The following is a 57,671-nucleotide window of genomic DNA, read 5'->3' as shown; positions in this document are numbered from 1 at the left end:
CACCCTGCCGTACCTGGAAAAGATCCATCGTCAGATTGTCGATGAAATGAAATGCGGCCGTCACGAAATCCATCCCATGTATCCTTCTGACTTCGCTTCAAGCCTGGAGACTCTTTCATTAGAAGAAACCCGTGAAGCCATCCGGGATATTTTAGCATTCCGCGACGAGAATGTATGGATGCTATTCGGGACCCTGCCTTTCTATCCATGCAGCTCTTCACAGGAGGATCTGGAATTCCTGAAGAACCTTTACTCGGCAAAAAATGTGAGCGTTAGGAATGACCCCGACGGCCGTTCCCGTTTGAACGTGAACATCTTCACCGGCGATGTCATCGTCACCGACTTCGGTGATACCCCGCCACTCGGGAATATCACGAAGGATACGCTGCCTGCCATTTTTGATAAGTGGAAAGAACAGCCCCTTGCGAAAGAATTGAACTGCCACTGTCCCATGGCCCGCTGCCTCGGACCAAACGTACTCGTTAAGTCCATGTATTATCAGGATATAGACTTTTCGAAGCGTGAAGCGAAGATTTCCCGTTGAAAGGAAGATCAAGGCTCAAATCTGTGTTGGGTTTGGGCCTTTGATTTTTGAATAAGGTCCGTCCCTCATATTCACTCGAAATCAACCTACAAACCCTTATATACCGGCCTTCCCACCTCTAAAACCGAGGTCCGTCCCTAAAAAAATGCTCAAAAAACTCAAAAAAAACACATCGGATATTTATCCGATGTGCTTTTATCCTAGGGGTTTGCGGTCGTTGGTTTGGGTGACTTTATGGAGTGCGGGTTCCATGACGTTGTATTTTTGTTTTTTGATCTGGGCATAGATTTTGGCTCTTCTGGCCCCGAACCAGACGCGAAGTGTGATGAATGCGATCAGCAGTCCTCCGAATAGTAGTAAGTATTCCATGTTATTGTTCCTCCTTTGTTAATTCAGAATATTCTAATTATTATAACATATCACTCGACATAATAAAAGAGTGAAATTAGGATATACCCGATTTCACTCTTTGTTAAACCTTTATCTTGGTGTTTCGCTTGCCATGAAACCGAAGTGGACGTGATCCTGGACTGGTATCCATGCCCCGACTCCTTGAGACGTCACGTTTTTCACGACGATTGACCGTTTGGTTCCCTTCATGACGAGGAATACTTCCCCATAGGTCACTTTCCCCTTTTCATTGATGGCAGGTGCATAGGCGTACAGGTAACCGAGTCGTTTAGGTGAGATATTGTACACTTGATCCTTCTTCGTACCGGCCCCTACGATGGTTTGGAAGGCAAGTGGGAGCTTGGATTTATCCATGGCTTTGATGAGCATCATTTTTTCCACATCATCTGCATGGGGAACCTTTGCTGTCAGTCCACCTTTTACGACCTTTTGTGCTTCCTGGACGTAGTGGATTTGATAGTTTGATTTCCCTCCGCGGTTATCGAAGTAATTCGTATTGACCTTTTGGTACTCCCAATTCGGGGAGGTTTCCGTTGATGCATAGTTCAGGGGCCATTCGCCCAGATAGATGGTGGCACGAAGTCCGATCGTCGGTGCTTTATTGACCGTTGATTCGTTCAACATGCGGATCAGGTTCGGATTTTCGATTCTCACATTGGAGGTTTCGATCAGTTCCTGGCTCCACTCGCTGGGTTGAAGATACGGCTGATCCTGTGTCGAATTGGGATACGTATTTTCTTTGGCGATATTCAATACTGAGTTCGGGATTTTCACACTGGTATCCTGTGTTGATTTCGGAGCTTTCTCCGTTTTTGGCTTGCTTTCCTTTTTCGGAGTGGTTTCAGCGTGAAGTCCTGTGGTTGCAACAAAAAATGCGAGAATGACCATAAGAGCAGTGCGCATTAGTTTCATGAATGTGACTCCTTTCAATCATAGCTTAAGGGTTTGCCGTTAGTTTTTCCTAGAAGATGAACCTTATCCAAAAAACTTTATTTGAAAGAATATTTACAAAATTCAATTTTTATTTTATACTATCAATGAAGAGAAAGCGCAGCTTCTCCTACAAAGCTGGCGTTTTCAATCATTCCTACATTCCCTAAAAAAAGCAGTGGAATCCGTTGAAGGATTCCACTGCTTTTTTTGCTTTGGCAATCACTGGGCGATCCCCAGTGACTGGAATGGTTCTTTTAAAATCTTGCAGAGTCTGATAATCAGAAATTGTGCCTGGCCTTAACTTCATACTTATAGTAAATAAAATCCGATCCCCATGATGAAGTAAGCCGCAAGTAGCGTCAATCCTTCAAACCAGTTCGTTTCCCCATCATTGGAGATGACCACGGTAAGTAAGACCGCTGATACCATGGCCACCAGTTCAGGCAGGGTGAACACAAGTGACATGCTTTTTTCAAAGAATAACGAAACCAGTACCAGGACTGGTGCCACGAACATGGCTACCTGAAGGGTGGAACCGACGGCGATCTCCACCGCAACATCCATCTTGTTTTTATACGCCATGATGACGGCTGATGCATGCTCAGCGGCATTTCCGACAATGGCGACGATGATGACCCCGATGAATAGCTCACTCCAACCGAACGCTTCCCCTACCTCTTCAAAGGTATGAACAAGACGTTCAGATACATACGCGACGGCAAGGGTCGATGCCGCAAGGATGAGTAATGCTTTTCCCTTGCTCCACTCAGGCTCCTCATCATGACCATGTGCCCCTTCGCTGTTCTCACTCTGATACACACCGCGGTGGGTGACGAGTTTGAAAAACAGGGCGAATAAGTACAAGGCAATCAAAATGATCGAGATTCCGATGGAAAGACTCATCGTTCCCGTTTCATTCATATCCATCGAGAACACTTCAGGGATGACGAAGGCGACGATGATGGCGAACATGAGCAGTCCTGAATTATGACGGGCATCGAACACATTGAATTTCTGGCGCTTGAACTTCACGCCCCCGACGAAGAAGGACAACCCCGCGACCAATAGCAGGTTCCCCAGGACAGACCCTGTCAGGGAGGCGAGAACGACCCCGATCAAACCGGCCTTCAGGGCAAAAATGGAAATGATCAATTCGACCGCATTCCCGAACGTCGCATTTAACAGGCCGCCGATACGTGGACCCGACACGACGGCTAAGCTTTCCGTCGCTCTTCCCATAAACGCGGCAAGGGCGATAATCGTGACACAATAGACGACGAACATGATGACGCTGGGCCAATGAAGCAGGGAACCGATCACCGAAACCGGAACCCCTGCCAATACAAGGAGAGTAAATACTTTATTCACGTTTATGATCCATCCTTTGTAAGATATTTGGTTAAAACTGGCCTGTTTAGACACATTATAGATAGAACCCAATTAGGAGGAATATCCATGGCACAAACCTTGAAAGATAAAATAACAGAGTTGTTTTCCCACCATAAAATCGGCACCCTTGCCACTATCCGTGACAACAGACCGTACTCACGATTTATGATGTTCGATCATGACGAGCTTACTCTGTACACGGCAACCAACGAACATGCCCACAAAGCAGAAGACATTGCAGAGAACCCTCATGTGCATATCCTGCTCGGGTATGACCGTGATTCCGATCACGAACACTATGTAGAAATCGAGGCTGAGGCTTCGGTCGAAAACTCTCCGGAACTAAAAGCAAGATTCTGGAACGACCAGCTCAAACACTGGATCGCAAGCCCCGATGATCCCGAATACCAGCTTCTCAAGCTCACCCCCAAAACCATCCTCTACTACGAAAAACCCGGCAGCGAACCCCAGGAGCTGTAAAGGGTAGGTGTTGAGGGACGCCTTAGAGGGACGGACCTCTTAACAGAGGAAAAGGGTAGTTCTTGTCGCTGCTTTGAGGGACGGACCTTCGAAAGGATAGTGGACTGCTAACGGTTCTATCCATTCAGAGGTCCGTCCCTCTTTTATTGATGCCGTTCACTTAAAACACTCATTTTTGAGGGGAGGACCTCCCACATTGATGCTGCTCAGAGTTCCGTCCCTCCATCCCTCTCCATCACTTTACCCAACCAATTCAAACGTCTCTTCAATCTTGATGCTGTCCTTTACGGATTGCACCATGGAGCAGTTCTTGCGTGTGAGCTTCATGGCTTTTTCGATTTTCGCTTCGTCAAGGTCCGTCCCTCTGATCGTGAAGTGGAGAGAAATGGCTTCGACACGGTTAGCCTCGGCTTCGTTGCGGGTGACGTCGGCTTTGATGTGGATGTCGTCAAATTGAATACGCATTTTCTCCAGCACTTGGCGGAGCACTCCCCCGCTGCATACGGCAACGGATGATACGAGTAGTTGGAACGGGCGGAAGCCATACTCTTCGTTACCCGATACCTCCAGCTTCCCAAACCCTAAATCTGTGTAAAATCCGCCTTCCTGCATCTTATATTCCATTTCTTAATCATTCCTTCCTTAATATGTTAGTGGATGTTTTGATTTTACTCTATTCCCATCGTATTGCCAAACAATGAAATTGAGGGTACCATCAAAGAAGATATTTACTACGATTGGGAGTTTTGACAAATGAATCAAACATTAGCCTTCCGTTTCAGGGTGTTGGTCGGGATCGTCGCCATCTCGGGCTTCTCACAGGGAATGCTCCTTCCCCTCATCGCCATCATATTCGAGCAGGACGGCCTGTCCTCCTCCCTGAACGGTTTGAACGCCACCGCCCTCTACATCGGAATCCTGCTGGCCTCTCCATTAATGGAAAGACCGCTTCAGAAAATCGGATACAAACCGATGATCATCATCGGAGGAATCATCGTCGCCGCATCACTCTTACTGTTCCCGGTCTGGAAATCCTTCTGGTTCTGGTTCATCCTCCGCCTGCTGATCGGCATCGGGGATCACATGCTCCACTTTGCCACCCAGACGTGGATCACCTCTTTTTCACCAAAAGAGCATCGGGGACGGAACATATCCATTTACGGGGTTTCCTTTGGGATCGGATTCGCCGTCGGCCCGATGATGACACAGCTCATCACGATCCATCAGGCGTTGCCATTCATCATCTCTTCCTTATTAAGCTTAACGGTGTGGATGTTTGTCTTTAAATTACAAAATGAATACCCTGAACAGCAAAACATCGGAAGTGCTTCGTTTCTCGGGTCTTTCCAGCGATTCGGAAAGGTGCTCAAATACGCATGGGTCGCCCTGCTGCCGCCTCTCGGATATGGATTCCTGGAGGCCTCATTAAATGGGAATTTCCCTGTTTTCGCCCTGCGAAACGGATTGTCCATTGAAGCCGTGGCGATCCTTCTGCCTGCGTTTGCAGTGGGAAGCATCATCTCACAGGTTCCCCTTGGCATTTTGAGCGACAAATACGGTAGACAGAATGTCCTCCTCATTGTCATGATGATCGGCTTCCTGTGCTTCTCGGCGGCAGGAATCGTTTCTGAGTCCACGATCGGACTATTCATATGCTTTACACTGGCCGGTATGGCCGTCGGATCGACGTTTTCCCTCGGCATCAGCTACATGACCGACCTTCTGCCGAAAGAATTACTGCCTGCCGGGAACATCATGTGCGGAATCTTCTTCAGCTTCGGCAGCATGATTGGTCCTTTCATCGGCGGGATCACCATCGACTGGTTCAAGGGATCAAGCTTCTTCTATTTGATCGCCTGTATGATGCTGGTGATTTTCGTCAGCCTTCTCGTCTTTTCCCTGCAGAACAGGCGTAGGGAAATAACCCAGAATAACTAGCACAAAACACTTCCCATCCTCATATACATGTGGTAGGATTAGATTATAATCATTACAAATTACTAACTTCATATACTTTCAGCTAAGAGCACGTGCCGTTTTGCTGTCACCTTTCACTGGTGGCAGCTTTCGTCGTTTTATAGGGGTAATGACGTTGATTATTATTCTCAATGAGAATCTCATATTTTCAATTAACCAAAGGAGGAAAACACTATGAGCTCACAATCCAAAGCACTATCCATGGGGGCATCGAATGAAAACATGCACTTCCTTGAAAAAATAAAGCCTCATGCCGAATTGATCGCCGCCCTCATCAGCGGTGTGTTCATTCTACTGGGATGGCTGACGTCTAACGGCGACTCCAGCATGAGCATCCTCTTCTACCTCCTTGCCTTTGCCATCGGCGGCTTCGCCAAAGCAAAAGAAGGAATCGAAGAAACCATCGAAAACAAGGAACTCAATGTCGAGATGCTGATGATTTTTGCCGCGGTCGGATCCGCCATCATCGGGTATTGGACGGAAGGGGCGATCCTCATCTTCATCTTCGCCGTCAGCGGTGCCCTTGAAACCTATACAATGAACAAAAGTCAGAAGGAAATCTCCGCCCTCATGCAGCTCCAGCCGGAAGAAGCATGGCTCGTCACAAGTACCGGAGAAAAGAAAGTGAACGTTTCAAGCCTCGAAATCGGCGATCATATCCTGATCAAACCCGGTGAACGGGTACCGACGGACGGCGTCATCGTAAAAGGCACGACGTCCATCGATGAAGCAGCCATTTCCGGCGAAGCCGTCCCGGTCACAAAGGGGCAGCGGGATGAAGTATTCGCCGGTACCGTCAACATCAACGGTGCCATCACGATGGAAATGACCAAACCGAGCAGCGAAACCCTTTTCCAAAAGATCATCGACCTTGTCCAATCGGCGCAAAGCGAAAAATCCCCTTCCCAGCAGTTCATTGAACGCTTCGAAGGAACGTATGTTAAAGTCGTGCTCGCCGTTGTGTTCCTGATGATGTTCGTCCCTCACTTCGTCCTCGGATGGAGCTGGACGGAAACATTCTACCGGGCCATGGTTCTGCTCGTGGTCGCTTCCCCTTGTGCCCTGGTCGCAGCCATCATGCCGGCGAGTCTTTCCGCGATCTCAAACGGTGCCCGCCACGGCATCCTGTTCAAAGGGGGCGCGCACTTGGAAACCTTAAGCAACATCAAGGCGATAGCCTTTGATAAAACGGGGACGTTGACGAGGGGGAAACCCGTCGTGACGGATATCCTGGTTGCTGACGATCTCGATGAGGATGACGTGATAAATACCGTTGCTTCCATTGAAAATCAATCGAACCATCCACTCGCCCAGGCCATTGTCGGTCACGCAACCCGTGAGCTTGGGGCAGTGCTATCCCAGCCCGATTCCCTTGAAGATGTGTCCGGCTGGGGAGTCAAAGCCCTTGTGGACGGATCCGAATGGAAAATCGGGAAAGCAGACTTTGTGGATAAAATGTTGGCAGAACGGTTTATGAACGGAGCATATGAAAGAATTGCCTCTGAAGGGAAAACGACCGTTTTTGTCGCAAAGGATGAAGTCATTGTGGCATTGATCGCCCTGAAGGACGTGGTCCGCAAAGAAACGATCGAAGCACTGAAGCTCCTCGAAAAAGAAGGCGTGCAGACCATCATGCTGACAGGCGACAACGAAAAAACCGCCCATGCCATCGCAGAAGAAGCAGGAGTCGCAAGCTTCATCGCCGATTGCCTGCCGGAAACGAAAGTAGATGAACTGAAAAAATTGAAACACCAATTCGGCACCGTCGGAATGGTCGGGGACGGAATCAACGACGCGCCGGCCCTTGCAACGGCAAATGTCGGAATCGCCATGGGAGAAGGAACCGACGTCGCTCTTGAAACCGCTGATGTCGTGTTGATGAAAAACGACCTGACCCGTATCGCAGAAGCCATCAAGCTATCGAAAAAAATGAAGCGCATCGTCCAGCAGAACGTCGTCTTCTCCATCGCGGTCATCATGCTGTTGATCGCCTCCAACTTCCTGCAGATCCTCGACCTCCCCTATGGAGTCATCGGGCATGAAGGAAGTACGATATTGGTGATCTTGAACGGTCTTCGATTATTGAAATGATGTTTTCGAGCATCCAGTCCTTTAAGGATTGGGTGCTTTTTTATCGTGAAAGATATATTCGTATAGTGGATCCCCGGTGGTTTCTCCACTTAATCCACCCCCTCACGTTTATCCACATGTGAATAACACCCCCTAAACTACTAAATCGCTGGTCTTTCCGAATCCCTGTCCTACCAAGGTCCGTCCCTCTCTGGTGATATTTTACTAAAATAATATTTTGTTGTTGCTTTCTTGAAAGGGATATCATAAAATGTGTTTAGCTAGTGCAAACGGTTGCATCTATATTGCACCGAATCACCTGTACATAGCAAACAAATGATGAAGATAACGCGACAGCATTTCTTTTAATTTGAAATGTAAACGCACACATGTCATCCAATGTAAGAAATATAGTCCAATAGATTGATATTAAAGGAGGAAACGGGTTTATGAAGAATTTATTGTCATTTGATTTTTGGCAGAAATTCGGGAAAGCATTGCTTGTGGTTGTGGCTGTTATGCCAGCTGCAGGGATCATGATTTCCCTCGGTAAGTTGATTGCCATGATGGGTGGAGACATCACATTAGTGCAAACGATTGCAAGAGTAATGGAGGATATTGGTTGGGGAGTCATCACGAATCTTCACATCCTCTTCGCCGTAGCCATTGGTGGCTCATGGGCGAAAGAACGTGCAGGCGGAGCATTCGCTGCCCTGATCGCCTTCATCCTGATTAACCGTATTACAGGAGCCATCTTCGGAGTGAGCGGAGATATGCTTTCAAACCCCGAAGCAACGGTCTCTTCCCTATTCGGCCAAACGCTGGTCGTTTCAGATTATTTCACATCGGTCCTTGGCGCACCTGCCCTTAACATGGGGGTATTCGTCGGAATCATTTCCGGTTTCCTTGGAGCGAATCTTTTCAACAAATATTATAACTATAGTAAATTACCTGATGCCCTTTCCTTCTTTAATGGAAAACGTTTCGTACCATTCGTCGTGATCGTCGGCTCTGTCATCATCGCCGTCATCATGTCGGTTGTATGGCCGTTCATTCAAGGATTACTGAATGACTTCGGTCAATGGATCGCCACATCACGTAACACGGCGCCCATCATCGCGCCATTCGTATTCGGTGCGTTAGAGCGTCTGTTATTACCATTCGGTCTGCATCATATGTTAACGGTACCAATCAACTACACAGAACTTGGCGGGACTTACACCATCCTCACAGGTTCAAGTGCAGGATCGACGGTTGCCGGTCAAGATCCATTATGGCTTGCCTGGATCGCCGACTTGAATAACTTCCTGGCTGCAGGGGACACAGCGAGCTATAAACAACTGTTAAATGACGTGACACCTGCCCGTTTCAAAGTCGGTCAAATGATTTTATCCACAGCTGCCCTGATCGGTATCGCTTATGCCATGTACCGCAATGTGGATAAAGATAAAAAGAAAAAATACAAATCCATGTTCTTCTCAGCTGGTTTAGCTGTATTCCTGACTGGCGTTACCGAGCCGATCGAATTCATGTTCATGTTCGCTGCCCCGCTTCTGTATGTTGTGTATGCGATCATGACGGGACTTGCCTTCGCGATTGTGGATATCGTTCATATCCGCGTTCACTCTTTCGGATCCATCGAGCTTCTGACTCGTGTACCGATGATCATCAAAGCAGGTCTGTGGGTAGATCTTGTAAACTTTGTCATTGCCTGCGTCGTATTCTTTGGTCTTAACTTCACGGTTGCCAACTTCCTGATCAAGAAGTTTAACTTCCCGACACCGGGTCGTAACGGAAACTATATTGAGGATGAAGCTTCAACAGGCGGTGGTACGGTAAGTGCCGATTCCATCGCTCCAAAAGTGGTTGCCATGCTTGGCGGGAAAGAGAACATCGTAGACGTGGATGCCTGTATGACACGCCTTCGCGTAACAGTAAAAGACACTGCCCTTGTCGGCACGGAACAAGAATGGAAGAAAAACGGAGCACTCGGACTCATCCTGAAAGATAAAGGCGTCCAGGCCATCTATGGTCCAAAAGCAGACGTCATCAAATCGGATATTCAAGATTTGTTAGGAGCGTAATCCATGAAATTACTGACGCTTAATTGTCACTCCTGGCAGGAAGACAACCAGCTCGACAAGATCTCTATTTTAGCCGATGACATCGTGGAGAAATCCTATGATGTCATCGCCCTTCAGGAAGTCAGTCAGCCAATCGATCGTGGAATCGTCAAGGGGATGGTGAAAAAGGACAATTTTGCACTGGTCCTCCTTGGGGAACTGGAGAAGCGAGGGATAACGGATTACACACTTGTCTGGGACTTCGCTCATATCGGCTATGATATCTATGAAGAAGGCGTCGCCATCCTGACGAAGCACCCGGTCGTGGAGGAACACCGCTTCTTCATCTCGAAAAGTCATGACCAGTCCTACTGGAAAACCCGTAAGATCGCAGGGGCCACGATATCATATGAAGGAAAGCCCCTCACCTTCTACTCCTGCCACCTGGGATGGTGGACGGACGAAGAAGAGCCATTCACCTTTCAAGTAGACTCCTTAATGGAGCAGGTCACCCCTGAATCCCCGTTCTTTTTAATGGGGGATTTCAATAACAACGCACTTGTCCGTGAAGAAGGGTATGATTATCTTCTCTCCAAAGGACTTCACGACACATTCGATACCGCTTCAGAAAGAGACAGCGGTATCACCGTTCAAGGAAACATTGCCGGTTGGGATGAAAATACAGTCGATTTGCGACTGGACCTTATCCTGTCCAGCGAAAAAATGTCTGTAGCCTCGTCACGGGTCATTTTTAATGATGTAAATAAGCCTGTCGTATCGGACCATTTCGGAGTGGTAGTGGTGCTCAGTGAAAGCAACTGATCTTGGATCGGTTGCTTTTTTTTGTTTGGAGTGATGGGTGTCCGGGGCTAAATAGTTCGACCGTTCACCCGATATATCGACCGTTCTTCATGCATCGACAATATCCGCACCTCACCTCAGCCCATCACTACTCCCCATCTCCCCAACGTTTAACAAATCCGCCACAGTGGTAAAAAATCATTATACAAATTAAGGAGGTACAACGATGGGACATCAACTCGCAGGACAGGCAGCAGCCGATATCATGGAGCAATGGAAAATCAAGCATCTATTCGGACTGCCGGGAGATTCGATCAATCACTTTGTGGACGTACTGCGAAGTGAAAAGGAGGAAATGGAGTTCATCCAGGTCAGACATGAGGAAGTCGGGGCACTCGCCGCCTCATCCTATGCGAAGCTCACAGGTCACATCGGGGTATGCTTATCGATTGGCGGACCCGGGGCCATCCACCTGTTAAACGGCTTATATGATGCGAAGGCCGACGGGGCACCCGTTTTGGTTTTGGCGGGACAGGTGGCCACAGAAGAACTCGGCATGGATTCATTCCAGGAGGTTCATCTGGACCGAGTGTTTGCAGACGTTTCTGTTTACTGTGAACGGGTATCTTCACCAGAGTCGTTTCCCGATTTGATGAATCAGGCGATCCGGACCGCTTACGCGAAAAAAGGGGTATCCGTATTGATCATCCCGGACGATATCCCCGGGCAAAAAATCAAGGACACCGTAAAGGCTACATCGAGCGTCCCGGCTTTTGCCATCCCCGCTCCCCTCGATCAAGACGTGAAGACCGGACTGGAATATGTACATAAAGCACAACGTCCGGTCATCCTGGCAGGAACGGGAGCCAGGCATGCAGCCCGTGAACTGGAGGTATTGGCGGGAAAAATCGCCGCTCCGGTCATCTTTACGCTTCCAGCCAAGGGAATTTTCCCTGACAAGCATCCGCATAATCTCGGTCAGCTCGGCCAAATCGGGACAAAGCCTGCGTATGAAGCCATGGAAGAGGCAGACCTCCTCATCATGATCGGGACGTCATTCCCTTACCGTGATTTCCTTCCCGACGAAACACCGGCCGTCCAGATCGATGCGGACCCGACTCAGATCGGAAAGAGATACCCTGTCACAGTCGGGATCGTCGGTGATTCAAACCTGGTCCTGAAACAATGGAACGAGCAGTTACCACACAAAGAAGACCGATCATTTTTAGAAGAATGCCAGAACAATATGAAGAACTGGTGGAAGCATATTGAAAAGGATGAAGTGGAGGCGACGACACCCATGAAGCCTCCTCAAGTCATCGCGGCCCTTCAGAAGATTGCGGACGACGATGCAGTCTTGTCCGTCGATGTCGGTAACGTGACGGTCTGGACCGCCAGACATTTTAAGATGACCAATCAGAAAATGATCATCTCAAGCTGGATGGCGACCATGGGCTGTGGACTCCCGGGGGCCATCGCGAGCGGCATTGCAGAACCGGGACGCCAATCGATTGCCGTATGCGGTGACGGCGGTTTCACCATGGTGATGCATGATTTCGTCACGGCAGTCAAATACAAACTCCCGATCATCGTCGTGATCATGAATAACCGGAAGATCGGAATGATCAAGTATGAGCAGGAATCCATCGGTCACCTGGAATATGAAACGGATCTACAGGACATTGATTTCGCTCAATTTGCCAAAGCCTGCGGAGGGGAAGGCTACCGCGTCATCAAGCATGAGGACCTTCAGCCCGCCTTTGAAATGGCGTCGAAATCCAATAAACCGGTCATCATCGACTGTGTCATCGAAGACCAGCCTCCCCTTCCCGGAAAAATCAATTTCGAACAGGCATCAGGCTATTCCAAGCATGTCCTGAAGAAATTCTTCAAACAGCATGAGGCCGAGATGCCTCCCCTGCGGAAAGCGTTAAAACGTATATTTTAACAAAAGAGTGAGCCTGTAAAAGGGCTCACTTATTGGAGGTTTGAATATGAACAGCACTAGCATCATTTTGTGGTTTCTCATAGCCCTCATCGCTCTCGCCTTTCTTGTACCAGCGGCCTTCATTCTCTATCTATGGCTGACCGATGAAAAACAAGAAGAGCATGCCGTGTTAAGGAATTTCCCGGTCCTCGGAAAAATGAGATACATCCTCGAGAAGATCGGTCCTGAACTCAGGCAGTATCTCTTCCACAACGACAACGAAGGAAAACCCTTTTCACGGCTTGAATACCAAAACACCGTCCTCGCGGGAAAATACAAATCCCGGATGCTCGGCTTCGGGTCTGAACGGGACTTTGAAAAGGAAGGCTACTACATACGCAACACCCTTTTCCCTGTCCAACGGGACGAACTCCGCATCGACAACGCACAAAAAGTCAAAACAAAAATCTACAAACTGGATAAAGATAACCTGTTGAGCCGCAAGGAACATCGTGAAGAAACCGATGCAGACCCGTTCCTCCTGAAAGAAGAGGATGCCCCCGTCATTGGCGAGGATACTTGCAAGCACCCTTTTAAAGTGAAAGGACTCGTCGGGCAGTCCGCCATGAGTTACGGTTCACTCGGCGAGCAGGCCATCACGGCTCTGTCGACCGGCTTGAAACTGGCTTCCGGATCATGGATGAACACCGGAGAAGGCGGATTATCCAAGCATCACCTGAAAGGCGGCGTCGACATCATCTGCCAGATCGGACCGGGCTTATTCGGTGTCAGGACCAAGGACGGTGAATTCTCATGGGAAGAATTCAAGAAAAAGAGCGACCTCAAAGAAGTGAAGGCCTTCGAATTGAAACTCGCACAGGGGGCAAAGACCCGGGGCGGACATGTTGACGGCAAAAAAGTGACACAGGAGATCGCCAACATCCGAAACGTGGAGCCTTGGAAATCCATCGACAGCCCGAACCGCTTCAAGGAATTCAGCAACAACGAACAAATGCTGGACTTCATCGAACGACTGAGGGACGTTGGCGGTAAACCCGTCGGAATAAAATTAGTCGTCGGAAACACCAAGGATATCGAAAGCCTCGCATCCTATATGGCCACTTCAGGAAAACATCCCGACTTCATCACAGTGGACGGCGGAGAAGGCGGAACAGGTGCATCCTATCAGGAACTGGCGGCTTCTGCCGGGGTCCCGATCAAATCGGCCCTTCCTTTCCTTCACGACACCCTGGTGAAATACGGCGTCCGGGACAAAGTGAAAATCTTTGCTTCCGGAAAATTGTTAACGCCCGACAAGATTGCCTTTGCCCTCGCCCTCGGTGCCGACTTTGTCAACATCGCCCGGGGACTGATGTTCTCTGTGGGCTGCATCCAGGCACAGGTATGTCACACGAACAACTGCCCCGTAGGCGTAGCCACCACCGACAAGAAGCTGCAGCGTGCACTCATCGTCGAAGAGAAAGCATTCCGCGTCTGCAACTACATCATCTCCCTGCGGGAAGGCCTGTATAATCTCGCCGCAGCAGCAGGAATCGATACCCCGACGAAATTCGGACGGGAACACATCGTATTCCGGGATGAAGATGGACGATTACATCCGATCATGCCGGAGAAGGCTTTGTCATAATGGAAGGAAGCAGCCGATTGGTGTCGGCTGCTTTTTTTTGGTGATGGCTATATGTGTGTAGTTTGGTTACCGACCGTTATTCGGATTGACCGACCTTATTTTCCAGTCGCCCACATCACCCGGATATCGACCGTTTTACCAATCTTGACAGCATCCGCAAGCCCTGACCGAGCGCTCAATCAAAACCAATCCCTCCCACAACAAAAAAAGCACAGCGCCCTAAGACGCTGCACTCCACTTTCTACTTCAACTCCACATTATCAATCACCACATCGTGAGCCCCGAGGGGAGAAGATACGCTTTTACCAAGAAGGAACTTAAGGCTCGTTAATTCCTTAAAACCAACTGTAAACGTATATTCATAATGCGCCTTATCCCCGCCAAGCTGAACGACTTTTGATAAATAGCGATAGTAACCGCCATTCTCCACGGTCACTTCCATCGTCCGGTCAACGGTCGAACTCGCATCAAAGGAAAGCGTGTATTCCACTCCAGGCTCAAGCTTCAATCCACCTTGGAACAATTGGACACTCCACGGTTCGTTCCCTTCATTCCCGATCGAAATCTTCGCCTGCCCGTCTTCAGAAGAAATTCCGGCAGAAGCATCGTAATGGATGTAATTTGCCCAGTATTCTAAGTCAGTATCAAACGATCCGTTTTGGATCACATTCGCACTCGGCGCTCCCGCTATTTTCTTCAACTTTAGGTTATCCAGCTTTACCCCGGTCTTACTGCCACCCAGATCGATGACCAATTGTGATTCCAGATCACTTACATCCGGCATCGTGAACGTCATGGCATGACTTTCCCAATCAGCCGTCAGAGGAATTGTGTCACTTGCATAAACGGTGTCCCCATCCTTGCTCCTTAATTCAATTACAAGATCACGGACACTTTCACCCGCCCCCTCAAACGTCAACTCATACTCATTCAACGCTTTCAACTGGACACCTTTTTGTACCAGCGCGACCTCGCCCGTTTCACTTGAAGGCTTGGCCGAGAATACCCGATCTTCAGGGTCCACTCCCATGGATTCAGCACTCTCTGAACCTATTGGATGCCAAAATAGAAGTCTATCAGGGAATCCCTGATCGAACGTTCCATTATAAATTAGGTTTCCGGTCGGAAGGGCAGGCTTTGAAGCATCCGGATCCACTTCCACCGGCGGGATCTCTTCCACGCGGACATTTCCTAACCACACAGGGAGCTTGGACAATCCTAGATTGAACTCGACGCGTGCTGCCAAATCATTTTCCTCGGTCATCTGGAATACCATTTCATAGGACTCCACTCCGTCACTCAGTGAAAAGGATTCACTGTTTGAATAGGCGTTGTATCCCCTGTCCTCGCCTCCCCCAACTTTTACTTGGATCGGGCGTGTTCCCGTCGATTTTGCATCGAAGGACACACGATAGTACCGTCCCTTACCAAGAGAAACGTCCTGGATGAGCTGCACGGAATATGGCTGGTTTCCCGGCTCTTCCACATCGACTTTAGCAAAATTCCTTCCTTCAATTTGATCGAGGGAGACATTTGCTTTCGCTCCGAAGTCAGGTACGGTCAAGAAATACCAGTAATCCGTATTTTCTACACCCGTAATCCCCTCAACTTCTTCCCACTCCTGGTCGAACCCATTATTGTAAATCAAGTTTCCGTCTTCCAGTGGCTGCTTCGCATCTTCCGGTAACGGTGCCTGTTCGAATACTGGCAGTTCCGGTGTTTGATACGGTCTTCCCGTCAGATCATACACCCGCACATAATCAACATCCATTGATTGAGGGAACATCGTCTCCTCCGTCGGCTCTCCATCGAAATTCCCGCCGATCGCGAGGTTCAACAGCATATGGAACGGTTGATCGAATGGGGCCGGATACGTGAAGTTGGCCGCATTGCCGGTTCCTTTACTGTACCAGTTGTTCTGGGTCTGACGGAGCTTGCCGTCCACATACCAGCGGATCTCCCCCGGCTCCCATTCAACTGAATAGACATGCTCGTCGGCAATGGTCGATCCATTTTCGAACTCATATTCCGCTCCTGTATATTTATTATTCGGCCATGATTCTCCGTAGTGAATCGTCCCGATCGCTTCATGGGGAATGCTTCCCTTTGCTTCTAAAATATCAATCTCTCCGGAGGCAGCCCATCCGCCATACCGGTCATCTTCCGGAAGCATCCAAAACGCTGGCCAATATCCCTTCCCGACAGGCAGGGATGCCTTCATTTCAAATTTTCCATACGCCTTTGAAAACAGCCCCTTCGTCTTCAGGCGGGATGACGTATAGGAATATCCATTATAGTTTTCCTTTTTGGCCGTGATCACAAGCTTTCCGTCCTCTGTCCTGGCGTTTTCCGGGCGGTCTGTGTAATATTGCTTTTCATTGTTCCCCCATCCCGGGACGAATGCACCGCCTGCATCGGTGTAGCCGTTGCCGATATCGAACGTCCATTTCCCGCGGTCGATCTCCGCCTGATTGAATTCGTCATTCCATACGAGGGACCATGGTGAGGCGAAAGAAGCTGCATCACTTGTTTCTTCTCCCTTGTATGTGATCGTACCATTCAAGGTCGCGTTTTCCACGTTACCGTCTCCAGAGATGACCGATCCACTGCCGGATGTCGATACGGTAAGCTCCTTCACCAGTGAATCCTCAGAAAGGTTGACGGATGAAAGCGTGTTCATTTCCAGCCGCTCTGCCACCCCGTCAAGCTCTACAATGGCCTCTCCTTTTTTCCCGGTGGTGGTAATCGTCTCGAACTCACCTTCGAGTCCTGCTTGCTTCCCTTTCACAGTGGATGCCGATACTTTGACATCTTTGAATCCGACAGAAGTAATATCGCTTTCTTCTAACAGCACATTCCCATCCAGCACGGTTTCTTCTACCTTCGAATCTCCTGAGACGGTGATTCTGGTAAGGTGGGCAGGCCCTTGCACTGAAAGACTATCTAACTCGGAATCTGACAGTTGAAGGGTATCCGGTGCCTCCCCCTTGATGAGGGTTTTCCCTTGAACCGTCACGTTTTCAAGCGTAACATCCTTCCCGGCATCAGGTGTAATCACCAGGTCCCCTTTTATCGTTACGTCTTTTAACGTTGAGTCATTGAGATGATAAGGTTTCTCTTTTTGTGGTGCGGCTTTGCCGATGGTTCCCGGTGGCAGAGTGAGAATGAGACATGCAGCGGTAAACGAAGTGACTGCTTTTTTTAACATTGAAACGCCTCCTGGTTTTATTTATGTCTCACGTGGGACATTTGTATATAACTATAAAACCCTCTACACCGTTTGACAACATTTTTCTACCATAATAATCTATTCTTCTATTAAAAAAAGCCCTTCCCAAGGGGAATCAGGCTTTTTTTTCATGACAGGAGTCCCTGCTTACGAGTGTTGCTTGAAAAGGATTCATCTTTTCATAAGGTACACCCTCAATCAGGTGAATCAGCTCCTCTACCAGTGCCACAGCCATCTCCACCCTTGGCACATTCATGGTCGAGAGTGCAGGGGACGTATATTCCGTAAGAAGCAGATTATCGAAGCCGATGAGCGATACGTCCCCTGGAACGTTCCTGCCTGCCTCTTTTAACGCCTTGAGGGCACCAAAGGCAATGTGATCATTGGAACAGACGATGGCAGAAGGAAGGATCCCTTCATCCAGCCAATGCTGTACAGCGTCCCGTCCTGATTCTTCAATAAACTTCCCTTTATACAGGTATTCTGGTTTAAAGGGAATCCCTGCTGCTTCCAATGCCTTTTGAAACCCAATGAGGCGTTCAACCGCTGCAGGATTATCTTCATCACCCATAATGATGCCGATTTCCTCATGCCCAAGCTTGAGAAGGTGATGGGTCGCCTCCATTGCACTCACTTCATTTTGCAATACAGGCATGGGGATGGAAGGAGATCGACGGGTGACATTGTTCTGATCGAACACCCCCACCAAAAAGTCAGCGGATAGGATCTCATCGACAATCGACTGGACGTTGCTCCAGCTGATGATGATACCTGCATCGATACTTTTTTCCCGGTACAGCTTCATAATGGGAGAAGGATCTTCCACCTCCGCCATCGTCACGAGCATCTTATATCCCCGGAGTGAACAGGCGTTGATCATCGCCCCGATCACCACGCTGTAAAACAGATCATCCGAATAAATCCGGTCCTTCTGTGGATCCTGAATGATGAACAGACCGATTGTATGGGTCTTTTTCTTCACGAGTCTCCTTGCTGACACATTCGGATGATACTGATGCTCCTCCATGATCTTCAAAATCCGCTCGCGGGTCTCGGTGCGCACCTGGTCCGAGTCATTCAGGACCCGCTGCACCGTCTTCCGTGACACCCCCGCAATCCTCGCAATATCAAAAATATCCATGACTTCCTCCTGTATGGTTACTTCTTCCTATTATAGCGGATGAGGGCTGGATTGGGTAACCCGCCAGCCTGCAATAAAATGAAACCTTCCCTCCCTTCCATCCGTATATACACTATAAACAGAATCACAACCTTGAAAGGGGAACATTATGGGAAACATCTTACTATTTTCAGTGATTGTCGGATTGGTCATGGCACTATTGGTCGTTCCGATGGCGGTCATGAAAAAACAACATAAAAAAGAGGGGTATCCATCCTTCCCGGCCCTGTTCGGAGCCACCCTCATCATCACATCACTTGTCGTATTCGTCTTTTATTACCTGACGAATCTCGATCAGAACTTCACAAGCATGTGGGTGCTTCTGATCATTGCTTCAGGATTCGGGGCAGCTTTTGCCGTGGGAAAAGAGCGCATGGTAAAAGGGGTTCTATTCCTGGCAAGCCTCTTCGTCGGTGCATACTTCCTGACAGCCTTCGTCTTCAATGCCGATGAGAAATTCGAATCGGCCAAAATGGACGTCAAGACAGAGATAACAGCCTTTGATGAAACGGAAACACCGGCAAGCGTCCCTCCGCAATTTGCCCGGAACAAAATGAAGAAAGCCTTCGGTCAGGTGCCGAATACGAGTTATTATGAGCTCGGCAATCTGCAGATCCAGAAGGTAAACGGAGAGTATGTATACATCGCTCCCGTTGAATTCTCCGGTTTCTTCAAGTGGTTCAAGGGAGACGTGACACCAGGGTACTTCAAGCTGAGTGCGACGGATTCAAACGCAAATCCTAAATTCGTCAAAGAAGAGATGGTGTATACCCCTTCCGCTTATTTTAATAAAAAAATTGAGCGTCACATCCGCTTGAACTATCCGAAAGAGATCTTCAACGGGGACGTGCAGCTTGAAATCGATGATGAAGGAAAGCCATTTTATATCCAGACTTACGGCAACTTCATCTCTGCACGTAATGGATTCGAAGTGAAAGGGATTGTCATAGTCGATCCGCAAACAGGTGATACCAAATCCTATGCCATCAAGGATGTTCCTGCGTTCATCGACGGCGCGGTTTCACCTGAAACGGTCAGCCTTCAGAACAGCTATTTCGGTAACTATGTGAAAGGGTTCTGGAACAGCCGCTTTGGTAAATCGGATGTGAAACTGCCTTCTGATGAAGGAACGGAAGCGAACGTGAGTCCGATTTTTGACGAAAATGGTGACATGTATTACTTCACCGATTTCACGTCGCCGAAAGAAGGCGTGGATTCCATGCTCGGTTATTCCCTGACAAATTCAAGAACCGGTGAAGCAACGTTCTACACTGGTAACCTGGAAGAATCGTATATGGATTCACAAGGGGCCCTGCAGATCATCCAGAAGAAATTCATCGAGAAAAAATGGGACGGCGAAATGCCGGTGCTCTATAATTTCTACGGTGAAGCAAGCTGGCTGACACCTGTTCTCGATGCCAATGGTTTCTTACAGAACTACTTCATCGTGTCAGCTGCCAATCCTGAAATCTCAGCTTATGCGAACACGCCGAATCAGGCATTGAAAGCCTATAAAACCGCTCTCCAACGCGGCGGTGGCAGTGTCGACGGCAGCTCCAAAGCCGAGGAGAAACAAGCAAACGGTACGGTCGTCCGTGTTTACAAAGAAAAATCCGGTGACTACACTGTGGTGTCTTTCCTTCTCGACAATGGGAAAAACTATATCGTATCTTCTGAAAACAGCTTACTTGCCATCTATCTGAAAGAAAATGACAAGGTCAACGTGACGTACATGGATACAGGTGAAGCATTCCTGCCTGTAAAAGACATGACCATCCAAGGACTGCAACAATAAATAGAAGGCCGGGATCCATGTTGGATTCCGGCCTTCTATTACTCCCCTGCATTCACATAATACACCAGATTATCCGTCCACTTCCCGAACTCATAAATGAACCCTTTCCTTGTACATTCATATTTCATCCCGACACTTTCAGCAAGGCGGATCGACGGGGTATTATCCAGATTGATATGGGCCTCGATACGGTGAAAATTCAACTTCACGAAAGAAAGGTGAAGAGCCGCTTTCACAGCTTCCTTCCCGTATCCCCGGTTCCAATATCGATTATGTAAGGTGTAACCCACTCTTCCCCAATTAAAGTTGTACCTCATGAGGGTAGAGAAATCGATGGTCCCGATATTGGCTCCATTTTCCTTCAGGAAGACCCCCAGAATATACACCTGATCCAACGCAATCATATGATCATGCTTCTCAAGCATCTCCCGGAACCAGAACTCCGTGCACTCGCTCATATCCTCGTAACCGACATCATATTTATGCTGTGACGGAAGCCTGTTCACATGTTCCCTGAACCAGTTTCCATAATCCCTGTTTACGAATGGCCTGATGACCAGGCGCGGTGTTTCTATGGTTAAGTCCCTATGATTCACCCTTCAGTCCCCCTTAACCTATTAGATATTCTTAATAGTACCAACCGCTTAACTAGAATGGTAGCTCTTTTTTCCAAACGGAAGGCGCTCCTCTTTTTGAGAAACGCCTCCAACCTCATTTATCTTTATTCCACTCTTCCTCTAGTTCCTTCTCGATTTGTTCATCGGTCAGATACTCCTCATCCAGCTGCTGAACATGCTCGGTGATCCGGTTGAGCTTGGAATGTACGATCCAAAGGCTGATTACCACGAAGACCATGAAAAAAATGACGATGAGTCCCACATCCATATAATCGACGCCTCCTTTACCTATATTTATTAAGGAAACATAGGAAAAAGAAGGCTTTCGTCAGAAAAAGTACGGAAAGGTCCGAAAGTCCCCTGCCTATCCGGAGGTGACGAAATACCAGTGTTCATCGAGCTGCTCGACAAAGGATTAAATAGGAGAATGACACTCACTTTCCTCAATACGCCTTCGCCCAATAAACCAAGTGCTTCGCATCCTTTTCACAGCATACGCAGGTATCGGATACTTGCTCCTGCTCGAACGGCATGCATCGTGAAGTGGCACTCGTTTCTTCCTTGATTTTATCTTCACAGTCACGGTCACCGCACCACATGGCTTTGATGAACCCGCCTTTTTCACTGACCGTCATCTTGAATTCTTCAAACGTTTTGGCGACTGTCGTTTTTTCATCGCGATGAGCTCTCGCTTTTTCCAGTAGATTGTGCTGGATGTCTTCGAGGAGTTCCGCAACTTTTCCTTCCAGTTCTTCCATCGTGACCGTGATTTTCTCACCCGTATCACGTCTCGCCACGATCACCTGCCCGTTCTCGATATCCCTTGGACCGACCTCCAAACGTAGTGGGATTCCCTTCATTTCATACTCATTGAACTTCCAGCCAGGCTTTTTATCACTCGCATCGATATCGACACGGGCAACCCCTGCCAGCTGACGTTTCAGATTATAGGCAAAATCAAGGACGCCTTCCTTATGCTGGGCAATCGGCACGATCATCAGCTGGGTAGGCGCAACCCTTGGTGGCACCACCAGTCCCCGGTCATCTCCATGGACCATGATCATGGCCCCGATGATACGGGTCGTGAATCCCCAGGACGTTTGCTGCACATGCTGAAGTTTTCCGTCACGGTCTGTGAACTGGATGCCGAACGCTTTCGCGAATCCGTCGCCTAAATGGTGGGATGTCCCTGACTGCAGGGCTTTCCCGTCATGCATCAGACTCTCGATCGTGTACGTATATTTTGCACCGGCAAACTTTTCTTTTTCGGTTTTCTGTCCCTTGATGACCGGGATCGCGAGCAGCTTTTCACAAAGCTCTGCGTATACTTCAAGCATTTTCACGGTTTCGTCGTGAGCCTCCTGATCGGTTTCATGACACGTATGCCCCTCCTGCCACAGGAACTCAAGCGTTCGGAGGAATGGACGGGTCGTCTTTTCCCAACGGACCACATTGGCCCACTGATTGTAGAGCTTAGGCAGATCCCGGTACGAGTGGATAATGTTTTTATAATGCTCACCGAATAATACTTCTGACGTCGGACGCACGCATAGTCTTTCAGCCAATTTCTCTTCGCCGCCATGGGTCACCCAAGCCACTTCCGGTGCGAATCCTTCGATATGATCCTTCTCCCGCTGCAGCAGACTTTCCGGTATAAATAGTGGCATATACACGTTTTCATGCCCGGTTTCCTTGATTTTGGCATCAAGGGCATCTTTTATATTTTCCCAAAGGGCGTACCCGTAAGGCCGGATGATCATCGACCCGCGGACGCTGGAGTAATCGATGAGCTCCGCCTTCGTCACGACATCGGTATACCACTGGGCAAAGTCATCTTCCATGCCCGTAACATCTTTTACAAATTCTTTAGCCATTTTAGCGCACCTCATATTTTAGTGGATTGGTTTTATCAGCGAAATCTCCATTTTATCAGCGAACGGCCCAACACCCCATGAAACAAAAAAAGCCCTGCTTCTCATCAGGGACCATTTCTGGCGGTACCACCCTGATTCAAAGCAAAGCTTTACACTCATTCCATGATAACGGTTTCGGACCGCTGATATCTTCATTCGATACAGAACTTGGAGGCAGGTTCAAAGGTTCATCCATGGGAGCTTCTCACCAACCGCTCCCTCTCTTTAAAAGACAAGATCCCTTTACTGATCCTCTTCAATGTTTCAGTTATTTTAGATGATTATATAGAGATTTGATGAGGGTGTCAATTGCATTTTATTCCCCCGATCGTACAGGCGTTACCTCTAACGAATTATAGTCTGCTTCATGAATACTGTAATACAGGCGGGAGCCGTTGGTGAATGTCAAATCCTTTTGAGGTCCGTCCCCCGATAGCACCATCTTTTCAATGCTTGAATCAAACGATTTCCCACATATAATCGGAATCTTGACTCCACTCTCCGTTAAAAGTTCAAATCCTCCCGTAGAGTAATCGCCGCCTCCTTCAAATCCGAAATGAGGAGCCGTTCGATACCAGCTATATCCTTTTTCACTCCTGGATATACTGGCCGCGCCAAAATCACCTGCCAGGTCAAAGAATACCAGCGTTTCTCCGCGATACTCTTCCGTAGAAAGTATTTTTGGAGGAATCCCTTCACCATTTTCCATATGCAATCCATATTGAATGGCTTCTGCCTCCGTCTCAAACCATTCCCTGGAATCCTGGTTACTGCAGGCATACAAGGAAAGAATGCTTAGTATGATCACAGCGTAAACCCTTACACACTTACAAAGCATAAAACCTCTCCATCTCCCGCTCAAAAAAATCATTCCCGTTCCTTGAGTCGAAATCCCCTGCAATCTCCTCGGCCACTTCACTCATCACGTCAACGGCGAAGCCAGGGCGATGCCCCGCTTCCATTAACTTACGGTGGAGGACGATCGCACTCATATAAAAATAGAACATCCCATACGGGTCCTTCCCGCTGTCGGCGTACTCGATATGACGCTCCAGCACCTTGATCCCCCTAAGCGGCTCCGTCAAGGCAAGAAAACGGATATGTTCAGAAGCCTCCACCAGGAAGTGGGGTTTATCGTAAATGAAGAAGTACCCCTGTGATTGGTAACGGGCGGCTTCCTCCACCCGGCCGTCCTCATAATAAGGGAGGAGCAGCTTGCTATACGTCAGGTGGGGGATTTCCCCACAGGTCACTTCCTTTGATAGTAAAAGCTTTTCAATGGGAGCCGCTTTTTCCTTTTCCCCGGTAAAATAGTAATACTCCAGCTGTGTCTGATATTCACACGCTTCACAGTCGGCAAGGGAATCCCGCTCGGCGGCTATCCACTTCTGATAATAAGCCTCGGCGTCTTCCACTTCCCCCGCCTTCAACGCCCGTTTATGCTGGTGCTGATAATAAGGCCGTAGACTATACCCATAGCGGTCATATGCTTGTTGAAAATCATTGAAAAAGGCATCCAGCAGTTCCATGTCAATGCCCGGCATCTTCACCAGATGCTCCGCCATCCATTTATAGATCCAGAGTAAGCTCTCCACCCAATCTTCCAGATTCTCTTCATTGTCTAAAAAGAATCCGTTGCACCACTCGAAGTGATCGAATAGCTCCTCATACTCCCCGAGATAGTTGACGGTCCTCATGATTCCGAACCGCGAGCAAAATTCCTTATAGAGATCCCCTTCTTTTTGGGCAATGAACAACAGATCTTCCAACCCGTCCCACTTGTCAAAGCTTGCTTCTTCCCGGTTCATCAGCTCTTCCCATCTGTCCCAATATTGATCCACCGTCATCTTCATCCGCCCTAAAACCTCCCTTACCGCAGTATGTTTTATTTATTATAACATTCAGAATTATAATTTAACTGTTTTTTCCAATAATTCTTCCTTAATGCTCCCCATAAAACCAAGGTGATCCCAAGCATGAAAATCGAAGCGGCCGCCACCGCAAACCGGATCGACAACACCTCTGCCCCCACTCCGATCAGGAATGTTAAAACAATGACGAGGAATCCCTCAAGCAACCCATACAGGCTGCCCACCCTCCCCATGATCCGGGTGGGAATATGTTCTTGATAAAAGGTCTCGAACCCAGTCGTCGCAAACGCCAATGCGAAAGAGAGAAGGGCGAATCCAATCGCTGCCGTCAGGAAATCGGTTGAGTAAGAATACACCATATACCCCGAAGAGACAATCAGCGATCCAAAGCCCATCAGGTGCATATGATGAAGGCGATGGGACAACGCCGTATTGAGGAGGGACCCCAGTACAAACCCGGCCCCTGCAATGCTCACAAGATATCCGTACGTACTATCTGTGAGGTGCAGAACTTCTTTTGCAAAAGAAGCTTCAAGGGAATCGATTACCGCCGTCATCACAAGCATACAGGTGAACAATACGTACAGTACCATCACATACACAGCCCCACGGCTAAAATCCGTTACCACACGCCAATCAGCCTTGATCACTTCCCATTTGGTCCCGCTTGTGTGAACCGGATTCCCGTCCTCAATCTTCGGTAAAAAGAGGGTGATCACGCCTGATAATATGAGGGCAAGGGCATTCAAATAAAGGGCAAGCACCGGAGTCCCCATTAAGAACATCAGTCCGGCAATCCCCGGTCCGATCAGAAACGCGCCGGACCCGATCAGTCCCCGGAGAGCATTGAACCGCTGCCTGTTCTCCCTCGGGATAAAGGTCGTGATATACGCCATCGATGCCGGATAAAAGACGGCGCTCCCCATATTGATGAAAAGCACAATGGCATACATCCACCATTCCGCCGAAAAGAAGGGGAGCGAAGCAATCAATCCCGCCCTGAAAAAGTCCAGGGCCGCCATCAGATTCCGTCTGTTCACCCGGTCGATCATACTCCCTGCCCACGCATTCGTGAAAAGCGCCGCCACCGGCTTCAACACATATAGCAACACCACCGCCATAGGTGATCCCCACTCCTCCAATACAATCAAATTAAAGGCGATCAGATAAATCCACCCGCCGATATTCGAAATGCCGATCCCAAGCAAAAGCAATAAAGGATCCTTCCACTTTTTCATACACTATTCCCCCCGCGATTTTATTTCTGAAACAAAAAAATCCCACCCCCAAGACGTTGATCTTGGGGGCGAGATTATTGATCGCGGTGCCACCCCAGTTCGCCGAATATGTCACCATACCGGCCTTTTCAGGTACGGCCAAAGGACGTATACCCTAGCTCTATAACGGGAGCTCCCGTCACACCATCCCCCTTTGGTTCCGATGTGCTGCTCAGAGTCTTGGTTCAATACCGTCCTTCCTGCCCCTTTTCAGCTGCCGGGGCTCTCTTTAAAGAATTCGTGATACCTACTCTTCTCTTCATGGCATTTATTTGAAATTTTTATAATGGTAGCATGAATGGGACGTGAGTGTAAATAGGAATTTTCATGATCTTTTCCTGGTGAGTGGAGAGTTCGGGGGTTTTACAACAAATTCTACACATCACACACCCCATAAAAAAAAGAGCGCTAAGTGCGCCCTCCGCATTAACTACCCATCTTACGGCGGGTATTACTCGGCTTCTTCGTCTGCTGACTTTGCATGCGTTGGTTTGAAGCGAGTCCGCCTGTTGCCTGCTTGCCGCCTGCCTGGGCTTCTTTCTTCTTCGCAAGCTGCTGCTTCATGGCTTCCTGAAGGCTGATTTTTTTCTTCTCTGGCTGTATTTGTTGGTCATTAGTATTCGACATAATGGGATCTCCTTTTTGAGACTGCTAATTTTTTGAAGCTATCCCTATTATAATACATCCTCACCCATAAAGACATCTGCACTCTAAATAAAATGGCCAACCCCCTAAAGGATTGGCCGGTCTTTCTTAGTGGTATCCATTCTGTCCGTTTGCAGAACCGGATGTTTTATGTTTTGGCTTGGCGTTTTGATTTTGCTTCGTACCGCCGTCTTTTTTCGTTTTCTTTGTCATGCTGAATCACTCCTACATCATAGTTTGTGAATCAACTTTATTTTGTGCAAAAAAAGAAAAGAGTCTCCCGGTAATAACCGGAAAACCCTTTTCTGATCAAGCTGCTGGTTGCGGCACTTCTTCGTCGACCTGGATGACGGTACCGTCATTTAAGCGCTTTCTCAATGTGTAGATAAAGGCAAGGATCGCCGCGATGGTCACCAAGGCTGCCCCCATATAGGCCGTACCCATGGAAAGACCGAATCCGATCGGTGCGTTCAGGATATACGTGAAGGTCACCATCGTCATGAAAATCGCAGGGATCGTTGCGACCCAGTGCGGTTTTTTCTGAAGGGCCAGGTACATGGCACCTACCCAAAGGGCAATCATCGCAGTGGATTGGTTTGCCCAGGAGAAGTATCTCCACAGGAGGTTAAAGTCCATGCGTGTCAACACGACTGAAATCACAAACAGTGGAACCGCGATCCAAAGACGGCTGGAGATTTTCACTTGTCCTACTTTGATATAGTCGGCAATGATCATTCGCGCACTTCGGAATGATGTATCCCCGGACGTGATTGGAAGGACGATGACACCAAGGATGGCAAGGGTTCCACCGATGGAACCAAGCATCAGGATCGACACTTCGCTTACGACTGCTGCCGGTCCGCCTTCTTTCAGGATGGCGTTCAATTCACCAGGCTCGAACAGGCTCATCGCTGCAGCTGCCCAGATCATCGCAATGATTGCTTCTAAAATCATCATACCGTAGAAAATTTTGCGTCCGTTCTTCTCGTTTTGAGTCGTTCTCGAGATGATCGGTGACTGTGTTGCATGGAAGCCAGACAGTGCCCCACATGAAATCGTCAAGAATAATAAAGGGAAAATAGCGACAGAATCAGGGTGCATATTCGTTAAAGAAATTTCAGGAATATCCGCTCCCGTAATCACCAATCCTGCTCCGATACCGACTGCACTGATCAGAAGCAATGCTCCGAATAGCGGATATACTTTACCGATGATTTTATCAATCGGTAACAGGGTTGCGACAATGTAGTAGATAAAGATTGCGGCGATAATGACCCCTAATGAAATCCACGCTGGCGTCAGATTCGCAATCAGTGCTGCAGGTGCTGTGACGAAGACCGTCCCGACCAATACAAGCAGGAGAATCGAGAATGCGTTCACCACATGCTTCATCGTTTTCCCAAGGAAACGTCCTGCAAGCTCCGGTAAATGAGCTCCCCCGTTCCGGATTGAAATCATCCCCGTCAGGTAATCATGAACCGCCCCGGCAAAAATCGCCCCGAGTACGATCCAAAGGAAGGCAACCGGTCCGTATAACGCTCCCATGATCGGACCGAAGATCGGGCCGACACCGGCGATGTTCAACAGCTGGATCATGGAGTTTTTACCCGTCTTCATAGGTACATAATCCACTCCATCCGCCTTCGCATAAGCAGGAGTCGAACGGCTTTCATTGATTCCAAAAATCTTTTCTATTAATTTTCCATATGTGAAGTAACCAATGATTAATACTACAATCGAGACCAGGAATGTGACCATGTGTATGATCCCCTTTCGTTCAGTTATGAATACGCTTTCATTATAGCAATCATATTCACATTTTCGTCACAAACTGTCCAAGATGTTATAAATCAGTCCTGAAATGCAGGAAGCAGGGGTTGACGTGCTTTGGGAAATGGGCCGGTGCCTGGCACCAACAAGCTTCATTGTGCCAGGCACCCATCAACCGTTTTGTACCTGGTACAAAAATAAAAAAATGTACCTGGTACAAATCCCACCGATTGTACCTGGTACATATACACACCTACAACTCCAACCGCTCCCGCAATTCCTTCACATAATTCCGGCTCACGGGTATCGCCTCGTCCGCCCCGTGGACCTTCAGCTGGTACACGCCGTTCCCCCATGGAATCAACTCCTCCACGAAGGGCAGCTGTACGAGATAGCTTTTGTGGACCCGGAAGAACGGATAGGTGCTGAGCTTTGCTTCGAGCTCCTTGATCGGCAAGCGGCTCGTGTATTTTTTCTTTTCCGTACAGATGAACGTTTCGCGCTCTTCCCGGAAGATATACAGAATGTCTTGGGGGGTGATGAACACAATCTTATCCTCGTCCTGTACCGCGAGCTTCCCCATGGATGGATTTTCACGGGCTTGGTCCTTATCCCCCACCTTTAACAGGTGCTTAAGCCTCTCCATCGTTTGCGCCAGCTGGTCCTCTTCAAAGGGCTTCAGCAGGTAATCGACAGCCTCGACCCTGAACGCTTTCAGGGCATAGTCAGGGTACGCCGTCGCGAAGACGATTTCAGGCTTGTGCTTCATCTTCTGCAGGGCTTCGGCAAGATCCACTCCGCTCATACCGGGCATTTCGATGTCCAGGAACAGGACGTCAGGCTCTTTCGTTAAAATGATTTCCAGGCCTTTTTCGGCAGAGCTTGCTTCTCCGACCACTTCCGCCCAGGGATACCCCCTCAGGAGATGCTTCATTTCCTCCCGGCTATAGGGTTCATCATCGATGATGGCGACTCTCATTCTTTTTCCCTCCTCACCTTGAATTCTACGGTGGTTCCATTTCCAATGGATGATCGGATTGATAGACCCGCATCTTTCCCCATCATCATTTCCAATCGTTTGTTCACGTTATACAGTCCGATGCCGGTACCGGAATGTGATGGCACCGGTTCGTGCAGAAGCTTGCCGACTCTCTCTTCACTGATTCCCGCACCGTTATCCTCGACCCGGACGGTCACCTCATCTCCATCCATTGAGATCGAAATGGTCAATACAAACCCGGCCTCCACATTCTTCATTCCATGCTTGATCGCATTTTCCACAAGGGGCTGCAGGGTGATGGAAGGGACTTTTGCCTGTAAAGCGTCTTCCTCGATCTGATAGACAACCTCCAGCCGGTCAAAAAATCGTGCTTCTTCGATGGCAAGATACGCTTTCACGTGCTGTCCTTCTTCTTTCAGGGTGGACGTCGATTTCGTGCTCCCGGTAAGATTCTGCCTGACGAATTGGGAAAGGGAAATCAACAGGGTCCTCGCCTTATCCGGATTGATCCGCGTCAGTGACACGATGACATTGATGGTATTGAACAGGAAATGCGGGTTGATCTGAGCCTGCAGTGCCTTTACCTCAGACTCCTTTGCGAGCTCTTTATGGGTATCGATTTCCGCAAGCTCCAGCTGATGGCTCAGGAGGGTGGCAATCCCCTTCGTCAGTTCCATCAGGATCGGGGAGATTTCTTTTTCCGAATGAAAATAGAATTTAAGCGTGCCGACGATCTCTTCCCCTTTTAAAAGAGGAGCCATGATGGCCGCCCCGAGTGGGCACCCGTTCCGGTCACACTGGATGTCTTCCCTCCCCACCTTCATCAGCTCACCGGTTTCGATGACCCTCTTGGTCGCTTCGGTCTGGATCGGCCTGCCTTCGTGATGATGATCGGAAGCGAGTCCGACATGGGCCAGGATATGGGACGTATTCGTGATGGACACGGCGAGGGCGTTCACATCCCTCATCAGGATTTCACACGTTGCCCGGGCTGACGATGCATTCAGCCCCTTCCTCATATATTGCACCGTACTGTCGGCCAGGCGGAGCGCTTTCTGGGACTGGGCTGCTCCCATCCTCTCTTCTTCATAAAAAACACTTTTGATGATAAGAAGGAATATGCCGGTACCGATTCCGTTGGCCAGGATCATCGGCCAGCCGATATCCGACACGAGCAAATAAGCATCATCAAATGGTTTGGATAAAAGAAGGATGAGAAGCATCTGCATGCCTTCCGCCACAAACCCTACAAGAAATGCTTTCTGAGGGGAAACGAGCCTGTTCTTCTTTTCCCGCTTCCCGATCCAGCCTGCCAAAAGCCCTGCTAAAACCGTCGAGATCCCGCAGGAGAAGGCCGTGAATCCGCCAAGGAAATACCGGTGCACACCTGCAACCAACCCAGCCCCAAGACCGATCCACGGTCCACCTAGGAGTCCGGCCACCACGACTCCGATGACCCGGGAGTTGGCAATTGCTTCATTCTGCTGAAGATGCCATTGCCACTTTGTATATTCTTCCTGAAACGGGTTCACGATCAAGCCTGTATATGTACCGACGATCCCAAAGAATCCAAACAGCAGGATGAGAAGCAGCGTCTGCCTTTTTTTTACATGGGTCCGCTTCTCGATCAGATGACGGAAGAAGCCGATCCTCGTCATCACAAAGGCAATCGTCACGATGATGCCAAGCCTCTCGACCATTGCCGCAATTAACATTCGCTCCCACCTCGCTTTTCACACAAAAAAAGAAGACCCACTAAACGTGTCGTTTAATAGAATCTTCCCCTTCTTTATCCTCTACTATGTCAGGGGAGTGCTTTTTCCCCATTTTAACATGAATCGTTGTCCTTTATGGTGACGAGGGCATTGATTTCCCCGCCGATCATGATGATGATCCCTGTCAGATAGAACCAGATCATGAGGACGATGATCCCCCCGATGCTGCCATATGTGGCTGAGTAATTTCCGAAGCTCCCTACATAATAGGAGAACGCCAGGGAAACAAGAACCCACCCAAGTGTCGCAAAGATCGCACCCGGAAACGCACTTAAACATTTGATGCGCTTACTTGGTGCAAAATAATACAATCCGACAAACACGATGAAGAGAATGATCGGACTGATCGCCCAGCGAATTCCGTTCCATATTGCTAAAAATTGATCTGAAAATCCAAATTGAGAAAAGAGGAACAGGCCGATTTGTTTTCCGAATACCGGCAGTAAGAGAGCGACGACAAATACCAGGATCATGGCGAATGTCAATAGGATCGACATCAGGCGAGTGGCAATGAATGATCTTGTTTCCTCTACATCATACGCCCGATTCAAGCTCTTCACGATGGCGTTCATCCCATTCGAAGCCGACCAGATCGTGGCGATGATACTGACGGACAGCAGACCGGAGTTCCGGTTCGACATGACGTCCTGAAGCGTTTCCTCAATCATCGACATCGTTTCACCCGGAGCAAAATCCCTGACGACACCCAGTATGTCCCCCTGATTCACCGGCAAATATGGGAGCAGGGTTACGATAAAAATAAGCAGTGGAAAGAGCGATAAAAGAAAGTAATAGGCAATTTGCGCGGCAAGTCCCGTTACATCATTCGCACTGATACTGCCAAACAGGCTTTTTGAAAATCCTTTCCATCCTCCTTTGACCGTCTTATCCGTCATGCTTTCACCTCATTTCATTAATACCCCTTAAAGGAAGAAGCAATCGGCTGACTTTCTTCATCCTGTGCAGTGAGCTCATTTGATGCTTCGTGACCTGAAAACGTATCTTTATATGCTTCTGTCGAGTCTTCAAAGGTTTCTTTCGTCTCTTCGATGATTTCTTTCACCTGCGGGGTCAACCCTTTGATTTCATCTACCTTCTCACTGATGAAATGAATGTCCCTGCTGACCTGATCGGCCGTGGTACGTAATTTCTCATACACTTCCCTCGACGACTCGACCAGCTTCTGAGGATTTTTTGAATAGGTGGAAATATAATGACCGCTGTTTCTTAATGTGGAGCCCACTTCCTGACGGGTCGATCTGTCCAGCAGGGAAAGAAGCCCCCCTGTAACGGCACCCAGTATGACCCCTTTGAAAAATTTGTTACTACCCATATGTATTACCCTCCTTCAAATGATTGTCCTCTTTTATTTTATTTAGTAATCGGCTGCAGCCGGATTCCACTGAATCATATATTCGACAAAGATACTGTGAACTCATCTTTTTCTGCCGTATTAGCTTATCTACTCATTTCCCATTCCTTTATAGTGTAAAACATCTTCCCAAAAAAATCCTCCACGAGTCACTCTTTCCACGGCTTATTGACAGGATGAACGAATCATGGAAAGATAAACATAAGAATAGGTACGTCAGAAAGGACGATTTTAGATGGATTTATCACAAAACACAACGGAAAACATCGAATTCATGGTCACAGCCATTAAAGAAAAACTAAGAATGGTCAATGCGGGTGCCGTTAAGCCCGAGGACTTTAACGAAGAAATGTACGAAGATCTCCACGACCTGTATGTCATGGTGAATCGCAAAGATCATTTCAGCCCGAGTGAAATGAACGCGATCATTGAGGAAATGGGCAGCCTGAGAAGAAAGTAAGAACAAAAGCGCAGGCGATCCGGTCAAGTCCCGACAAGCATCATGCAGGGAACACCGGAAAGGCACTCTTTACCTGAGCTGAATGTAGAAAAAAGGGGCATTCCCACAAAGGTATACAATACCTTGGGGAATGCCCCCTTTCATTTACCTGTCTTATTTAGAAAGAAGCGCCAGTGATTCACGGTTGAATGCCGGGATGTCATCCGGCGTCCTGCTTGTGACAAGCTGGTTTCCGCAAACGACGACTTCCTTATCCTCATATGTCACACCTGCATATTCCATATCTACTTTAATGGACTTGAAGCCCGTCGCTTTTCGTCCTTCCAATGCTTTTGCCGTGATCAGTAATTGTGGACCATGGCAAATCGCGAATACCGGTTTTTTCTCATCCATGAAGTGCTTCGTGAATTTCACGAAACGGTCATCTGCGCGCAGCTGATCCGGAGAGAATCCGCCCGGCAATAACAGGGCATCAAAGTCTGAAGGGTTGACGTCATCGATGCTTTCATCGATTTTCACCGTTGCATCGCCCTGCTTCCCTTTGATTGATTTCCCTTTTTCTTTTTCAATGGTCACGACTTCATGACCTGCTTCTTTAAACGCTTTTTCAGGATCTGTAAACTCTACATCTTCAAACATGTCTGTAATTAACGTTGCAATCTTAGCCATAAAATGTAACACTCCTACTCTTGTTTTATTATCACACTTGTACTTTACCCTTCACACACAAATTAAAACCCTTTATTATCCATCGTGAACTGGGAAAAGATCGTATTCCTTTGTACTTGATACACTTCTTTCCCGACAATATCATTGATGATCTGGATATTCCGGTCAACGGCCAGTCCCAGATTCGTCGCCCCTGCACCATGGGAATGCTCAAGGCTCGTCACCGTGTAGAAATGATGATCGCGTTCCGGCTTCTCTTTAAACTGGAGCTTATAATTTCGGGAGACTTTATATTTCTTGTCATCTTCCCACTCTATTTTGTCCTCGAACTCATCAAAAAACCACTCTGGGATATTCGGCTTGTACCCCGTCGCCAAAATCACCTTATCACTTTGATGGGAAAAATCGCGCTCTTCCTGCCATTGGCGGCAATTCAAGACGTAGCCATCCCCCTCATCCCGGATCTTATTCACTTCCGTCAATGGCTGGATCGTAATGCTCGGTGACTGGTCGCCGACCGAATGGTTATAAAGGATGTTGTAAATCTGATTGAGGGTATCGGGATCGATTCCATTCCGGAGCTGATCCAGCGTTTTCAGGGCTTCCATCCGCTTTTCATACGACAACCCGTGAAAATAATCCACATAATCCGGCGCAAAGAATTCCTGCCCGAGCTTTGATGACTCAAGCTGCAGGATCCCTTCTGAACGGGTCAGCCACGTCAGCTGATAGGAATGATGTTCCTGCTCCTTCAGCAAATCAAAGAATACCTCGGCAGCACTTTGACCGGATCCCACAATCGTAATCGCGGATCCTTCCAGCGTCTTGTTCTTATAAAAGAGGTATTTGCTTGTATGATGAACATCCTCATCCGGAAGCCCTTCCATTCCGTCCAAAATCAGAGGCTTGCTCCCTGTCCCCATCACCACGTGCTTTGTATAATAAATTTCCCGCTCATCGGTCAAGCGGTTATCGATCACGACTTTATAGCAGTCGCCAACATCCGTGACCCCGATCACTTCGCTATGAAATTGACAAGAGCCAAGCTGACTGACTACCCAGCGGGCATAATCATTGTACTCCTGCCTTGGCATTTCAAATTTTTGAAAAAAGAAAAATTTATATAAACGATTATGGGTATGTAAATAATTCAAATAACTGTACCGGCTCTGGGGATTCGCGAACGTCACCAGGTCCGCGATGAACGGAACCTGCAGATCCGTCAGATTGATCAACATCCCGGGGTGCCACTGGAACTCAGGCGTCTGATCGAAAAACTTCACCTTCAGATCCGTCTTCTCCTCCATCAGGGCCGCCAAGCTTAAATTGTACGGACCGATCCCGATTCCGATACAATCATATACATCGTGTCTACTCAATTGGCTCTCCTCCACATTCATGATCTTCCTTTCTATTTTTACCCTAAACCGATGGACGATTACCCTGTTTGGTGAAAATAATTGTGACGGGTGTGCGGTCATGGGGGTTCAGCCGGTGATTCAGCTTAGGGTTTTGACAGGTGATATTTGAGGATGTTTCAGCTGCTGACTTTACTGGGTTATTCAGCTGCTGATTTTCACCAATTATTCAACAGCTGAAAACACCAATATCCAGTACCCTCGCCCCCCCAAAAAACAAAAAAACCAACCCCCTTCAAAAGGATCAGTTTTTCCTGAAAATCATCACGTACCATCCGCCTTCTTTCACGATCGGTTCGACGGACTCGACCTTGAAATTGGTTTTCCCGGCGAGTGTTTCCATTTCCTTCTGGGAAGGGATCGGGTATAAGTTCTGGAAGGTCATGAAGAAGCTGTTGAAGGCACTCGAGAACTGCTTCCCGTGCTTTGATTTCTGCATCGGAGTCAGAACAAAGAAGAGTCCTTCTGACCCGAGCCATGTCGAAGCCTTTTCAAAGAATTGCAGGCGTTCGGATGGATCAATATAGTGAAAGAGATTATTGGCCATGATCATGTCAAAGCGCTGTCCGGGCTCATATTCATGCAGGTCCTTGCACAGGATTTCAATATTTTCATAGTCACTGAGCGATTCTTCAGCTGCTTTCGCGACTGCCTCATGTATCTCGATCCCTACCATTCTCTTATCGGGATAGCGGTCACCTATCCTCTTCACATAACCGCCTTCACCGCAGCCAAGGTCCAATATGGAATTCACGTTGTATTTTTTAATCGCTTTCTGCACCTTGGGAAAGGCAAAGCGTTCCAACAGGATCGACGTTTTCGCGACAGTCGAACCATGGACATCCGAGTTGAAGTGCTGTCTCGTCTGATTGCGCAATAATTGAGGGTACGACAACAGGGCCGGTATATGCAGTTCCATCATTTCTTTCAGGAGGATCCCTGATGAATGGGGATCTTTTTTGGATGTCGGAAGCTTCCACCTGTTCCTCGTCGTGACTTTCGAATCCTCCACCCGTTTCAGATGCTTGATGGTTATTCCTACCTCCACCCATTGTTCGAGGAGATCCATTTCGATGTTTCTTGCAATCGCCACTTCCTGAATCGAAGCAGGCTCTGTAAAACTATCGAACAGGTCCATCTCATATCCGACGTAAGCATGCCAGCTGTATAGGAACGGTACATTCTTTTTCATCCATGTCCGTGCCCGCCATACCTTCACCATCTCTCCAATCATTGTAGTGCCTCCTTTCCTTTCCAGGGGTAATCCTGGTCTGCCGTAAATTTGGTCATTGATTTCTCATCTTCTGTTAACGAGTCACGCCTGATGGGGAGCATGCCTCCCTGTATCATCCGGTCATAAAGGGTTTCCCTCCACATGCCGAGACCCGAGATGTTGAGCATTTGCTTATAGTGGGAAATCGAATCCCTTTCCATCCTCTGCAGGCTCTTATTCCGGAGCCATCCCACGGGCCTGTATGGGTAAGAGTAGACAAGGGCAGATAAGTGACTTAGATGCATCTGGTGGGCGACCCTCCTTTTCCGTACCTTTGGATACCACTCCAGATTGGCCGGATCCAGTTTCCCTTCTGCATACATGTCACAAAGAAGTTCCCCGAGGATGCTGCCATCCTGTATCGCCATGTTCATGCCTTCCCCGGCCATGGGATGAACCGTATGGACGGCGTCCCCGATGAGGGCAAGGTGATCCTTCACATACGTTTCCGCATGATATTTCAACGGGACCATCAGCTGGATCTTCTTCCAATCTTCTATCTGGTCCACATACCCGTCGAGATCCGGGCACATTTCGACGTAGAGTTTATGAAACTCGGAAATCGGTTTTTTCCGGAGTGTTTTGTATTCACCTGCCGGGATGAGATAAACGGATCTCACTTCATTATTCGGGAGCGGAAAGAGACCCAGGAATGATTGATATGTAGAAATGATCCGCCCCTTCACCATTTGTTCCGGACGGGGGAATGTGACGGTCAGGAAATGATGATTATACTTCTTCTCCTTTACTTCCACATCCATATAGTCACGGGTCACCGAGCTCCTTCCCTCAGCCCCGATTATGAAGTCACTATGAATCTCTTGTTCCACCTTCGTCTCCCGGTCCTCGATGGTCACGGTATGACCGCTTATCTTTTTACAGGCGGTATTCGCCCGGTAATGGAACGAGGGATACTCCTCTCCTTTTTCCCTCAGGATATCCTTCAGCGTTTCGTGATGGATCATGAGTGAAAAAGGGTATGATGTCGGAAGGATCGAATAGCTCATGGTGGAATGTTCAGCTTTCGATTTGGAATGTTTCAATTCGATCAGTTCCAGGTCCGAGATGCTGTGTCCGTTTTGAAAGACCTTGTCAATGACCCCCAGTGAATCGAATATTTCCAGGCTTTTCGGCTGGAGGAGCTCTCCTTTGTAGACGGAACCCGGCCCCGGTAACCGCTCGACGACGGTCACATCGATCTTGCATTGGGCGAGTTTCAGCCCTAGTGTCAGACCGCCGATGCCTCCACCGCTTATCAACACGTTCGTCTTCATCTCTCCTCACCTCTTTCACTTCCTATATCCTATTTCCTGGATGTTGAAACTTGCCGGTGTGCTCTCGCCATGAGGTGACAACTTTCTTTCTTTAAGAGCACAACGAAGAATTTTGCAGAACCCACTATTTCCCGGAAAATATCAGCGATGCAGGCTTCCCCCCTCCAATACATTTCATTATTTGTCGGATTGTCCCCCTTTGAAAAATCGACAATACCAGAGGAAATAAAAAAACTCCACGACAAGATTCAACTCTCAATCGTGGAGTGCGCTCTACTTTTCTTTTGCAATCGGTAAGAGGATCGTGACGGTGGTCCCTTCGCTTACATTGCTCTGAATGGATAGTGAGCCGTGGTGCTCTTTGATGATCTTTTGACAAATCATCAGTCCGAGTCCCGTCCCTTTTTCTTTCGTACTGTAGAACGGTTCGCCCAGATGCTTCATGCGTTCGGGCGGGATCCCGCTTCCATTATCCTGAATCGAGATTTTCCCGTAGCCGTCCTCTTTTTCAAGATGGACACTGAGGAGTCCACCTGAAGGCATCGCTTCCAGGGCATTTTTCATCACATTCAGGATGACCTGTTTCATTTGGTGGGAATCACAGTAGATCTCGGCTTCTTCCACTGAGAACCTCACATCGACCCCCTGCTTCAGGCACTCCATCTTAATGAACTCTACAGAGCTTGTAAGGAGGCTCGTCAGGGATGTCAGGGAAAACTTGACGGCCCTTGGTTTCGCCAGCGCCAGGAATTCATTGGTGATGATTTCGATCCGGTCAAGTTCACCCTGGATGACACCAAGGTAAAAGTCATCCTCGGCATTTTCCTTCATGAGCTGAAGAAAGCCTTTCAGAGTGGTCAGGGGATTCCTGATTTCATGGGCGACCCCGGCAGCAAGCTGTCCGATCATCGCCAGCTGCTCTGACTTCTTCAGTAGATCCTCGTTCCGCCTCTTCTCTGATAGGTCACGGATGATCGCGGAAATACCGATCAGGCTGCCATTATCATTTAAGATCGGATTCATATTAAAAGCGATTTCCACCGGAGAACCGTCTTTTCGGTACCGGACGGTTTCATAATCTTTGATCCGTTTCCCGTCTTTCACCGTCTCAAGATTCTGCTTGAACTGCCCGACCTGATCTTCCTGATGCAGGAAGGTGATCTTACTTCCGGTAATTTCATCCTTCGTCCACCCGAACATCGATTCAAACTGTTGATTCACCTTCAATACGTTTCCTTCGGGATCCAATAAGGCAATGCCATCCCCGGCATGCTCAAAGTACGCTTCAAGCAGTTCTTTCGCTTCCTTCAGCTCTTCTTCCATCTTCAATTTTTCCGTGATGTCCTGCCCGAAGCCGTAAATCCCGATGACCTTATTTTTCACCCGGATGGGGATATTGGTCACGGCTACATGGCTTTTGCCACCTTCTCCATTTTCAAAGGTGGTCACGAATCTTGACGCTTCTCCCCTAAGGGCGACTTCAAATTGTTTGATGGCCGTCTCCTTGCTGCCCTTTGCGATGAACTTACTGAAATGACTGCCGATCATATGGGGAGAGATGTGATCCCACTGGGTTTTCACGGCGGGATTCACTTCCTGGATGATCCCATTTGTATCGACCATATAGATATTGTCCGGACTGTATTTTACGATCGATTTGTACTTCTGCTCGCTTTCCATCAGTTTTCTCTGGATATCCTTGATCAAGGATATGTCTGATATGGAAACAATGATCTCGACGACGACACCTTTTTGAAACACAGGGACGATGGAGGCCAAATACTCCAACTTCTTGTATTCATCTTCATACGTCAGTTCTTCTCCTGTTTCCCATATCCGCTTCAGCTTCGGCTGGATTTTCCCTAAGTGATGGAAATCGAACACTTCCTGGATTGTCTTCCCGATCACCTTTGATGGCGTCAGGTTCAGCTTATTCAAAAGCTCACCCGCAGCCATTTCAATGATAAAGTCTTGATCTTTTTTCTTAATCTTGTAGGTGATCGTCTTTTGAAGGCGAAGGGTATTTTCCAGTTCCACCTTTAAGGACATCAGCTCATTTTCATAGTTTTTCTTTTCGGTGATATCGTGGAGGATGATCCCTACACTATCCACGGTCCCATCTGTTTTATAATTCGCCGGTGAAATTGTGATATTGCAGGTGATCTTCCCCTGTTTCCCCATATCGAAGGTCACTTCTTCACCTGTCGTATTCAACCCTTTCAAACCATTCTTGACGATTGTCATAAAGGGTTGATTCTGAAGGGGGGACTGCCTGCACAGGGACTCACCGAGAATATCATCGGAAATCTGGAACAGCTCCTGGAAGGAATGATTCATTTCCATGACATTCCCGTCTTTATTGATGATACATACACACGTCGGGGTGTTGTGGATGAGGGACTCATAAATGGCCGAATGAGAATGATCATGCGGCACACCGGAACCCTGTGGGATCATCATGACCAATGCTTTGGAATCATCGATCGGTTTTCGTTTGAATTTGTACGATTGCTGATTCAGGCGAATGGAATAATCCTCGTCTTCCATAATTTTCAGAAGAAGATTGTCTTCCTTGAGGGTGATCCCTCTCCATTCTTCATTTTCTTCTATAAAAAAATGCTGTTTCACATCGATTATTGCTGCCGGGACTGGAATTGAATCTACATTCAATGCATGATAGGGGTGCATTTCAGCCATAGTACCTTCCTTTTTTGTAACGTTATTTATCACCATTTTACCCTACCTCTAAGAACATATAAATGGTCAATGTCCATTCACCCCAAAAAACCGGGTAACCTGCTTTCATCCACGATCAAAATACTTCGACCCCGCTACTTTCAGCGTATCGAACGGCAATTTCGGCCCCGACACGGGCATTATGCTTGACCAGCGCGATATTCGCCGTCAGGCTTTTCCCATCCGTCAGCTCCTTCACTTTCCCAAGGAGGAACGGCGTCGCTTCCTTGCCTTTAATCCCTTGTTCCTCCGCTTCCTTCAAGGCTCTTTCAATGATGCGGTCCATTTCGAATTCGTCCATGGCATCCTCTTCAGGGATCGGGTTGGCGACGACGACTCCACCCTTAAGACCAAGATCCCATTTGGCTTTTAATAGATTCGCTATTTCTTCTGCCGATTCGACTTTATAATTTACGTCATAAGGACTGCTCCTTGTATAAAATGCCGGCAGGCTGTCTGTTCTATAACCTAAGACGGGGACTCCCTTTGTTTCCAGGTACTCGAGGGTCAGGCCGATATCCAATATCGATTTGGCTCCGGCGCATACGACCGCCACATTCGATAAGGAGAGCTCCTCAAGATCTGCCGAAACATCCATCGTCACTTCCGCGTTCCGGTGCACGCCACCGATTCCACCCGTGACAAAGACCGGAATGCCGGCAAGCCCGGCACAAATCATTGTCGCCGCCACCGTCGTCGCCCCGTCCTTTTTTGATGCAAGGATATAAGGAATATCCCGGCGGCTCGCTTTGATCACACCCGTCGCCTGTCCTAAGTATTCAAGCTCTTCATGGGATAAGCCGATTTTGATCTTTCCGTTCAGAATGGCAATCGTAGCCGGTACCGCTCCCTTCGAGCGAATGATATCCTCCACTTCACGTGCCGTCTTCACATTTTGAGGATACGGCATCCCATGGGAAATGATCGTGGATTCCAGTGCGACGAGGGCCTTTCCGTTCTGTTTAGCTTCCTTTACTTCCTCTGAGTATTCCACATACGTATTGATATTCATCACCATTTCCCCCTAATAATATAGACTGAATTCCTGTTGCAGCTTGCTTCTGTTCAGAGTCGGTGCCACCGTGTGTTCAGACTGAAGCGTGATCGACGAGCAAATCACACCGATCCGGCACGCCCCGTCTGTATCGGACCCCTTTAAATAACCGAATAATATGCCGGCGACGAGGGCATCCCCTGCTCCCGTTACGTCCTGTACGGCTACCTTTGGAGGCAGGATGGCCGTCGCCTCTTTGTATGTCGTGTAATAAACAAGACCCTGATCTCCACGGGTGATGACCGCACGCTCCGCTCCTCTTAAGGTAAGGTCCTTTGCGGCTTTAAAATAATCGCCCTCCGTTTCGATCTTCATATCCAGATACATCTCGGCTTCCCCTTTGTTGCAGATGAACCATGAAACGCCCTCTAATGAAGAAGGGAGTTTCTTTACCTTTGGAGCGGAAACCGGGATGACCGTCAACGGCACCCCCTCGGATTGACATCTTCGCATGATGTATATCAGCACATCTTCTGGAAAATTCGTGTCCAGAAGCACCATTTCAGAAGACGAAATCAACCCCCACCGCTTCTCAATAAATGAGATGTCAACGCTTTCATAAATGTTCATATCTGCCATGGCGAACATCATCTCCCCCTGTTCGTCCAATATGGCGGAGTAAGCTCCTGTACTTTCGTTTACAAGTCTTTCTGAACCGGAAACATCCGCGAAGGTTTTCGTCTGCTGCAGTAGCCAGCTTCCCTCGGTATCCTCCCCGACAACTGTGATCAGTTTAGCGGATTTCCCGAGCCGCCCAAGGTTCTCGGCGATATTTCTAGCCACGCCCCCACTCGTCTGTTCCGTTTTCACAGGATTGGAGGTTTCCGGAATCAGTCCGCCCATCAACCGCATCTTCCGGTCCACATTGGCACCGCCTATGCAGGTGATGCCGTTTTCTTTCGGCACGACATAGGCACGGCCTAAAATCTTACCCTGTTTAACCAGATTTGAAATATAACCGGCTACAGCCGACCGGGAAATCCCACTTCTCTCTGAAAGCTCCTGCTGCGTCATGAACGGATTCTCTTCAATTAATGACAATAAAAGTTTTTCTTTCGCGTTCACTTTCTCCCACCCCTATAAAGAAAAGTAACTTTTGTTAATATTCTAAACTTTTGTTTAAATTTACACAAGTTGGAAGTTGGCAGACAAAAAAATAGACCTGCTTCTCCCTCGGGAAAAACAAGTCTATCAAGCTAAGATATTTTCTTTTCTTTCACCTTACCTGTATCTTTTAAATAATATTCATCCGACGTAAAGAACTCGTTGGTAAGCCTCTTCACTTCTTTACTTAACAGAAGGACCGCAATGATATTCGGAATCAGGATGGCTGCAAGGGCCAAATCGAGGAACTGCCAGATGACCTTTGCCGCTCCGACGGAACCAAGGATGATGGCAAGGGTATACACCACTTTGATTCCCTGTGCCGTTTTCCAGCCGAACAGGAATTCAGCCTGTTTTGCTCCATAAAAGACAATGACGATAATTGTCGATAATACGAAGAAAATCAATGAAATCGTGACAAGGATTCCTCCGAATTCACCGAAATAATTCGTGAATGCTTCCGTGGTAAGCGCTGATGGGTCATCCAGTGCATTCTCTGCTGTCCAAACCCCGGATGATAATACGACAAAAGCCGTCGCCGTACATACAATGATCGTATCGATTACGATCCCAACAATCGCCCAAAGCCCCTGTCTGACGGGATGATCGGTTTGCGCCGCTGCATGGGCGATGGGTGCCGTTCCAAGTCCTGCCTCATTGGAGTATAAACCACGGGCAAATCCCCAACGGATCGTCTCCGCCACTGCTACACCGGCAAAACCGCCCATTGCCGACATGGGTTGAAATGCGTTCGACAGAATGAGACTGAAGAATTCGGGCACTGCGTCAACGTTCATAAAGAGAATGACCAATGCACTCCCTACATAAATCAGGGCCATGAACGGAACAAAGACCTCCGTTACTTTCCCAATACGCTTTATCCCGCCAAATACGATCAATACGACGATGAGTGCAACGACAATGCCTGTGATCAGACCGTCCACTTTAAATGTTTCCTCTACCGTCGACGCCACTGCATTCCCCTGCACCATCACACTTGGGATCAGCTCGATCATGAGGGCAAAGGCGAACCAGACGCCAAGCCACCTCATGTTCAATCCTTTCGTCATATAGTACATGGGTCCGCCCACATATTCTCCCTTTTCATTCTTCTCACGATAACGGACAGCGAGCACACTCTCCGAAAACTTAAGTGCCATTCCGATTAAAGCAATCACCCACATCCAGAAGACCGCACCGGGTCCCCCGAACATGATGGCTGCCGGGACACCGACGATGTTCGCTGCCCCGATCGTGGATGAAAGGGCAGACGTCAACGCCTGTAACGGCGTCACCGTCCCCTCACCTTTTGGCTTCTTAAAGACGCTTCCTATCGTTTGCTTAAATATGTAGAGAGGATAGCGAAATTGTATGAACTTCAATAAAAATGTTAAGTACAAACCAGTTGCACCCAGTACGATGATCAATGGTGGACCCCATAACCATGCCGATACCTTACCTACGATGTCAAAAAACGTATCCAATCGTGCTCCTCCTTTGATAGAGGCAATGGCTAACATTTGGAATACTGACCGGGGTGAATAGTTGAAGATGCCTAAGTATGTAAAAAATGATCGATTTCCTTTGTGAAGACCCCGAATCCAGGAAGATTAGCCACTACTTCTATATGCTTTTCCAAACTTTTCCCTAAATTAGGAAAGCTAAAACATATTTAGGTGAATTCCTGCCAAATGGGGTCTATTGTCATGAAGGTCTTTTTTGCATTCATGCTTTGCCTGTCATCCGACAATTCCCCCTTTCCAACGACAGCATCCAACCATTTCCCCGGAAATATGCTATTAACTACACACAAAAAACTGCAGCCGACAACCAGCTGCAGTTTCTTTTTCTATTCTGTCACCCTTGGCAGTATCAACACTTCCACCCGACGGTTCTGACCCCGTCCTTCTGCCGTCCCGTTGTCGGCGATCGGCTCGAATTCCCCGAAGCCTTTCGCACTGAACCATTGAGGATCAAGGGCGGGGTTGTCTAGAATGATCTTCATGAAATTGACCGCCCTCATGACGCTGAGCTCCCAATTCGAGTCGAATTCCGCATTTCTGATGGGCACATTGTCTGTGTGGCCGCTGATGATGATGTTCCGGGGCGGGTTCATGACAAGGAGTTCTGATAATTCCCCGGCTACGCCCAGATCACTCCCCTGGACCGTCGCAGATCCCGAGTCGAATAATACATTGTCACGAATCGTCAGGAGCAGGCCTTCATCCGTCAGCTTTGTGACGAATTGCACTTCCAGATTATTCGTCTTGATATATTCGTTGATTTTTTCCTGGATTTCCTTCAGCTCTTCCTGATCCTTCAGAAACGCCTGTTTATCCAGCTCTTCCTTACTTATATCCTTCTCTTTTTCCTCTTCATTCCCGGATGAAGCCGCCTGCTTCTCTTCCTGGTCACTAGACTGCTGGGGTGCAACAGGGCTTGGATACTCCATCATCCCTGTGCCGCCGGTGAAGATTTCACTGAACACCTGTGAAAGCTCCTTGAATTTTTGGGCATCCACCGAGCTCGATGCGTAAAGGACAATAAACAGTGCCAGTAACAGGGTGAGTAAGTCGGCATAAGGAATCAGCCAGGATTCATCCATATGCTCGTCATCATGTTTCTTCTTACGCCGCCTCATCCTCATCCCCCTTTAATAACAAGATCCGTTCGCTTGCCGGTAAATAGGATGCCAGCTTCTGTTCAATGACCCGGGGAGATTCTCCCTCAATGATGGAAAGGATGCCTTCCACCATCATCATTTTCATTTGAACTTCACGTTTGGATTTCCGTTTCAGCTTGTTGGCAAAAGGGTGCCACAGCACGTATCCCGTAAAGATACCAAGCAATGTCGCAACGAACGCAGCTGAAATCGCGTAACCAAGCTCATCGGTATTATCCATGTGACTAAGGGCTGCAATCAATCCGATGACGGCTCCGAGCACACCGAGTGTAGGCGCATACGTCCCCGCCTGGGTAAAGATGAGAGCACCTGCACTGTGACGCTCTTCCATGGCATCGATCTCCTCATGGAGGACATCCCTTATGTAATCGGCACTCTGACCATCCACCGCCAGTGAAAGTCCGTCCCTCAGGAATGGATCTTCCACTTCCTGTGTTTTGGCTTCGAGTGCAAGCAGTCCTTCTTTCCGGGCAAGATCCGCGACTTGTGAGAAGAACTGAATCGTTTCCTTCGGGTCCTGCAGTTTTTGTTCTTTAAACAGTATGCCGAAGAGCTTCGGTACTTTTTTGATTTCGTGTGTCGGGAAGGCAATGGTCACAGCGGCCACCGTCCCCAGTAAAATAATCAAAATGGCTGCAGGGTTCAATAAGGCAACCGGGCTTACCCCTTTAAATACCATCCCCACCCCAACCGCTATCAATCCTAAAATGACTCCTATCAAAGACGTCTTATCCATCTGATCGCTCCACCTTACTCATCGTAGTCTATTACTAATATCGGATGGAAACGCTGATTCTTGAGTGGAAGTTCCGTTCAAAATTTTCTTGAAATTACCGTAAAACGTTATGAAAGCGCCATCTGTTTTTGTCGATATATGGAATATATGGGTGTTTTATTAAAAAGGAGAGAAATGTCATGACCCCTAAGCAATTGAAAGAAGTCGATAGTAAAAGAAAGAATCTTCTGCTCTTGATCACGTACGGAATCAGCCTTGCAGCCGCCCTCTCGTATTCGATCATCAATGAGTCGGGTACGATCACTGTAACCATCTTTTCCCTGCAAATTACTTTTCTTGCAGGATATTTCGTTGTGCTGCAAATGATTTTAAAGAAACCGCATTCCTATGTTTATTTCAGCATTCCGACAGTATATGCCCTGATGGGAGTCTGGCAGTTTTTAGAAGGGGCCAATCCTACCGATTTAGTTACACTCCTCTTTTTAGCAGTGGTCAGCGCCATTCATTTCAATCCGGTGATCTTTGGAGTCGGTTATCTATCCGGTCTGGTATTGATTATTCTGAACGGGGTGCTGGCACCTGAAGGCGATGTCATCTATGCCGAGTTATATGTACCTGCCCTTCTGGTTTACGTCTTGATCGGCGTAGTACTTGGCGTCGTGATCCATTTAAACCGCTCGCAATTCAAACAACTTCAGGAATTCATCCACATGACTGAAAGCGAAGGCAGGAAAAAAGAAGAACAACGAAACTTTTTGCAAAAGGAATTAGCGACCATCTCATCGAGCATCAGCCAAATCAACGAACAGGTTCAAACCCACCTCGTCTCACATGATGAGATGAAAACGGCTGTGAATGAAATTTCTGCGGGAAGTGTCACTCAAAGTGATCAGATCAACAACATCGCTCTCGTGACCGAAACGACGATGAGTAAAATGGAAGAAGTAGCAAGGCTTTCGGACGATCTTACCTCCCACTCCAGCGATGCGAATGCCATTGCCGTTACAGGAAGCGAACGCGTCATGGATCTTCAGGAGAATATGATCGAGCTGAAAAATATCATCGAAGGCCTTCATCAAACCTTTAAAGAGCTCACAAGTAAAATTGAAGAAACCAATACCTTTATCGGAAGCATCCAGGATATTACGGACCAAACGAATCTACTGGCTCTAAATGCGTCCATCGAGGCTGCAAGGGCAGGGGAAGCAGGTCGTGGATTCAGTATAGTGGCCGATGAAATCCGGAAATTGGCGGAAATTACGCGGAACACGGCGACACGCATCAACGACAACCTGGCTTCCGTTAACGCCGTGAACTCTTCAGCCGTTGACATCATGAATCTAAGCTCTGAGAAACTAAATGAAAACGTAGGGGCAACAGGAGAAGTGACATCTTATTTCACGACACTTCGTGAGAAGCTTGACGTCCTCTCAAACGAATTCCAACGCCTTACCTCCACCGCTTCTGATGTCAGGGGTCAGACCGAGGAAGCCGAGCTGTCAACCAAGGAATTGGCGGCTGTCATCCAACAGACATCTGCGGGACTTGAAGAAATCAGTGCCACCATCGAAACCCTTCATGGTGACAACCGTACGATCGCACAATATGTTCAAGATACTGCCACAAGTGCAGAGCGAATTCAGCACAGTGTCAACGCGTAATCTGTGGTAAACTAAGTGCAGCAGCTTTAAAGGATGTGGCACTATTGAAAAAACGATTCACCATGATCATTCCCATCATGATACTCGTAGCCGTTGCCTGTTATTGGATGCTCGGCAAATACTATTCCGAGATCGAGCTTGGTTCTAAGATCATGCTCATCATCGGGGGCACGCTCCTATCCGGAGTGATTTCCTTCTTCTTATTTAAAGAGGACCAGGAGCCGAAATAATAAGAAAAACACCACTTTCATCGCAGAAAGTGGTGTTTTCTTATTTCAGCAGCTTGCCTTCCAGTTTATGCTCATAATTTTTGAATAACAAACTATTCGTATTGATCCGCTTCTTCGAAAGCATACTGTTATACTTCAGCATTTTCTCATTCAGGTTCTGCTCGAGTTCCTTCTTTTCCAGATCATCATCACATACCCTGATCAAGTCCTCAATCCGCATCATTTCTTTTTTGACATTCATTTCATCCATGGTGTACCCTGCATTCTTCATCATCCGGTGGGCCATCTTCAATTCTTGGGGGACACCAAGATCATCGTCCAGATTAAGCGGTTTCCCGTAGCCAGGCAGCTTCTTGAACTCCCCGTCCTCATATGCCTTCTTGATTCGATGTTCTGACACAATCATTGAAAAATCCAACTTTACCCCTCCTCAAGTGGCCTTCCTAAAAGCAGCGGGCCTGTTATGACCAGTATATCCAATCCGACAAAGTCCTGAACAGATCAGATGCGTCTATTTTCTGACAATTCATCTTCACATATTTTCAGGTTGGGCTGGAAAAACTATCTGTATCACGAATGAAAAGGAGTGGCTGACATGGCACGTGGAAAATCATTTGAATCAAAGAAAAAGGGACATCCAGGAAACTTCCCTCAAAACAGTACATCCCCTAAACACTCTGAAGACGCAGCGGGCGATGAAGAACTGATTGTGACACAAGAAGCGTTTAAAAATCGTGAAGATAATGATGAACACCGCTACTAAAGACGAAAAACGCCAGGGATACCCTGCGCGTTTTTCTGTTTCCACCGTCGACATGCATTAATTTTCAAATCGTTAAACCGTCACGCTTTCCTGCTTGCTTAAATCCATCGCAGGACCGAAGAATTCAAATCGGACCGTGGATACACCCATCTCCTTCAAGGTCCCGATGACCGCTTTCATAAACGGAGCCGGACCGCACACATAGCATTCTGTACCCGCGTCCACAAACTGCTTCAGGATTTCTTTGTTTACGTATCCTTTAAGGGATAGAGATTCCTCCCGCGGATTTTCATAGATATAGCAGGCTTCCCCGTTTTCGAGTTCCGTCATGAGCTTGTCGACCTCACCTTTAAAGGCATGGACGCCTTCATGTCTGCTCGCATGGATAAACGCCGTTTTACGCTCCGGTGTGGTTCTCGCCACCTGTTCGAGCATGCTCATCATAGGCGTGATCCCTACTCCCCCGCTTATAAACGCAACTGGTGAATCGCCATCCTCTAAATAGAAATCTCCTGCCGGTGCACTGACTTCAATCTCACTTCCTGGGAATACTTGATCATGAAGGAAATTGGACACCTTGCCTTCCGGATTACCTTCTGCCTCTCTTTTCACAGAAATTCTGAAAAGATTCTCCATTGGCGCGCTTGATAGACTGTATTGACGAATGTGAGTGAACTCTTCACCAGGGATCGTCACCCGCACAGAAATATATTGACCCGGCATGTAAGTCGGGACATGGCCCCCTTCTTTTGGTTGAAGATAGAAAGAAGTGATGACTTCGCTTTCCACTACCTTTTTTGCGATAATGAACGGTTTGAAGTCTCTGTATCCAGCTTCTTTGTTCTCCGTTTCTTGATACATCTCTTCTTCCACATCGATGAACACTCCGGCGATGACACCATATGCTTCTCCCCATGCTTCAATGATCTCATCTGTCGCTGCCTCACCCAGCACCTGTTTGATCGCTTGAAGCAAATGCTCCCCTACGATCGGATAATGCTCAGGCTTCACTCCCAAACTTCGATGCTTGTGGGCAATCTGCTTCACTACAGGAATAATACTCTCGAGCTTATCAATGTTCTGTGCAGCGGCATACACCGTATTGGCCAATGCGGTTTGCTGCCTTCCCTTTTTCTGATTGGCATGATTGAAAATATTCAGTAGTTCCGGATGGTTTGTGAATAGGTTTTTATAAAAAACAGACGTTATTTCCGTTCCTTTGACCTCTAAGACAGGAGCAGTGGATTTCACGATTTCGATGGTTTTTTGAGATAGCATATCGGTCACCTCTAAAGATATATTTTGAATACATCTTTAGACTACTCCTACTTTTCCATTAAAGAAATATCATAAATACATCTTTAACAAAACAGCCACATTTAGACACAGGCTTACTTCCTTCTGTATAATGGATATAACGGAACGGAAAGGTGAGATACATGAGACTAACATTATATACTGACTACTCACTGAGGGTCCTGATTTTCCTCGCTTCAAAACCGAAGGACGAGCTCTCTAATATAAAAGAAATCGCAGATGCCTACAGCATCTCAAAGAATCACCTGATGAAAGTGACATATGAACTCGGAAAAATGGGGATGATCGAAACGATCCGTGGCAGAAACGGCGGAATCAAACTTGCCAAGTCCCCTGAAGACATAAATATAGGAAAACTTGTCCGTGCGACCGAAGAGGATTTTCATCTTGTCGAATGCTTCGATGCCGAAAACAACTCATGCATCATCACACCGGTATGCGGTTTGAAGCATGTCCTTGGTAAAGCATTGAACGCCTATCTCTCTGTCCTCGATGATTACACCCTGTCCGACCTCATCCAGAATCCAATGGACTACCGGTTCCTCTTTCAGGAGCAGGAGCGGGATGAAACGTCAACCTGAAAAAAACTTCTCACCGGATGCCGGTGAGAAGTTTTTTTGTGGGCTTTGAGTTCAGCTGCTGAAAATAAACCATTATTCAGCTGCTGAATAATCCTCCATAATCAGCAGCTGACCACTACGATCCAAACGGCTGAATATCAACCGGGAACGCGCTTTACTTTTTACTTTCACTGTACGTAAATGTCATCAGCACAAACAGGAAAAAGCTCAGTAACAGCGTGCTTCCCCCGACTATGTAGAATACGGTCGTAAAGCCTGAAGGCAGATTGAATGGATTCAAATTATACATCCACATCCCCACGGTCAATCCGATCGAACCGATGATCGTTGTCCACACATGGGCAAATGCCAGTTTAGAAGATTTCGGCACCTGATAAGAACGATAATAAGAAGAATAGGCAAATAAGCTCAACCAGCCGACCACCAGTATATGGGCGTGGATGGGCTTGAATGCATACGATCCTGCTCCTGCCATATGAGACCCGAGAAACGCTCCGATAAACCCATAAATGGCGGACATTCGTAATAAAAGGACATTCCAAGGCACTGGATTCCTCCCCCTTTTCATCAAAATCATACTTCCATCATTATAGTACAGTTGTCCAAATATACGCTATGCTTCTTGCCCCGATGCCATAGAACGTTCATATTCGTAAAGGCCATGCACAAATACTTTCCCTTTCTATTGCATACGATACAAAGATAGGTGTAAACACTTGCAAACGGTGTCCGCACTGATACAATAAGAATGTAATAGAACATTCTGAAAAAAGGAGAATACATATGACTAATTTCCAACAAAATTTAGAGAAATACGCTAATCTTGCAGTCGAAGTCGGAGTGAATGTTCAAAAGGGTCAGACCCTTGTCATCAACACGTCCATCGACTCTGCAGAATTCGTCCGCTTAGTAGTAAAGAAAGCCTATGAAGTAGGAGCGAAGCACGTATATGTAAACTGGAGCGATGACACCGTCAACCGTACGAAATACGATCTTGCCCCGGATGAAGCATTCCAGGAGTTCCCTGAGTGGAAGGCACGTGAAGTTGAAACGCTTGCTGAAGGCGGAGCTGCTTTCATGAGCATCGTCTCTTCAAGCCCGGACCTGTTAAAAGGCGTCAATCCGGATCGCATCTCGAACTTCCAGAAGGTTGCCGGTAAAGCGATGTCCAAATACCGTCAGTTCATCCAATCGGACAAAGTCAGCTGGTGTGTACTGGCCGCTCCTTCAAAAGACTGGGCTGCAAAAGTATTCCCGGATGCATCTGAAGAAGAGCAAGTGGATCTGTTATGGGATGCCATCTTCAAAGCGGTCCGTGCCGACCAGGCTGACCCTGTACAGGCATGGAAGGATCATGACGCAAACCTTCACGAAAAAGTCGAATACCTGAACGAAAAGAACTACCAGAAGCTTCATTACACAGCACCAGGGACGGACCTGACCATCGAGCTTCCGAAAGGCCATCTGTGGGTTGGAGCCGGAAGTGTGAACGAAGAAGGAACGACATTCATGGCGAACATGCCGACGGAAGAGGTATTCACGGTTCCACTTAAGACCGGTGTAAACGGTACGGTATCAAGCACGAAGCCGCTCAGCTACGGCGGTAACGTGATCGACAACTTCACGATCACATTCGAAAACGGTCGCATCGTGGACGTAAAGGCTGAAGAAGGCGAAGAAATCCTGAAGCGCCTTGTGGATACCGATGAAGGATCTCACTACCTTGGTGAAATCGCCCTTGTTCCACATCAATCCCCGATCTCTCAATCGAATGTATTATTCTACAACACATTATTCGATGAGAACGCATCAAACCACCTTGCGATCGGGAACGCTTATGCATTCTGTATCGAAGGCGGAAAGAAAATGAGTGAAGAAGAGCTTGAGAAAAACGGCCTGAACAACAGCATCACGCACGTTGACTTCATGATTGGTTCTGACAAAATGAACATTGATGGAGTGAAAGAAGACGGCTCGACTGAAGCAGTATTCCGCGATGGTGGTTGGGCGTTTTAATTTTAGTATGTAGTGTGAATCCCCGGGAGGCGGCTTGGGCTGCCTTTTGGGGTTTTGTTTTTTGATGGGGGGGTTTGTTTTTAGTCAGGTTGACTGAGCGCTCAGTCTAATGGTTATATTTGTAAAAAGACGCAATTAACCAAATTTTGACGCAATCCCTTTGTAAAATGACGCAAATATTAAAAAAACGACGCAATAAATTTTATTTTGACGCAATAACCCGCGAAAATGACGCAATCCCCTCTCCAGACCATGACCAATCCAGCACCGATCCCTCCATTCTCCCTATCGATCTGCCAAAAACCAATACACATAGTCTCTTTTGCACCATTTCCACCGCCGATGACCTGGATCCACACTCCCGTAAGGAGATTTTCACTATCAACCACCCCTCTATTCAAAATAGGGAATTTGGTATCTCAAGCCTTCATACCGAATGAGTAAATAGTTTGTAAATACCAGTAAATCAGTCTTGTTTATTTCGTCCTGTCGGGCTATGATAATCTAGTTCATCTAGAGTTTCATAAGGGGAGGGATTTAGATGAGAATTCGGGATTGGGACCGCAATTTAAAGGTCCGGCTGTTTGGGGAAGCAGCGATTAACATTACCTTCTGGATGTTCTTTCCGTTTTTGACGATCTATTTCACAGAGTCGTTCGGAAAACAGACAGCGGGATTATTATTGGTTCTTTCACAAGTATTCGCCGTACTCGCGAATCTGATGGGAGGCTACTGCGCGGACCGTTTCGGCCGCAAGAGGATGATGGTCATCTCGGCCTTTGGACAAGGCTTTGCTTTTTTGATCTTTGGACTGGCCAGTTCACCTTGGCTCGATTCTGCCATGATCGGCTTCATCTGTTTTAGCTTGGTCGGGGTGTTCGGCTCGTTTTATTGGCCGGCAAGTCAGGCCATGGTCGCAGACGTCGTGGATGAGAAAGACCGGAGTCATGTGTTTGCCGTCTTCTATACATCCATTAATATCGCCGTCGTGGTCGGGCCTATATTAGGAGGCATTTTCTACGTCCACTACCGTTTTCAATTATTGCTCGCAGCTGCTCTTATTTGTATGCTTTTAGCTCTGCTTCTATATAAAATGACGAGGGAAACGGCACCGGCAGATAAGAACAAGCTTCTTGTCACAGAGGGAAAAAAGAAAGCCTGGCACAGTGTGTTGTCGGATCAATTCAAAGACTACAGCGTCATTTTCAACGATAAAACGTTCTTATTGTTTATTTTAGCCGGAGTCCTGGTAGGTCAAACGTTCATGCAATTGGACCTCCTGATTCCCGTATATATTAAAGATGTCATGGATAAAGCCACTCTGTTCAGCTTCGGGGACTGGTCATTGACCCTTGTGAGTGAGCAGGTATTCGGACTGATCCTGTCGGAAAATGGATTCCTGGTGGCCCTTCTTACAGTGGTCATTACGAGATGGATCACGAAATTCCGTGAACGAAATGTGTTCATTCTGTCTTCTGTCATCTATGCGGTTTCGATCTTCATGTTTGGTCAAACGAGTTCCGTATGGATGTTTGTGATCAGCATGGCGGTGTTCACGTTCGCGGAACTGATGACGGCCGGTATCCAGCAAAGCTTCGTATCCAAGCTTGCACCGGATCATATGCGCGGACAATATTTTGCCGCAGCCAGCCTGCGCTTCACGATTGCCAGGACGATTGCACCTCTATCCATCACCCTGTCTCTATATGTGGGGTATGATTGGACGTTCATCATTCTTTCCATACTTGCTCTTATCAGTGCCGGACTCTTCTTCATCATGTTCGAGCGCTTTGAAAAAGAAGAAATGGAACTGAAGAAGGCTGTTCATTAATAAAAAGGAATGATCCGAGATGGATCATTCCTTTCGTTTTTTATTACAGTCCTAGATCAATTCCTTCATCATCAGACTGAAACATTGTATTTAGACCAAGATCTGTTGAAAGACCAAGGTTGAACTCTGAATCTGAAGACTCTTCATTTTCCCATTGAGTGTAGCTGGCATCAGCATTTACACCAAGTTTTGATAGAAGAGAAGATTCATTGTCCTCACTAGAAGATAAGAATCCAAGAGCTGTATCCGTACCTGCATTCAACCCGGCACTCGTATACTCTTCTTCAGAATCCATGGATTCAGCCCATAGTCCCGCTTCCACTGCGCTCATGACAGTAGCTGCAGATTCATTGTCTTCATCGTTCGTCATAGCACCAAGCATGAGGTTATTCGCTGCATTTGCTTCGAACTTGGAATAGTCGTCACTGTTTTCAACTGTTGTCATGAAAGAAGTATCGTTCATCGCTTCTACTTGTGAAGAATCACCATCTTCTTTGTCTTCTGTTCCAAGTACTAGACCATTTGCAGATTCAGTACCGATGGACGTTTTAGAAGAATCGTTTTCTTCACTGCCCTCTGTCATAACCCACACATTGGAATCCGTCATCGCATCGGCCATCACTTCATTATCTTCATCAGATGCAGAAGCTTTCAGGTCCGAAGCAAGGTTCCCGGAAGTGGTAGAAGTATACGAATCATCTTCTTCATTGTACATGGTTTCATTCATGATTCCAGCGTCAGTCATAGTTTCTACGGCTGCCGATCCGTCTTCTCCTTCAAGAGCAGCATTCACATCTTGTGACGCTCCCGCTTCTGTTGTTGAAGTGAAGGAATCATCTTCTTCGCTGTACGTAGTTTCATTCATGACTCCTGCTTCCGTATCAGCGTTCACTTCTGCTGATCCGTCTTCTCCTTCAACCGCTGCGTTTACATCCTGGGATGTCCCCGCTTCTGTTGTTGAAGTTGCTGAATCTTCCTCTACTGTCGTTTCATTCATGACAGATGCGTCTGTGTCTGCATTCACTTCCGCTGATTCTTCTTCTCCTTCAACCGCTGCGTTTACATCTGAAGTTGCTTCTGTACCAGTGTTAGTTGAAACAGAATCATTTTCTTCATCTACAGCCGTTTCATTGATGACATTTGCATCAGCACTGGCATCCGCATTCGATTCATCATTTGATCCGCCGATGTTAAGTCCATTCAACAGACCATCTTCTGAATCAAGGATGTTGACGTTTTCCAGTATTCCATCATTACTGTTCAGCAGTGAATCATTCCCTGCTGCTAAGCTTGTGTGACCTCCGATTGCAAGACTTGCTGCTAATCCACCTGTCATAACCAATGTTCTAAATACATTTTTTCTCATTTTATTTTTCTCTCCTTTTAAAAGTTTTTAAGTTTATATACTTTTGAAAAGAAGAGAAGTTTGAGGTGGTTGGGACGGTGGTGCGTTTAACCACTGATCATAGTAAAGATTGTTTTTTTCGTACATATTGACCTTTTGGAAATGGACGGCCGTTGCTTGCTTCTCCGACACAACCCATAAAGAAGAAGCTCCTGTTACCTGACCGCTCATCCCGCTTGTACTGGATGACTGATTTGTTGAATTCATCGTATTCGTCGTCAGGACCGGTTCCACCTTTTTGCGGGTTGGAAAAGGCTGTTGTTTCTGATTTACAGGTTCTGCGTTCTGAACGGATTCCTTTTCCTCCACTTTTCCCGGTTTTGTAAGTATGGTTTCACTTAAACTTTTCGCTTTGCTCATCTTAATGGAGCTCCTATCAGACTCGACCGGAACGTCCTTTTTGACTGGTTCCTTTCGAACATCTTCCGTCTCCACTGGGACATCATTATCCTGATCCTCTGTGTCGATTATAGGCTCATCGGGCGTTTCAACGACTCCCGTGTCCACTTTGACAGAGGGTTCTTTTGAAACGTCTGCTTCGACTGTACCGGTATCCACTTTCACCTCTGGATCTTTGGATACTTCGACATCGACGACGCCTGTATTCACTTTCACTTCGGGATCATCCGACAGGTCCACCTCCAATAGAGGTTTATCGTCTGACAATGATTCTGTCACCGGTTTCGTTGTTTTGTCTACCGTGTTGGTGACCGTTTTCGTGGTTGAATCCACTGTTCCGGTTACAGATTTCGTTGTTTGTTCAACGGTTTTGGTAACGGCCTTGGTAGTGTTGTTCACCGTTTCCGTTACAGGAGCCGCTGAGTCCCCTGCGATATCTGTAACTGGTTTAGTCGTGTGTTCAACCGTTTTGTTAACCGTATCACCCACGGTCTTCGTCGCTGAATCCACCGTTTCGGTAACCGATTCTGTCGTCTCATCGACCGTTTCCGTCACCGAATCAACTGTATTGGAAAGGATATTTCCTCTCGACTGCTGACCATCCTCAGAAGGTTTGTCCTTCTCCTCGTCAGGAGCGGACACGGCTTCATTCACGGTTGCTGTCGCACTGTCCGTGACAGCGTTGACTCCATCCGTCACATTGGAGAGAAGTCCTCCCTCTGCTGAAGCAAAGGTTGGAATACTGATGACTCCAAGAAAAAGCAAAGCCTGAATTAGGCGTTTTTGCACTGCGTCTTGTCACCTCCTTCCGATTCATATAAGGAATGCAGGTTTGGGGGTTTCTGGTCGCCGCTTGTACCAGGTACAAATGTTGTTGATTGTACCTGATTCTCCACGTGTTATATCCGGACCGAGATCCGCCAAGCCTCCCTTTTTCAACAAGGTAACGGAGGTGGTTCATATTTGGATCACTTTTTTCATAAAAAAATTTATTTTTCCCCCAAAAAATTTTCAGAAAAGGATGAATCCGAAAAATTCCGTTTACCCCCTTTTCCCATAAAAAGTGAGATGTTACAATGTACAACCGTAAGCAATCTTAACGTAGCTCTTTAAGAGTTAGTCGGAGATTCCAATCAATACTACGCAAAGAAAGGATGTTGATTTCAATGCATATCGGAAGCAAAGGCTGGTACGTAGAAGAACTAAAAAAAGCGGGAGTGCGCCGCTACGAAGAACGCAAAGTAGAATCATACAAAAAACACGTTCTGGCAAACCTATTAGAACGTACAAAATAAAAAATAAGAGGGACGGACCTCGATTCCTATGACCAGGTCATAGGAATGAAGGTCCGTCCCTTTTTCTGTGAAAAGAATT

50 protein-coding genes and 2 other annotated features (1 of these 52 running past the window's edge) are annotated in these 57,671 nt (G+C 47.6%); of the genes, 17 read left to right on the top strand and 33 right to left on the bottom strand.

All coding sequences use genetic code 11. The features are described from left to right. Positions 1 to 544 carry the 3' end of a radical SAM/CxCxxxxC motif protein YfkAB gene (gene yfkAB, locus CN378_RS13305; protein ID WP_098352655.1) on the top strand. Its footprint begins 584 nt before the window's first position, so 544 of the gene's 1,128 nt are visible here — the last part of the coding sequence; the start codon falls outside the window, past its left edge; its stop codon occupies positions 542 to 544. Positions 545 to 739: 195 nt separating this feature from the next. Here yfkAB and CN378_RS22660 read toward each other — a convergent pair whose 3' ends face one another. From CN378_RS22660 to cax, 3 genes are all read right to left on the bottom strand, one after another. Continuing rightward, the gene (locus CN378_RS22660) at positions 740 to 913 is read right to left on the bottom strand and encodes a hypothetical protein (protein ID WP_179884917.1); all 174 of its coding nucleotides are present in this window, start codon (positions 911 to 913) and stop codon (positions 740 to 742) included. A 111-nt stretch (positions 914 to 1,024) separates the two neighbouring features. Further along, a complete protein-coding gene (locus CN378_RS13300; RefSeq protein WP_098352653.1) occupies positions 1,025 to 1,867 on the bottom strand; it encodes a YfkD famly protein in 843 nt (280 codons plus the stop codon). A gap of 330 nt (positions 1,868 to 2,197) precedes the next feature. Continuing rightward, entirely contained in the window at positions 2,198 to 3,256 is a 1,059-nt protein-coding gene (cax, locus tag CN378_RS13295) for a calcium/proton exchanger (RefSeq protein ID WP_098352652.1), read from the bottom strand. 87 nt (positions 3,257 to 3,343) lie between these two features. Here cax and CN378_RS13290 point away from each other — a divergent pair, with 87 nt between their 5' ends. Next, positions 3,344 to 3,757, top strand: coding sequence for a pyridoxamine 5'-phosphate oxidase family protein (locus tag CN378_RS13290; RefSeq protein ID WP_098352650.1), 414 nt, complete (start codon positions 3,344 to 3,346; stop codon positions 3,755 to 3,757). A 240-nt stretch (positions 3,758 to 3,997) separates the two neighbouring features. Here CN378_RS13290 and CN378_RS13285 read toward each other — a convergent pair whose 3' ends face one another. Continuing rightward, a complete protein-coding gene (locus CN378_RS13285; RefSeq protein ID WP_098352649.1) occupies positions 3,998 to 4,381 on the bottom strand; it encodes an OsmC family protein in 384 nt (127 codons plus the stop codon). Positions 4,382 to 4,510: 129 nt separating this feature from the next. Between CN378_RS13285 and CN378_RS13280 the strand changes: the two genes are divergently transcribed. From CN378_RS13280 to CN378_RS13255, 6 genes are all read left to right on the top strand, one after another. Further along, entirely contained in the window at positions 4,511 to 5,695 is a 1,185-nt protein-coding gene (locus CN378_RS13280; RefSeq protein ID WP_098352647.1) for an MFS transporter, read from the top strand. Between the two features lie 213 nt (positions 5,696 to 5,908). Next, complete coding sequence (locus CN378_RS13275; RefSeq protein ID WP_098352646.1) at positions 5,909 to 7,825, top strand: heavy metal translocating P-type ATPase; 1,917 nt, start codon at positions 5,909 to 5,911, stop codon at positions 7,823 to 7,825. Positions 7,826 to 8,253: 428 nt separating this feature from the next. Then, complete coding sequence (locus tag CN378_RS13270) at positions 8,254 to 9,888, top strand: PTS transporter subunit IIBC (RefSeq protein WP_098352644.1); 1,635 nt, start codon at positions 8,254 to 8,256, stop codon at positions 9,886 to 9,888. A gap of 3 nt (positions 9,889 to 9,891) precedes the next feature. Further along, positions 9,892 to 10,689: an endonuclease/exonuclease/phosphatase family protein gene (locus CN378_RS13265; protein WP_098352642.1), complete on the top strand. Its 798-nt coding sequence runs from the start codon at positions 9,892 to 9,894 to the stop codon at positions 10,687 to 10,689. Between the two features lie 205 nt (positions 10,690 to 10,894). Continuing rightward, entirely contained in the window at positions 10,895 to 12,616 is a 1,722-nt protein-coding gene (locus CN378_RS13260; protein WP_098352641.1) for a pyruvate oxidase, read from the top strand. A gap of 46 nt (positions 12,617 to 12,662) precedes the next feature. Then, positions 12,663 to 14,243 carry an FMN-binding glutamate synthase family protein gene (locus CN378_RS13255; RefSeq protein ID WP_098352639.1) on the top strand — a complete coding sequence of 527 codons (1,581 nt, stop codon included), beginning with the start codon at positions 12,663 to 12,665 and terminating at the stop codon, positions 14,241 to 14,243. Between the two features lie 241 nt (positions 14,244 to 14,484). Here the strand turns inward: CN378_RS13255 and CN378_RS13250 are convergent, their stop codons facing one another. Both CN378_RS13250 and CN378_RS13245 read right to left on the bottom strand, forming a co-directional pair. Then, positions 14,485 to 17,451 carry a carbohydrate binding domain-containing protein gene (locus CN378_RS13250; RefSeq protein WP_098352637.1) on the bottom strand — a complete coding sequence of 989 codons (2,967 nt, stop codon included), beginning with the start codon at positions 17,449 to 17,451 and terminating at the stop codon, positions 14,485 to 14,487. A gap of 136 nt (positions 17,452 to 17,587) precedes the next feature. After that, complete coding sequence (locus CN378_RS13245) at positions 17,588 to 18,613, bottom strand: LacI family DNA-binding transcriptional regulator (RefSeq protein WP_098352636.1); 1,026 nt, start codon at positions 18,611 to 18,613, stop codon at positions 17,588 to 17,590. Between the two features lie 148 nt (positions 18,614 to 18,761). Between CN378_RS13245 and CN378_RS13240 the strand changes: the two genes are divergently transcribed. Next, a complete protein-coding gene (locus tag CN378_RS13240; protein WP_098352634.1) occupies positions 18,762 to 20,447 on the top strand; it encodes an MFS transporter in 1,686 nt (561 codons plus the stop codon). A 38-nt stretch (positions 20,448 to 20,485) separates the two neighbouring features. On the opposite strand, the gene CN378_RS13235 is transcribed toward CN378_RS13240, so the two are convergent. The 12 genes from CN378_RS13235 to CN378_RS13185 form a co-directional block, all read right to left on the bottom strand. Continuing rightward, complete coding sequence (locus CN378_RS13235; protein ID WP_098352632.1) at positions 20,486 to 21,043, bottom strand: GNAT family N-acetyltransferase; 558 nt, start codon at positions 21,041 to 21,043, stop codon at positions 20,486 to 20,488. Between the two features lie 115 nt (positions 21,044 to 21,158). After that, the gene (locus CN378_RS22655; RefSeq protein WP_179884916.1) at positions 21,159 to 21,332 is read right to left on the bottom strand and encodes a hypothetical protein; all 174 of its coding nucleotides are present in this window, start codon (positions 21,330 to 21,332) and stop codon (positions 21,159 to 21,161) included. A gap of 175 nt (positions 21,333 to 21,507) precedes the next feature. Beyond that, positions 21,508 to 22,938 carry a proline--tRNA ligase gene (gene proS, locus CN378_RS13230; protein WP_098352630.1) on the bottom strand — a complete coding sequence of 477 codons (1,431 nt, stop codon included), beginning with the start codon at positions 22,936 to 22,938 and terminating at the stop codon, positions 21,508 to 21,510. 103 nt (positions 22,939 to 23,041) lie between these two features. Next, positions 23,042 to 23,246 (bottom strand) — a binding site (T-box leader). 47 nt (positions 23,247 to 23,293) lie between these two features. Further along, a complete protein-coding gene (locus CN378_RS13225) occupies positions 23,294 to 23,815 on the bottom strand; it encodes a hypothetical protein (RefSeq protein WP_098352628.1) in 522 nt (173 codons plus the stop codon). Then, complete coding sequence (locus CN378_RS13220; protein WP_098352626.1) at positions 23,805 to 24,830, bottom strand: hypothetical protein; 1,026 nt, start codon at positions 24,828 to 24,830, stop codon at positions 23,805 to 23,807. The genes CN378_RS13225 and CN378_RS13220 overlap by 11 nt, the downstream gene beginning before the upstream one ends. 32 nt (positions 24,831 to 24,862) lie before the next feature. Further along, on the bottom strand, positions 24,863 to 26,086 hold the full coding sequence (locus CN378_RS13215) for an MFS transporter (RefSeq protein ID WP_098352624.1): 1,224 nt from the start codon (positions 26,084 to 26,086) through the stop codon (positions 24,863 to 24,865). Positions 26,087 to 26,147: 61 nt separating this feature from the next. After that, positions 26,148 to 26,397, bottom strand: a binding site (T-box leader). Between the two features lie 154 nt (positions 26,398 to 26,551). Continuing rightward, positions 26,552 to 26,752 carry a hypothetical protein gene (locus CN378_RS13210; RefSeq protein WP_034761269.1) on the bottom strand — a complete coding sequence of 67 codons (201 nt, stop codon included), beginning with the start codon at positions 26,750 to 26,752 and terminating at the stop codon, positions 26,552 to 26,554. 327 nt (positions 26,753 to 27,079) lie between these two features. Next, on the bottom strand, positions 27,080 to 28,528 hold the full coding sequence (locus tag CN378_RS13205; RefSeq protein WP_098352622.1) for a carbon starvation CstA family protein: 1,449 nt from the start codon (positions 28,526 to 28,528) through the stop codon (positions 27,080 to 27,082). Between the two features lie 265 nt (positions 28,529 to 28,793). Further along, positions 28,794 to 29,519 carry a LytR/AlgR family response regulator transcription factor gene (locus CN378_RS13200; protein WP_098352621.1) on the bottom strand — a complete coding sequence of 242 codons (726 nt, stop codon included), beginning with the start codon at positions 29,517 to 29,519 and terminating at the stop codon, positions 28,794 to 28,796. Next, positions 29,516 to 31,255: a sensor histidine kinase gene (locus CN378_RS13195; protein WP_098352619.1), complete on the bottom strand. Its 1,740-nt coding sequence runs from the start codon at positions 31,253 to 31,255 to the stop codon at positions 29,516 to 29,518. Before CN378_RS13195 ends, CN378_RS13200 begins: the two co-directional genes overlap by 4 nt. A 113-nt stretch (positions 31,256 to 31,368) precedes the next feature. After that, the gene (locus CN378_RS13190; protein ID WP_098352617.1) at positions 31,369 to 32,211 is read right to left on the bottom strand and encodes a YihY/virulence factor BrkB family protein; all 843 of its coding nucleotides are present in this window, start codon (positions 32,209 to 32,211) and stop codon (positions 31,369 to 31,371) included. A 17-nt stretch (positions 32,212 to 32,228) separates the two neighbouring features. Next, positions 32,229 to 32,648 carry a hypothetical protein gene (locus CN378_RS13185; RefSeq protein WP_098352615.1) on the bottom strand — a complete coding sequence of 140 codons (420 nt, stop codon included), beginning with the start codon at positions 32,646 to 32,648 and terminating at the stop codon, positions 32,229 to 32,231. Positions 32,649 to 32,922: 274 nt separating this feature from the next. Between CN378_RS13185 and CN378_RS13180 the strand changes: the two genes are divergently transcribed. Beyond that, positions 32,923 to 33,147, top strand: a complete 225-nt coding sequence (locus CN378_RS13180; protein WP_098352614.1) for a DUF1128 domain-containing protein — start codon at positions 32,923 to 32,925, stop codon at positions 33,145 to 33,147. Positions 33,148 to 33,300: 153 nt separating this feature from the next. Here CN378_RS13180 and CN378_RS13175 read toward each other — a convergent pair whose 3' ends face one another. The 10 genes from CN378_RS13175 to motA all read right to left on the bottom strand — a co-directional run bounded on the left by CN378_RS13175 (position 33,301) and on the right by motA (position 46,094). Then, positions 33,301 to 33,816 carry a type 1 glutamine amidotransferase domain-containing protein gene (locus tag CN378_RS13175; protein WP_098352612.1) on the bottom strand — a complete coding sequence of 172 codons (516 nt, stop codon included), beginning with the start codon at positions 33,814 to 33,816 and terminating at the stop codon, positions 33,301 to 33,303. A 62-nt stretch (positions 33,817 to 33,878) separates the two neighbouring features. Next, positions 33,879 to 35,195: a lysine N(6)-hydroxylase/L-ornithine N(5)-oxygenase family protein gene (locus CN378_RS13170; protein ID WP_257141137.1), complete on the bottom strand. Its 1,317-nt coding sequence runs from the start codon at positions 35,193 to 35,195 to the stop codon at positions 33,879 to 33,881. A 283-nt stretch (positions 35,196 to 35,478) separates the two neighbouring features. Further along, positions 35,479 to 36,468 carry a class I SAM-dependent methyltransferase gene (locus CN378_RS13165; RefSeq protein WP_098352609.1) on the bottom strand — a complete coding sequence of 330 codons (990 nt, stop codon included), beginning with the start codon at positions 36,466 to 36,468 and terminating at the stop codon, positions 35,479 to 35,481. Further along, complete coding sequence (locus tag CN378_RS13160) at positions 36,465 to 37,781, bottom strand: FAD-dependent oxidoreductase (protein ID WP_098352608.1); 1,317 nt, start codon at positions 37,779 to 37,781, stop codon at positions 36,465 to 36,467. Before CN378_RS13160 ends, CN378_RS13165 begins: the two co-directional genes overlap by 4 nt. 273 nt (positions 37,782 to 38,054) lie before the next feature. Further along, on the bottom strand, positions 38,055 to 40,478 hold the full coding sequence (locus CN378_RS13155; protein WP_179884915.1) for a PAS domain-containing protein: 2,424 nt from the start codon (positions 40,476 to 40,478) through the stop codon (positions 38,055 to 38,057). A gap of 115 nt (positions 40,479 to 40,593) precedes the next feature. Beyond that, a complete protein-coding gene (locus CN378_RS13150) occupies positions 40,594 to 41,529 on the bottom strand; it encodes a pseudouridine-5'-phosphate glycosidase (RefSeq protein ID WP_257141136.1) in 936 nt (311 codons plus the stop codon). Between the two features lie 12 nt (positions 41,530 to 41,541). After that, on the bottom strand, positions 41,542 to 42,636 hold the full coding sequence (locus tag CN378_RS13145) for a carbohydrate kinase (protein WP_098352605.1): 1,095 nt from the start codon (positions 42,634 to 42,636) through the stop codon (positions 41,542 to 41,544). Between the two features lie 131 nt (positions 42,637 to 42,767). Further along, positions 42,768 to 44,159 (bottom strand): alanine/glycine:cation symporter family protein, encoded by a 1,392-nt coding sequence (locus CN378_RS13140; RefSeq protein WP_098352603.1) that lies wholly within the window; start codon positions 44,157 to 44,159, stop codon positions 42,768 to 42,770. 365 nt (positions 44,160 to 44,524) lie between these two features. Beyond that, positions 44,525 to 45,316 carry a flagellar motor protein MotB gene (gene motB, locus CN378_RS13135; protein ID WP_098352601.1) on the bottom strand — a complete coding sequence of 264 codons (792 nt, stop codon included), beginning with the start codon at positions 45,314 to 45,316 and terminating at the stop codon, positions 44,525 to 44,527. Then, positions 45,303 to 46,094 (bottom strand): flagellar motor stator protein MotA, encoded by a 792-nt coding sequence (motA, locus tag CN378_RS13130; RefSeq protein WP_098352600.1) that lies wholly within the window; start codon positions 46,092 to 46,094, stop codon positions 45,303 to 45,305. The genes motB and motA overlap by 14 nt, the downstream gene beginning before the upstream one ends. Positions 46,095 to 46,273: 179 nt before the next feature. On the opposite strand from motA, the gene CN378_RS13125 reads away from it, so the two are divergent. Further along, positions 46,274 to 47,755 carry a methyl-accepting chemotaxis protein gene (locus CN378_RS13125; protein ID WP_098352599.1) on the top strand — a complete coding sequence of 494 codons (1,482 nt, stop codon included), beginning with the start codon at positions 46,274 to 46,276 and terminating at the stop codon, positions 47,753 to 47,755. Between the two features lie 44 nt (positions 47,756 to 47,799). Next, complete coding sequence (locus tag CN378_RS13120; RefSeq protein ID WP_098352598.1) at positions 47,800 to 47,985, top strand: histidine kinase; 186 nt, start codon at positions 47,800 to 47,802, stop codon at positions 47,983 to 47,985. A 40-nt stretch (positions 47,986 to 48,025) separates the two neighbouring features. Here CN378_RS13120 and CN378_RS13115 read toward each other — a convergent pair whose 3' ends face one another. Then, the gene (locus tag CN378_RS13115; protein ID WP_098352596.1) at positions 48,026 to 48,403 is read right to left on the bottom strand and encodes a DnaJ family domain-containing protein; all 378 of its coding nucleotides are present in this window, start codon (positions 48,401 to 48,403) and stop codon (positions 48,026 to 48,028) included. A gap of 177 nt (positions 48,404 to 48,580) precedes the next feature. Between CN378_RS13115 and CN378_RS22650 the strand changes: the two genes are divergently transcribed. Then, positions 48,581 to 48,748, top strand: a complete 168-nt coding sequence (locus tag CN378_RS22650; RefSeq protein ID WP_179884913.1) for a hypothetical protein — start codon at positions 48,581 to 48,583, stop codon at positions 48,746 to 48,748. Positions 48,749 to 48,820: 72 nt separating this feature from the next. Here the strand turns inward: CN378_RS22650 and hmpA are convergent, their stop codons facing one another. Then, entirely contained in the window at positions 48,821 to 50,026 is a 1,206-nt protein-coding gene (hmpA, locus tag CN378_RS13110) for an NO-inducible flavohemoprotein (protein ID WP_098352595.1), read from the bottom strand. Positions 50,027 to 50,187: 161 nt separating this feature from the next. On the opposite strand from hmpA, the gene CN378_RS13105 reads away from it, so the two are divergent. Then, entirely contained in the window at positions 50,188 to 50,646 is a 459-nt protein-coding gene (locus tag CN378_RS13105; RefSeq protein WP_098352593.1) for an RrF2 family transcriptional regulator, read from the top strand. A gap of 154 nt (positions 50,647 to 50,800) precedes the next feature. On the opposite strand, the gene CN378_RS13100 is transcribed toward CN378_RS13105, so the two are convergent. Continuing rightward, complete coding sequence (locus CN378_RS13100; protein WP_483295083.1) at positions 50,801 to 51,193, bottom strand: hypothetical protein; 393 nt, start codon at positions 51,191 to 51,193, stop codon at positions 50,801 to 50,803. Positions 51,194 to 51,429: 236 nt separating this feature from the next. On the opposite strand from CN378_RS13100, the gene CN378_RS13095 reads away from it, so the two are divergent. Next, entirely contained in the window at positions 51,430 to 52,662 is a 1,233-nt protein-coding gene (locus CN378_RS13095) for an aminopeptidase (protein ID WP_098352590.1), read from the top strand. Between the two features lie 541 nt (positions 52,663 to 53,203). Then, entirely contained in the window at positions 53,204 to 54,493 is a 1,290-nt protein-coding gene (locus CN378_RS13085) for an MDR family MFS transporter (protein ID WP_098352586.1), read from the top strand. 43 nt (positions 54,494 to 54,536) lie between these two features. On the opposite strand, the gene CN378_RS13080 is transcribed toward CN378_RS13085, so the two are convergent. After that, positions 54,537 to 55,859 (bottom strand): hypothetical protein, encoded by a 1,323-nt coding sequence (locus tag CN378_RS13080; RefSeq protein ID WP_098352585.1) that lies wholly within the window; start codon positions 55,857 to 55,859, stop codon positions 54,537 to 54,539. Between the two features lie 33 nt (positions 55,860 to 55,892). After that, on the bottom strand, positions 55,893 to 57,086 hold the full coding sequence (locus CN378_RS13075) for a hypothetical protein (protein ID WP_098352583.1): 1,194 nt from the start codon (positions 57,084 to 57,086) through the stop codon (positions 55,893 to 55,895). Positions 57,087 to 57,463: 377 nt separating this feature from the next. Here CN378_RS13075 and CN378_RS13070 point away from each other — a divergent pair, with 377 nt between their 5' ends. Next, positions 57,464 to 57,592, top strand: coding sequence for a YflJ family protein (locus CN378_RS13070; protein WP_079530789.1), 129 nt, complete (start codon positions 57,464 to 57,466; stop codon positions 57,590 to 57,592). Positions 57,593 to 57,671 lie beyond the last annotated feature (79 nt).

Source organism: Bacillus sp. AFS015802, from assembly GCF_002561455.1.
Taxonomy (GTDB): Bacteria; Bacillota; Bacilli; order Bacillales; family Bacillaceae_B; genus Rossellomorea.
This window is presented reverse-complemented; position numbering and strand designations above follow the sequence as displayed.

What these genes read in the sequence shown, in the direction of transcription:
- CN378_RS13125 (WP_098352599.1), top strand. Translation starts at nt 46,274, where the DNA reads ATGACCCCTAAGCAATTGAAAGAAGTCGATAGTAAAAGAAAGAATCTT.
- CN378_RS13155 (WP_179884915.1), bottom strand. Translation starts at nt 40,478, where the DNA reads ATGGCTGAAATGCACCCCTATCATGCATTGAATGTAGATTCAATTCCA.
- CN378_RS22650 (WP_179884913.1), top strand. Translation starts at nt 48,581, where the DNA reads ATGGCACGTGGAAAATCATTTGAATCAAAGAAAAAGGGACATCCAGGA.
- CN378_RS13190 (WP_098352617.1), bottom strand. Translation starts at nt 32,211, where the DNA reads ATGACGGATAAGACGGTCAAAGGAGGATGGAAAGGATTTTCAAAAAGC.
- CN378_RS13105 (WP_098352593.1), top strand. Translation starts at nt 50,188, where the DNA reads ATGAGACTAACATTATATACTGACTACTCACTGAGGGTCCTGATTTTC.
- CN378_RS13205 (WP_098352622.1), bottom strand. Translation starts at nt 28,528, where the DNA reads ATGGTCACATTCCTGGTCTCGATTGTAGTATTAATCATTGGTTACTTC.
- CN378_RS13080 (WP_098352585.1), bottom strand. Translation starts at nt 55,859, where the DNA reads ATGAGAAAAAATGTATTTAGAACATTGGTTATGACAGGTGGATTAGCA.
- CN378_RS13300 (WP_098352653.1), bottom strand. Translation starts at nt 1,867, where the DNA reads ATGAAACTAATGCGCACTGCTCTTATGGTCATTCTCGCATTTTTTGTT.
- CN378_RS13225 (WP_098352628.1), bottom strand. Translation starts at nt 23,815, where the DNA reads ATGCTTTGTAAGTGTGTAAGGGTTTACGCTGTGATCATACTAAGCATT.
- CN378_RS13200 (WP_098352621.1), bottom strand. Translation starts at nt 29,519, where the DNA reads ATGAGAGTCGCCATCATCGATGATGAACCCTATAGCCGGGAGGAAATG.
- CN378_RS13210 (WP_034761269.1), bottom strand. Translation starts at nt 26,752, where the DNA reads ATGTCGAATACTAATGACCAACAAATACAGCCAGAGAAGAAAAAAATC.
- CN378_RS13250 (WP_098352637.1), bottom strand. Translation starts at nt 17,451, where the DNA reads ATGTTAAAAAAAGCAGTCACTTCGTTTACCGCTGCATGTCTCATTCTC.
- CN378_RS13280 (WP_098352647.1), top strand. Translation starts at nt 4,511, where the DNA reads ATGAATCAAACATTAGCCTTCCGTTTCAGGGTGTTGGTCGGGATCGTC.
- CN378_RS13240 (WP_098352634.1), top strand. Translation starts at nt 18,762, where the DNA reads ATGGGAAACATCTTACTATTTTCAGTGATTGTCGGATTGGTCATGGCA.
- proS (WP_098352630.1), bottom strand. Translation starts at nt 22,938, where the DNA reads ATGGCTAAAGAATTTGTAAAAGATGTTACGGGCATGGAAGATGACTTT.
- CN378_RS13175 (WP_098352612.1), bottom strand. Translation starts at nt 33,816, where the DNA reads ATGGCTAAGATTGCAACGTTAATTACAGACATGTTTGAAGATGTAGAG.
- CN378_RS13095 (WP_098352590.1), top strand. Translation starts at nt 51,430, where the DNA reads ATGACTAATTTCCAACAAAATTTAGAGAAATACGCTAATCTTGCAGTC.
- CN378_RS13165 (WP_098352609.1), bottom strand. Translation starts at nt 36,468, where the DNA reads ATGATTGGAGAGATGGTGAAGGTATGGCGGGCACGGACATGGATGAAA.
- CN378_RS22655 (WP_179884916.1), bottom strand. Translation starts at nt 21,332, where the DNA reads ATGGATGTGGGACTCATCGTCATTTTTTTCATGGTCTTCGTGGTAATC.
- CN378_RS13285 (WP_098352649.1), bottom strand. Translation starts at nt 4,381, where the DNA reads ATGGAATATAAGATGCAGGAAGGCGGATTTTACACAGATTTAGGGTTT.
- CN378_RS13270 (WP_098352644.1), top strand. Translation starts at nt 8,254, where the DNA reads ATGAAGAATTTATTGTCATTTGATTTTTGGCAGAAATTCGGGAAAGCA.
- hmpA (WP_098352595.1), bottom strand. Translation starts at nt 50,026, where the DNA reads ATGCTATCTCAAAAAACCATCGAAATCGTGAAATCCACTGCTCCTGTC.
- CN378_RS13255 (WP_098352639.1), top strand. Translation starts at nt 12,663, where the DNA reads ATGAACAGCACTAGCATCATTTTGTGGTTTCTCATAGCCCTCATCGCT.
- CN378_RS13265 (WP_098352642.1), top strand. Translation starts at nt 9,892, where the DNA reads ATGAAATTACTGACGCTTAATTGTCACTCCTGGCAGGAAGACAACCAG.
- motA (WP_098352600.1), bottom strand. Translation starts at nt 46,094, where the DNA reads ATGGATAAGACGTCTTTGATAGGAGTCATTTTAGGATTGATAGCGGTT.
- CN378_RS22660 (WP_179884917.1), bottom strand. Translation starts at nt 913, where the DNA reads ATGGAATACTTACTACTATTCGGAGGACTGCTGATCGCATTCATCACA.
- CN378_RS13260 (WP_098352641.1), top strand. Translation starts at nt 10,895, where the DNA reads ATGGGACATCAACTCGCAGGACAGGCAGCAGCCGATATCATGGAGCAA.
- CN378_RS13215 (WP_098352624.1), bottom strand. Translation starts at nt 26,086, where the DNA reads ATGAAAAAGTGGAAGGATCCTTTATTGCTTTTGCTTGGGATCGGCATT.
- CN378_RS13070 (WP_079530789.1), top strand. Translation starts at nt 57,464, where the DNA reads ATGCATATCGGAAGCAAAGGCTGGTACGTAGAAGAACTAAAAAAAGCG.
- CN378_RS13185 (WP_098352615.1), bottom strand. Translation starts at nt 32,648, where the DNA reads ATGGGTAGTAACAAATTTTTCAAAGGGGTCATACTGGGTGCCGTTACA.
- CN378_RS13160 (WP_098352608.1), bottom strand. Translation starts at nt 37,781, where the DNA reads ATGAAGACGAACGTGTTGATAAGCGGTGGAGGCATCGGCGGTCTGACA.
- CN378_RS13195 (WP_098352619.1), bottom strand. Translation starts at nt 31,255, where the DNA reads ATGTTAATTGCGGCAATGGTCGAGAGGCTTGGCATCATCGTGACGATT.
- motB (WP_098352601.1), bottom strand. Translation starts at nt 45,316, where the DNA reads ATGAGGCGGCGTAAGAAGAAACATGATGACGAGCATATGGATGAATCC.
- CN378_RS13085 (WP_098352586.1), top strand. Translation starts at nt 53,204, where the DNA reads ATGAGAATTCGGGATTGGGACCGCAATTTAAAGGTCCGGCTGTTTGGG.
- CN378_RS13245 (WP_098352636.1), bottom strand. Translation starts at nt 18,613, where the DNA reads ATGGATATTTTTGATATTGCGAGGATTGCGGGGGTGTCACGGAAGACG.
- CN378_RS13180 (WP_098352614.1), top strand. Translation starts at nt 32,923, where the DNA reads ATGGATTTATCACAAAACACAACGGAAAACATCGAATTCATGGTCACA.
- CN378_RS13150 (WP_257141136.1), bottom strand. Translation starts at nt 41,529, where the DNA reads ATGAATATCAATACGTATGTGGAATACTCAGAGGAAGTAAAGGAAGCT.
- CN378_RS13290 (WP_098352650.1), top strand. Translation starts at nt 3,344, where the DNA reads ATGGCACAAACCTTGAAAGATAAAATAACAGAGTTGTTTTCCCACCAT.
- CN378_RS13220 (WP_098352626.1), bottom strand. Translation starts at nt 24,830, where the DNA reads ATGAAGATGACGGTGGATCAATATTGGGACAGATGGGAAGAGCTGATG.
- CN378_RS13275 (WP_098352646.1), top strand. Translation starts at nt 5,909, where the DNA reads ATGAGCTCACAATCCAAAGCACTATCCATGGGGGCATCGAATGAAAAC.